This window comes from Sphingomonas sp. SORGH_AS_0950, assembly GCF_030818415.1.
Taxonomy (GTDB): domain Bacteria; phylum Pseudomonadota; class Alphaproteobacteria; order Sphingomonadales; family Sphingomonadaceae; genus Sphingomonas.
The window spans coordinates 3386103-3442636 of record NZ_JAUTAE010000001.1 but is presented as its reverse complement, the minus strand read 5'-3'; the positions used below and the strand labels follow the sequence as shown (position 1 = coordinate 3442636).

General features: G+C 67.7%; 53 protein-coding genes and 1 tRNA gene (1 of these 54 only partly in view). 17 read left to right on the top strand and 37 right to left on the bottom strand.

The features are described from left to right. Positions 1 to 505 carry the 5' portion of a regulatory protein RecX gene (locus QE385_RS15555; protein WP_307103362.1) on the bottom strand. Its footprint begins 26 nt before the window's first position, so the window shows 505 of its 531 coding nt (coding positions 1–505); it begins with the start codon at positions 503 to 505; the stop codon falls past the left edge of the window. Positions 506 to 637: 132 nt separating this feature from the next. Between QE385_RS15555 and QE385_RS15550 the strand changes: the two genes are divergently transcribed. After that, on the top strand, positions 638 to 2392 hold the full coding sequence (locus QE385_RS15550) for a fatty acyl-AMP ligase (protein WP_307103361.1): 1755 nt from the start codon (positions 638 to 640) through the stop codon (positions 2390 to 2392). Between the two features lie 223 nt (positions 2393 to 2615). On the opposite strand, the gene QE385_RS15545 is transcribed toward QE385_RS15550, so the two are convergent. The 3 genes from QE385_RS15545 to QE385_RS15535 are packed head-to-tail and all read right to left on the bottom strand — an operon-like array spanning position 2616 to position 4577. Next, complete coding sequence (locus QE385_RS15545; protein ID WP_307103360.1) at positions 2616 to 2954, bottom strand: DUF3140 domain-containing protein; 339 nt, start codon at positions 2952 to 2954, stop codon at positions 2616 to 2618. 46 nt (positions 2955 to 3000) lie between these two features. After that, positions 3001 to 4383 carry a hypothetical protein gene (locus QE385_RS15540; protein ID WP_307103358.1) on the bottom strand — a complete coding sequence of 461 codons (1383 nt, stop codon included), beginning with the start codon at positions 4381 to 4383 and terminating at the stop codon, positions 3001 to 3003. Next, positions 4380 to 4577 carry a hypothetical protein gene (locus QE385_RS15535; protein WP_307103356.1) on the bottom strand — a complete coding sequence of 66 codons (198 nt, stop codon included), beginning with the start codon at positions 4575 to 4577 and terminating at the stop codon, positions 4380 to 4382. Before QE385_RS15535 ends, QE385_RS15540 begins: the two co-directional genes overlap by 4 nt. Before the next feature lie 66 nt (positions 4578 to 4643). On the opposite strand from QE385_RS15535, the gene QE385_RS15530 reads away from it, so the two are divergent. Further along, entirely contained in the window at positions 4644 to 5093 is a 450-nt protein-coding gene (locus QE385_RS15530; protein WP_307104756.1) for an isochorismatase family protein, read from the top strand. A gap of 165 nt (positions 5094 to 5258) precedes the next feature. Here the strand turns inward: QE385_RS15530 and lpdA are convergent, their stop codons facing one another. From lpdA to QE385_RS15510, 4 genes are all read right to left on the bottom strand, one after another. Continuing rightward, on the bottom strand, positions 5259 to 6671 hold the full coding sequence (gene lpdA / locus QE385_RS15525; RefSeq protein ID WP_307103355.1) for a dihydrolipoyl dehydrogenase: 1413 nt from the start codon (positions 6669 to 6671) through the stop codon (positions 5259 to 5261). Between the two features lie 64 nt (positions 6672 to 6735). Next, complete coding sequence (locus QE385_RS15520; protein ID WP_307103353.1) at positions 6736 to 7131, bottom strand: acyl-CoA thioesterase; 396 nt, start codon at positions 7129 to 7131, stop codon at positions 6736 to 6738. After that, on the bottom strand, positions 7128 to 7340 hold the full coding sequence (locus QE385_RS15515; RefSeq protein ID WP_307103351.1) for a hypothetical protein: 213 nt from the start codon (positions 7338 to 7340) through the stop codon (positions 7128 to 7130). The genes QE385_RS15520 and QE385_RS15515 overlap by 4 nt, the downstream gene beginning before the upstream one ends. A gap of 19 nt (positions 7341 to 7359) precedes the next feature. Beyond that, positions 7360 to 8700: a pyruvate dehydrogenase complex dihydrolipoamide acetyltransferase gene (locus QE385_RS15510; RefSeq protein ID WP_307103349.1), complete on the bottom strand. Its 1341-nt coding sequence runs from the start codon at positions 8698 to 8700 to the stop codon at positions 7360 to 7362. Between the two features lie 130 nt (positions 8701 to 8830). Here QE385_RS15510 and QE385_RS15505 point away from each other — a divergent pair, with 130 nt between their 5' ends. Further along, complete coding sequence (locus tag QE385_RS15505) at positions 8831 to 9286, top strand: universal stress protein (protein ID WP_307103347.1); 456 nt, start codon at positions 8831 to 8833, stop codon at positions 9284 to 9286. 126 nt (positions 9287 to 9412) lie between these two features. Here QE385_RS15505 and trxB read toward each other — a convergent pair whose 3' ends face one another. Continuing rightward, entirely contained in the window at positions 9413 to 10381 is a 969-nt protein-coding gene (gene trxB, locus QE385_RS15500) for a thioredoxin-disulfide reductase (protein WP_307103346.1), read from the bottom strand. A 121-nt stretch (positions 10382 to 10502) separates the two neighbouring features. Between trxB and QE385_RS15495 the strand changes: the two genes are divergently transcribed. Genes QE385_RS15495 through fdhD form a run of 3 tightly spaced genes read left to right on the top strand, consistent with a single transcriptional unit; the run spans position 10503 to position 14111 of the window. Beyond that, a complete protein-coding gene (locus tag QE385_RS15495; protein WP_307103344.1) occupies positions 10503 to 12791 on the top strand; it encodes an FdhF/YdeP family oxidoreductase in 2289 nt (762 codons plus the stop codon). Between the two features lie 10 nt (positions 12792 to 12801). After that, the gene (locus tag QE385_RS15490) at positions 12802 to 13308 is read left to right on the top strand and encodes a molybdenum cofactor guanylyltransferase (protein ID WP_307103342.1); all 507 of its coding nucleotides are present in this window, start codon (positions 12802 to 12804) and stop codon (positions 13306 to 13308) included. Beyond that, positions 13305 to 14111: a formate dehydrogenase accessory sulfurtransferase FdhD gene (gene fdhD, locus QE385_RS15485; protein ID WP_307103340.1), complete on the top strand. Its 807-nt coding sequence runs from the start codon at positions 13305 to 13307 to the stop codon at positions 14109 to 14111. The genes QE385_RS15490 and fdhD overlap by 4 nt, the downstream gene beginning before the upstream one ends. Before the next feature lie 6 nt (positions 14112 to 14117). On the opposite strand, the gene QE385_RS15480 is transcribed toward fdhD, so the two are convergent. From QE385_RS15480 to QE385_RS15460, 5 genes are all read right to left on the bottom strand, one after another. Further along, positions 14118 to 15350, bottom strand: coding sequence for a diguanylate cyclase (locus tag QE385_RS15480; RefSeq protein WP_307103337.1), 1233 nt, complete (start codon positions 15348 to 15350; stop codon positions 14118 to 14120). A gap of 395 nt (positions 15351 to 15745) precedes the next feature. Then, entirely contained in the window at positions 15746 to 16108 is a 363-nt protein-coding gene (locus tag QE385_RS15475; RefSeq protein ID WP_307103335.1) for a hypothetical protein, read from the bottom strand. 548 nt (positions 16109 to 16656) lie between these two features. Further along, positions 16657 to 16733, bottom strand: a tRNA-Met gene (locus QE385_RS15470). A 55-nt stretch (positions 16734 to 16788) separates the two neighbouring features. Further along, positions 16789 to 17313 (bottom strand): 2'-5' RNA ligase family protein, encoded by a 525-nt coding sequence (locus QE385_RS15465; protein WP_307103333.1) that lies wholly within the window; start codon positions 17311 to 17313, stop codon positions 16789 to 16791. Continuing rightward, positions 17310 to 19229 carry a potassium transporter Kup gene (locus QE385_RS15460; RefSeq protein WP_307103331.1) on the bottom strand — a complete coding sequence of 640 codons (1920 nt, stop codon included), beginning with the start codon at positions 19227 to 19229 and terminating at the stop codon, positions 17310 to 17312. Before QE385_RS15460 ends, QE385_RS15465 begins: the two co-directional genes overlap by 4 nt. A gap of 469 nt (positions 19230 to 19698) precedes the next feature. Between QE385_RS15460 and QE385_RS15455 the strand changes: the two genes are divergently transcribed. Continuing rightward, the gene (locus QE385_RS15455) at positions 19699 to 20976 is read left to right on the top strand and encodes a threonine ammonia-lyase (RefSeq protein WP_307103328.1); all 1278 of its coding nucleotides are present in this window, start codon (positions 19699 to 19701) and stop codon (positions 20974 to 20976) included. Positions 20977 to 21104: 128 nt separating this feature from the next. Next, positions 21105 to 21902, top strand: coding sequence for an arginyltransferase (locus tag QE385_RS15450; RefSeq protein ID WP_307103326.1), 798 nt, complete (start codon positions 21105 to 21107; stop codon positions 21900 to 21902). Positions 21903 to 21948: 46 nt separating this feature from the next. On the opposite strand, the gene QE385_RS15445 is transcribed toward QE385_RS15450, so the two are convergent. From QE385_RS15445 to QE385_RS15430, 4 genes are all read right to left on the bottom strand, one after another. Then, the gene (locus tag QE385_RS15445) at positions 21949 to 22722 is read right to left on the bottom strand and encodes a transglutaminase family protein (protein WP_307103324.1); all 774 of its coding nucleotides are present in this window, start codon (positions 22720 to 22722) and stop codon (positions 21949 to 21951) included. Continuing rightward, positions 22722 to 23657, bottom strand: coding sequence for an alpha-E domain-containing protein (locus tag QE385_RS15440; protein ID WP_307103322.1), 936 nt, complete (start codon positions 23655 to 23657; stop codon positions 22722 to 22724). The genes QE385_RS15445 and QE385_RS15440 overlap by 1 nt, the downstream gene beginning before the upstream one ends. Further along, entirely contained in the window at positions 23657 to 25150 is a 1494-nt protein-coding gene (locus QE385_RS15435; RefSeq protein WP_307104754.1) for a circularly permuted type 2 ATP-grasp protein, read from the bottom strand. Before QE385_RS15435 ends, QE385_RS15440 begins: the two co-directional genes overlap by 1 nt. 207 nt (positions 25151 to 25357) lie before the next feature. Continuing rightward, complete coding sequence (locus QE385_RS15430) at positions 25358 to 27385, bottom strand: protein-disulfide reductase DsbD (RefSeq protein WP_307103319.1); 2028 nt, start codon at positions 27383 to 27385, stop codon at positions 25358 to 25360. 67 nt (positions 27386 to 27452) lie between these two features. Here QE385_RS15430 and QE385_RS15425 point away from each other — a divergent pair, with 67 nt between their 5' ends. Next, positions 27453 to 29144, top strand: coding sequence for an alkaline phosphatase family protein (locus QE385_RS15425; RefSeq protein ID WP_307103317.1), 1692 nt, complete (start codon positions 27453 to 27455; stop codon positions 29142 to 29144). A gap of 132 nt (positions 29145 to 29276) precedes the next feature. Here QE385_RS15425 and QE385_RS15420 read toward each other — a convergent pair whose 3' ends face one another. The 6 genes from QE385_RS15420 to QE385_RS15395 form a co-directional block, all read right to left on the bottom strand. After that, positions 29277 to 29873, bottom strand: coding sequence for an urea carboxylase-associated family protein (locus QE385_RS15420; protein ID WP_307103315.1), 597 nt, complete (start codon positions 29871 to 29873; stop codon positions 29277 to 29279). Beyond that, positions 29870 to 30589 (bottom strand): guanitoxin biosynthesis heme-dependent pre-guanitoxin N-hydroxylase GntA, encoded by a 720-nt coding sequence (gene gntA, locus QE385_RS15415; protein WP_307103313.1) that lies wholly within the window; start codon positions 30587 to 30589, stop codon positions 29870 to 29872. Before gntA ends, QE385_RS15420 begins: the two co-directional genes overlap by 4 nt. Before the next feature lie 131 nt (positions 30590 to 30720). After that, positions 30721 to 33414, bottom strand: a complete 2694-nt coding sequence (gene metH / locus QE385_RS15410) for a methionine synthase (protein WP_307103311.1) — start codon at positions 33412 to 33414, stop codon at positions 30721 to 30723. A 128-nt stretch (positions 33415 to 33542) separates the two neighbouring features. After that, a complete protein-coding gene (locus QE385_RS15405; protein ID WP_307103309.1) occupies positions 33543 to 34589 on the bottom strand; it encodes a homocysteine S-methyltransferase family protein in 1047 nt (348 codons plus the stop codon). 256 nt (positions 34590 to 34845) lie between these two features. Continuing rightward, entirely contained in the window at positions 34846 to 35787 is a 942-nt protein-coding gene (gene metF / locus QE385_RS15400; protein WP_307103306.1) for a methylenetetrahydrofolate reductase, read from the bottom strand. Beyond that, complete coding sequence (locus QE385_RS15395) at positions 35784 to 36746, bottom strand: metalloregulator ArsR/SmtB family transcription factor (protein WP_307103305.1); 963 nt, start codon at positions 36744 to 36746, stop codon at positions 35784 to 35786. Before QE385_RS15395 ends, metF begins: the two co-directional genes overlap by 4 nt. A gap of 125 nt (positions 36747 to 36871) precedes the next feature. Between QE385_RS15395 and QE385_RS15390 the strand changes: the two genes are divergently transcribed. Next, positions 36872 to 37249, top strand: a complete 378-nt coding sequence (locus QE385_RS15390; protein WP_307103304.1) for a hypothetical protein — start codon at positions 36872 to 36874, stop codon at positions 37247 to 37249. Between the two features lie 181 nt (positions 37250 to 37430). Here the strand turns inward: QE385_RS15390 and arfB are convergent, their stop codons facing one another. Then, complete coding sequence (arfB, locus tag QE385_RS15385; protein ID WP_219020560.1) at positions 37431 to 37856, bottom strand: alternative ribosome rescue aminoacyl-tRNA hydrolase ArfB; 426 nt, start codon at positions 37854 to 37856, stop codon at positions 37431 to 37433. Between the two features lie 12 nt (positions 37857 to 37868). Continuing rightward, positions 37869 to 38513 (bottom strand): RluA family pseudouridine synthase, encoded by a 645-nt coding sequence (locus QE385_RS15380; RefSeq protein WP_307103302.1) that lies wholly within the window; start codon positions 38511 to 38513, stop codon positions 37869 to 37871. A gap of 49 nt (positions 38514 to 38562) precedes the next feature. On the opposite strand from QE385_RS15380, the gene QE385_RS15375 reads away from it, so the two are divergent. Further along, on the top strand, positions 38563 to 39336 hold the full coding sequence (locus QE385_RS15375) for a M15 family metallopeptidase (RefSeq protein WP_307103300.1): 774 nt from the start codon (positions 38563 to 38565) through the stop codon (positions 39334 to 39336). A gap of 398 nt (positions 39337 to 39734) precedes the next feature. Here the strand turns inward: QE385_RS15375 and wrbA are convergent, their stop codons facing one another. Continuing rightward, on the bottom strand, positions 39735 to 40337 hold the full coding sequence (gene wrbA / locus QE385_RS15370; protein WP_307103299.1) for an NAD(P)H:quinone oxidoreductase: 603 nt from the start codon (positions 40335 to 40337) through the stop codon (positions 39735 to 39737). Between the two features lie 27 nt (positions 40338 to 40364). Then, on the bottom strand, positions 40365 to 41096 hold the full coding sequence (locus QE385_RS15365; protein ID WP_307103297.1) for a pirin family protein: 732 nt from the start codon (positions 41094 to 41096) through the stop codon (positions 40365 to 40367). A gap of 138 nt (positions 41097 to 41234) precedes the next feature. Here QE385_RS15365 and QE385_RS15360 point away from each other — a divergent pair, with 138 nt between their 5' ends. The 3 genes from QE385_RS15360 (at position 41235) to ctrA (ending at position 44051) form a co-directional block, all read left to right on the top strand. Next, entirely contained in the window at positions 41235 to 42158 is a 924-nt protein-coding gene (locus tag QE385_RS15360) for a LysR family transcriptional regulator (protein ID WP_307103295.1), read from the top strand. Beyond that, positions 42155 to 43249 (top strand): AI-2E family transporter, encoded by a 1095-nt coding sequence (locus QE385_RS15355; protein ID WP_307103293.1) that lies wholly within the window; start codon positions 42155 to 42157, stop codon positions 43247 to 43249. The genes QE385_RS15360 and QE385_RS15355 overlap by 4 nt, the downstream gene beginning before the upstream one ends. Before the next feature lie 100 nt (positions 43250 to 43349). Further along, entirely contained in the window at positions 43350 to 44051 is a 702-nt protein-coding gene (gene ctrA, locus QE385_RS15350; protein ID WP_307103291.1) for a response regulator transcription factor CtrA, read from the top strand. A gap of 170 nt (positions 44052 to 44221) precedes the next feature. Here the strand turns inward: ctrA and QE385_RS15345 are convergent, their stop codons facing one another. The 3 genes from QE385_RS15345 to QE385_RS15335 form a co-directional block, all read right to left on the bottom strand. Then, positions 44222 to 45286 (bottom strand): choice-of-anchor A family protein, encoded by a 1065-nt coding sequence (locus QE385_RS15345; RefSeq protein ID WP_307103289.1) that lies wholly within the window; start codon positions 45284 to 45286, stop codon positions 44222 to 44224. 65 nt (positions 45287 to 45351) lie between these two features. Then, complete coding sequence (locus QE385_RS15340) at positions 45352 to 47025, bottom strand: amidohydrolase (RefSeq protein ID WP_307103287.1); 1674 nt, start codon at positions 47023 to 47025, stop codon at positions 45352 to 45354. A 337-nt stretch (positions 47026 to 47362) separates the two neighbouring features. After that, entirely contained in the window at positions 47363 to 47806 is a 444-nt protein-coding gene (locus tag QE385_RS15335) for an Lrp/AsnC family transcriptional regulator (RefSeq protein ID WP_307103285.1), read from the bottom strand. Positions 47807 to 47935: 129 nt separating this feature from the next. Between QE385_RS15335 and ald the strand changes: the two genes are divergently transcribed. Together ald and QE385_RS15325 are read left to right on the top strand one after the other, a co-directional pair. After that, a complete protein-coding gene (ald, locus tag QE385_RS15330) occupies positions 47936 to 49042 on the top strand; it encodes an alanine dehydrogenase (RefSeq protein WP_219020561.1) in 1107 nt (368 codons plus the stop codon). A 246-nt stretch (positions 49043 to 49288) separates the two neighbouring features. Then, a complete protein-coding gene (locus tag QE385_RS15325) occupies positions 49289 to 49501 on the top strand; it encodes a DUF3072 domain-containing protein (RefSeq protein WP_307103283.1) in 213 nt (70 codons plus the stop codon). A gap of 3 nt (positions 49502 to 49504) precedes the next feature. Here the strand turns inward: QE385_RS15325 and QE385_RS15320 are convergent, their stop codons facing one another. From QE385_RS15320 to ccmC, 6 genes are all read right to left on the bottom strand, one after another. After that, positions 49505 to 50167, bottom strand: a complete 663-nt coding sequence (locus QE385_RS15320) for a hypothetical protein (protein WP_307103280.1) — start codon at positions 50165 to 50167, stop codon at positions 49505 to 49507. Further along, positions 50131 to 50505, bottom strand: a complete 375-nt coding sequence (locus QE385_RS15315) for a cytochrome c-type biogenesis protein (protein ID WP_307103278.1) — start codon at positions 50503 to 50505, stop codon at positions 50131 to 50133. Before QE385_RS15315 ends, QE385_RS15320 begins: the two co-directional genes overlap by 37 nt. Beyond that, positions 50502 to 51029 carry a redoxin family protein gene (locus QE385_RS15310; RefSeq protein ID WP_307103276.1) on the bottom strand — a complete coding sequence of 176 codons (528 nt, stop codon included), beginning with the start codon at positions 51027 to 51029 and terminating at the stop codon, positions 50502 to 50504. The genes QE385_RS15315 and QE385_RS15310 overlap by 4 nt, the downstream gene beginning before the upstream one ends. Beyond that, positions 51026 to 52960 (bottom strand): heme lyase CcmF/NrfE family subunit, encoded by a 1935-nt coding sequence (locus tag QE385_RS15305; RefSeq protein WP_307103274.1) that lies wholly within the window; start codon positions 52958 to 52960, stop codon positions 51026 to 51028. The genes QE385_RS15310 and QE385_RS15305 overlap by 4 nt, the downstream gene beginning before the upstream one ends. After that, on the bottom strand, positions 52957 to 53391 hold the full coding sequence (gene ccmE / locus QE385_RS15300; RefSeq protein WP_307103271.1) for a cytochrome c maturation protein CcmE: 435 nt from the start codon (positions 53389 to 53391) through the stop codon (positions 52957 to 52959). The genes QE385_RS15305 and ccmE overlap by 4 nt, the downstream gene beginning before the upstream one ends. Positions 53392 to 53488: 97 nt before the next feature. Further along, a complete protein-coding gene (gene ccmC / locus QE385_RS15295; protein WP_307103269.1) occupies positions 53489 to 54214 on the bottom strand; it encodes a heme ABC transporter permease CcmC in 726 nt (241 codons plus the stop codon). Between the two features lie 268 nt (positions 54215 to 54482). Here ccmC and QE385_RS15290 point away from each other — a divergent pair, with 268 nt between their 5' ends. Beyond that, complete coding sequence (locus QE385_RS15290; protein WP_307103268.1) at positions 54483 to 56525, top strand: TonB-dependent receptor; 2043 nt, start codon at positions 54483 to 54485, stop codon at positions 56523 to 56525. Positions 56526 to 56534: the final 9 nt, after the last annotated feature.

The window sequence follows — 56534 nt, the reverse complement described above, 5'->3', positions numbered from 1 at the left end:
CGCCGGGCGCCGCCGACACGATCTGCCGGGCCAATGCCATGTCGTGACCGGCGCGCAGCATCGCCGCGAACTGCTTCTCGCGAAGCGCGCGATCCGCCTCGCCGTCACCGAAAGGCCCGATTCGCCGCCGCCGGGCAAAGGCCAGCGCGGCGTCGCGCGCCGCCTCCGCCACCTGCCCGGCAATCGCCTCGTGATCCTCGGGCCCGACCCGCGCCGCCTGCAGCGCCTGCCGCACCCGCCGCGCCCCCAGCCCCCGGCGCGCCAGCGACGCCGCCTTCATTTCGGCATAGGCGCGGTCGTCGATATAGCGCAGCTCGACCATCCTGGCGGCCAGCCCGCGCGGATCGGGCGCATCCTCCCCCGCCCAGCCGCGTTCGCGCAGCTTGCGGGTCAGATATTCGACCAGCTTGCCCTCGGTCGTCGCGAAACGCTCGACATAGCGCAGCGCGATCTGCTCCAGCAATTTGGGATCAAGGGGCTTTGGCGGGCGACGATCGGCAGACACGCCTTGTTTGTGCCACACTGACACTGGAATTAGAACGCGGGAAGCCGCCGTCCATCCGGCGAAAGAATCATACTCGTCTCCGCGGCCCCGCGGCCCGGACGACGCAAGAGCATAAGGAACGAAGGCAAGGCCATGACGATCGAGCACCATCAGGACGACGCGCGCGCCATCATCGCGACGCCGACCGAAGATGCGCTGCCGCGCCGCTTCGCCGACTTCGACACGCTGGGCGAGGCGCTGGACTATGCCGCCTCGGGCTCGCGCGGTCTGAACTTCCACGATGCGCGCGGGGTCCTGACCCGTCCCTATCCCTTCTCCGAGCTGCGCGACGACGCGCTGGCGTGCGCCCGCCGGCTGATCGCCAGCGGCATCCGCCCCGAGGATCGCATCGCGCTGGTCGCCGAGACGGGCCCGGAATTCGCCGCCCTTTTCTTCGGCGTGATCTATGCGGGCGCCTGGCCGGTGCCGCTGCCGCTGCCGACTTCGTTCGGCGGGCGCGACAGCTATATCGAGCAGCTGCGCGTCCAGCTCGCCAGCTGCGACCCCAAGATGCTGATCTTCCCGCCCGAGCTTGCCCAGATGGCGGGCGCGGCGGCCGAGGCAGCCGGGTGCGAGGGCATCGACTGGGACAGCTTCGCCCAGCGCGCGGCGCCCGAGACGGAGATGCCGAAGGCCGATCCGCAGGCGATCGCCTATCTGCAATATTCCAGCGGCTCGACCCGCTTTCCGCATGGCGTGGCGATCACCCACCATGCGCTGCTCAACAATCTGGCGGCGCACAGCCATGGCATGAAGATCCAGGAGAGCGACCGCTGCGTCTCGTGGCTGCCCTGGTATCACGACATGGGCCTGGTCGGCTGCTTCCTGTCGCCGGTCGCCAACCAGGTGTCGACCGATTACCTGAAGACTGAGGATTTCGCGCGTCGCCCGCTGGCGTGGCTCGACATGATCAGCCGCAATCCGGGCACCTCGGTCAGCTATTCGCCGACCTTCGGCTATGACATCTGCGCGCGCCGCATCTCATCGCAGACCAAGGCGTCGGACCGTTTCGACCTGTCGCGCTGGCGGATCGCGGGCAATGGCGCGGACATGATCCGCCCCGACGTCATGCAGTCCTTCGTCGACGCCTTTGCCGATGCGGGCTTCCAGGCGACCGCCTTCCTGCCCTCCTATGGTCTGGCCGAGGCGACGCTGGCGGTGTCGATCATGCCGCCGGGCGAAGGCATCCGCGTCGAACTGGTCGAGGAAACCCAGCTGTCGGGCGGCGCACGCGGCACCGACCGGCCGCAGCGTTTCCGTGCCATCGTCAATTGCGGCAAGCCCGCGCGCGACATGGTGATCGAAATCCGCGAGGAGGACGGCACGCCGCTGCCCGACGGGGCGATCGGCAAGGTGTGGTGCAAGGGACCGTCGGTCATGGTCGGATATTTCCGCGACCAGGCCGCGACCGAAGCCTGCATGGTCGATGGCTGGCTCGACACCGGCGACATGGGCTATATGTCCAAGGGCTATATCTACATCGTCGGCCGCGCCAAGGACATGATCATCGTCAACGGCCGCAACCACTGGCCGCAGGATATCGAATGGGCGGTCGAGCAGCTGCCGGGCTTCAAGGCGGGCGACATCGCCGCCTTCGCCATCACGACGCCCGGCGGCGAGGAAACCCCCGCCGTGCTGGTCCAGTGCCGCAGCTCGGACGACGAGGAGCGCGCCCGCCTGCGCGACGAGATCCGCGAGCGCGTGCGCGCGGTGACCGGCATGAACTGCGTCATCGAACTGATCCCACCGCGCACCCTGCCCCGCACCAGCTCGGGCAAGCTGAGCCGCGCCAAGGCCCGCAACCTGTATCTGGCGGGCGAGATCAAGCCGTACGACGTCGCGGCCTGATTTTCCCATCGGGGGCAAAGAAGGGCTCGGTCGAAAGACCGGGCCCTTTTTCCATCTCTATCACCTTGGAGCCGGTATCCCCATCCCCCCGTTCAGCCTGAGCGAAGTCGAAGGCCAAGGGAATCCGGTCGCTCCCACTCCATCCACCACCCCGGCGAAGGCGTGGGGTGAGGACGAGGCGTGGCCTTCGACTTCGCTCAGGCTGAACGGCGTTCCGGGCATCTCAATCCTTCAGCGGGTCATGCCCCCAGTTCATCAGCGAATAGCGCCATGGCGAATGCTCGACATCCTTGTCGGGGCCGCCCTGCTTCAGATGCCGGTGCACATAGCCGATGACCTTCTTCATATGCGCATAGTCGTCGTCGGTCAGATCGGCCTTCTTCTTGCGCTTGATCGCGACGATCTTGCCGCCCGATTCATGCCCCACGCTTTCGTCGGCGCCGTCCTTCTTCTGCCCGACCTCCTTCGACTCGTCACTGTCGAGGAATTTCTCGAGTTCGGCGGGGGCCATGTTCACGGCCTCCTTGAAGTCGGCATAGATCTGGTCGTGGTCGTCGGCCATTTGCGGCTCCTTTCGGCGGGGTAACGCCGCCGACCGGATTTCGGGTTCAGACCAGCATGCCCTGATAGCTTTGCGGCGGCACGGCCATGGTCGCGCGTGCGATGCCGCCGAGCAGCAGCACCGCGACCAACGCCGCCAGCGTCGCGCGGACGATGCGCCGGTCGCCCTGCCACGGCTTGGCCAGGATCAGCCCGAGCGCGCAGGCCATGACCGGCCACAGGTGATAGCGGAAATCCGAGGCGACGCTGATGACCAGGAAGCTGGCCTCCAGCCCCAGCGCCGATCCGAACAACGCCCCCGCCAGCCCGCTCCCCCGCGTCACCGCCAGGCCGCCCGCCGCCAGGATGATCCAGACGATCGGCCACATGACCGGCGCGTCGACCCAGGGGCTCGCCATGCGCTGCCACGTCAGCGCGACGGGCCCCGGATGGCCCAGGCCATAGTCGTTCGGCTCGCTGCCCTGGGGCGGCACGGCATTGGGCCAGCGCGGCGGCACCCACAGACGCCAGGTCGAATTGACATGCGCCAGCCGCTGCGCCGCATAGGCGAGCGGATGATGCAGCATGGCGGGGGCGAGCCGGGCGTAGAGACGCGAAGGCGGGATCGTCTCGAACCGCTGCAACCGGGTGCCGCACCGCGCGGGCTCGCCCAGCGGGTCCCAGAAGAACGGCTTCACGCACCCCTTGGCGCGGATTTCGGCGACTTCCTGCGGAGAGAAACCCAGCCGCACGTCATAGGGCACCCGCACGGCGATTCCGGCCAGATCGTACAGCGCCTGCGATCGCGCGACGCCGCTGGGCTTCGCGCCGAAGAGCTTGTGATTGACGAGCGGCGCGACCGCCAGCGTCGCCAGCGTCAGCGCGACGGTGATCGCGATCCGGCGGCCCCAGCGATCGGCGACGAGCAAGGCGACCAGCGGAGCGATGGCGAAGATCGCATTGGCCCGGACCAGCGCCGCATAGGCGAGCAGCATGCCCGCCGCCGCCCAGCCCCATCCGGGAACACGCTGCCCGCGCAATCGCCACCAGCCGAGGATGCCGACCGCCGCCAGCGCCGCACCGGTCATCTGCGCGTCCTTCAGGATCGCCACCTGCCAGCCCAGCCAGGGCGGCACCAGTCCGACCGCCAGCACGCCCAGCGCCGCGCGCGGCCGCCGGTCGACGATCGCCGCCGCGATGCACCCCAGCCCCAGCCACCATGTCGCCAGTTGCAGGACCAGCATCGGCCGCGCCCCCTGTCCCGGAAACAGCGACCAGAGCCGCGCCATGATCGGCGGGTGCCAGTCGTCATATGTCCCGGTCAGCGCCTGCGCATATTGGCCCACACTGTCATATTCGACATAGCCCGGCGCGAAGATCAGCAGGCTCAGCCCGAACAGGATCAGCGCCGCGATGGCGATGCGCAGGCGGTGGGAAAGGGCTCGGGTCATGGCTCGCCGGTCGAACTGTTGCGGATGCGACCGATGCGGCCAAAACCATCCGTTTCGCAAGCGGAATGCGGCAGGATGGCCCGGATAGGCCGATCGGCCATCGCCTTTGCCCGGCCCCCCGCGTGGATTAGGGACAGTGCAGCGAAGATGGGGGAGCGAGTGGGTATGACCAGCGCCTTGGTGATCATCGACATGCAACAGGCGATGCACGACCGGATCGAGGCCGGGGTCCGCACGTCAACGGGGATGCCCCCGCCAGGATCGAGGCGCTGGCCGAGGCGTTTCGCGGGGCCGGGCGGCCGGTCATCCATATCCGCCATGCCGAAGCCGACCCGACCTCGCCGCTGCACCCCGACGCGCCGGGCTATCCGCCAATGGCCTGTGCGGTAGAGCGGCCCGGTGAGGCGATCTTCGTGAAGCGCAGTTCCTCCGCCTTCGCCACGACGCCGCTGGCGGCGCATCTGCACGAACAGGGGTTGTCGCATCTCCACATCGTCGGGGCGGTGGCGGGGTTCTGCGTCAATTCGACGGCGCGTGCGGCCTCCGATCTGGGCTTTGCGGTGACGGTGGTGCCGGATGCGGTGCTGGGCTTCGACCTGCCCTCCGCCGGGCTGGAGGCGGAGGCGATCTTCGATGTCACCATGGGGTTGCTGGCGGCGGATTTCGCCGAATTGCGCGACAGCGAGGCCGTGCTCGCCGGATTGGGGTGAGGGTTGGGCGTGGCCTTCGACTTCGCTCAGGCTGAACGGGGGTTGGGGAGCGGCATCATTCCCTCGCTCCGTTCAGCCTGAGCGAAGTCGAAGGCCACGGGCATCCCCCAATAAAAAAGGGGCCCGCCGCAGCGAGCCCCTCACCCGTAATCCGATCCGTAAAAATCAGATGTGCAGCGCGCGCCCATAGGCGGCCAGCACCGACTCGTGCATCGATTCCGAGATGGTCGGATGCGCGAACACCGTTTCCATCAGCTCGGCTTCGGTCGTCTCCAGCTGGCGGGCGACGACATAGCCCTGGATCATCTCGGTCACTTCCGCGCCGACCATGTGCGCGCCCAGCAGCTCGCCGGTCTTGGCGTCGAACACGGTCTTCACGAAACCCTCGGCCTCGCCCAGCGCGATCGCCTTGCCGTTGCCGATAAAGGGGAACTTGCCGACCTTCACTTCGTAACCGGCTTCCTTGGCCTTCGCTTCGGTCAGGCCGACGCTGGCGACCTGCGGACGCGAATAGGTGCAGCCCGGGATGTTGCCCTTGTCCATCGCGTGCGGGTGGACGTCCTTGTTGCCCAGCGCCTGCGCGATGGCCTCGGCGGCGATCACGCCCTCATGGCTCGCCTTGTGCGCCAGCCAGGGCGCGCCCGTCACGTCGCCGATCGCCCAGATGCCGTCGACATTGGTGCGGCCATAGCCGTCGGTCTTGATGTGACCGCGATCGGTGGTGATGCCCAGCTTCTCCAGGCCGATATTCTCGGTGTTGGGGACGATGCCGATGGCGACGATCGCATGGCTGAACTCGGCGGTCTCGACCTTGCCGTCGGGGCCCTTCATCGCGGCCTTCACGCCCGATGTGGTCGCCTCCAGCTTTTCCAGGCCGGTCTTGGTCTTGATGGTCATGCCGAACTTGGTCAGCTGCTTGGTCATGAACTCGCTGACTTCGGCGTCCTCGACCGGCATGATCCGGTCGAGCATCTCGACGATGGTCACTTCCGCGCCCATGTCGTTGTAGAAGCTGGCGAACTCGACGCCGATCGCACCCGATCCGATGACCAGCAGCTTGGTCGGCATGGCGGGCGGCACCATCGCATGGCGATAGGTCCAGATGCGCTCGCCATCCGCCTTGGCGAAGGGCAGGTCGCGGGCACGCGCCCCGGTGGCGACGATGATGTGCTTGGCGGTCAGTTCGGTGGTCTTGTCGCCCTGGGCGACCGACAGCTCGCCCTTGGCGGTGATCGTACCGACGCCCTCATGGACCGCGACCTTGTTCTTCTTCATCAGGCCCTTGACGCCCGCGTTCAGCTGGCCCGCCACCTTGCGGCTGCGATCGACCACCTTGTCCAGGCTGAACGAGGGCTTTTCGACCGACAGGCCGTATTGCGCGGCGTGGGTCATGTAGTGATACACCTCGGCCGAGCGCAGCAGTGCCTTGGTCGGGATGCAGCCCCAGTTGAGGCAGATGCCGCCCAGCCGCTCGCGCTCGACGATCGCGACCTTCAGGCCAAGCTGGCTCGCGCGGATCGCCGCGACATAGCCGCCGGGGCCGGAGCCGAGGACGATAAGGTCGTAAGTGTCAGCCACGTTGCTCTTCCTTCTGAACGCGCGCCTTGGCGGTGCGTGGGGTGTGACCCCGAGAAAATTTCAATCAGTCTTGCGCGGGGGTCAGCGGCGGAACGCTGCGCGGCTTGCGGTCCTTGTCGGTCGCGACGAACACGAAGCGGGCCTGCGTCACCTTGGTCGCATCTTCGACGTGGCGGGCGCGGCGCCAGGCCTCGACCTCGATCGTCATCGACGTGTTGCCGACGCGGACCAGCGTCGCATAGACCGACACCTCGTCGCCGACGAGTACGGGGGCGTGGAACTTCATCCCCTCCGCCGCGATCGTGACCGCGCGGCCGCCCGAATGGCGCGAGGCCACCGAACCCGCCGCCAGATCCATCTGGCCCATCAGCCAGCCGCCAAAGATATCGCCATAAGGATTGGCGTCGGACGGCATGGCGGTGACGCGGATGGTGGGGTTCTGATCGGGCAGCGTGCTCATTGTTCGGCGTGTCTCCGTGCCATGCGGTCGGCGATGCGCGCCCGGTGGAGCGGACCGATGCCCATCGCCATCGTCGCAACCATCGCCGCCACGCCGCACCACCAGATTTCGGTGCGGCCCAGCGGATAAGCCCAGGCCGCGGCCCAGGTCATGACGAGCGCCGCGATCAGCCCCAGGCCGATATAGAACAGCTCGATCCGAACCCGCATGGCGCCCGCCCCCGGTCTATCAGGCCAGCATCGCCAGCGGACGCTCGACCAGCTCCTTGAACACCTTCATCAGCTCGGCGCCATCGGCCCCGTCAATCGCGCGGTGGTCGAAGCTGCCGGTCGCCGACATGACGGTCGCCACGCCCAGCTGGTCGTCGACGATATAGGGACGCTTCTCGCCCGCGCCGATCGCCAGGATCATGCCCTGCGGCGGGTTGATGACCGCCTCGAACTGCTTGATGCCGAACATGCCCATGTTCGAGATCGAGGCGGTGCCGCCCTGGAATTCATGCGGCTGCAGCTTGTTGTCGCGGGCGCGGGTGGCCAGGTCCTTCATCGTGGTCGAGATGGACGACAGCGAGCGCGTATCGGCTTCCGACACGATCGGGGTGATGAGGCCCGCCGGGGTCGACACCGCGACCGAGATGTCGGCGCGCTTGAAGCTGATCAGCTGGTCGGGCGTGAACATGACGTTGCACTTCGGCACCGCCATCAGCGCGACGCCAAGCGCCTTGATGAGCATGTCGTTGACCGACAGCTTGACGCCACGCGATTCGAGACCGGCGTTCAGTTCGCCACGCAGCTTGAGCAGCGCGTCGAGGCGCACGTCCACCGTCAGATAGATGTGCGGAACCTGCTGCTTCGACTCGGTCAGGCGACGCGCGATCGTCTTGCGCATGTTGGACAGCTTCGACGCCTCGTGCGGGATATCCGGCACCTGCGCGGGCTTCGGCGCGGCGACGGGGGCCGAGGCGGTTTCCGCCGGAGCCGAGGTCGACGCGGCCGGAGCCGCAGCCTTGGCCTGGCCCGGCTGCGCATTCTCGACGTCCGCCTTCACGATGCGGCCGTTCGGGCCCGATCCGGTCAGCGCCGTCAGGTCGAGACCCTTTTGCGAGGCGATGCGGCGCGCCAGCGGGCTGGCGATCGCGCGGCCGCCCTGGCCGGCCTGCTTGCCCGAATCGGCGGGCTTGCCATGATCCTCGGCCTGTTCGACCGTGCGCTCGACGGGCTTGGCTTCGGTGCCGGTCTTGTTGGGATCGGTGGGGTCGGTCGGCATCGGATTGGCCGGAGCCGGGGTTTCCGACTTGGACGGCGCCTGAACCGACGCGGCGTCCTCGCCCTCTTCGGCCAGGATCGCGATGACGGTGCCGACCTTCACATTGTCCGAACCCTCGGCGACGAGGATCTTGGCGATCACGCCTTCATCCACCGCCTCGAATTCCATCGTGGCCTTGTCGGTTTCGATCTCAGCCATGATATCGCCGGACTTCACCGTATCCCCTTCCTTCACCAGCCATTTGGCCAGCGTGCCTTCCTCCATGGTCGGCGACAGCGCGGGCATCTTGATCTCGATCGACATGGAGGTCCTCTCGGGGCAAACCAATTCCGTAGCGGCCCGTCTCTTGCGCCCGAATTGCGCCCGGTCAAGTCATGGCCTTGCACGAAATGTTATGTAACGGCATCCATTCGACACAAATTGGGGGGCCGCCATGCGTATCTATCTGGTCGTGATCGACGACAGTCCGGAATCGGTGATCGCCCTGCGCTTTGCTGCGCGACGCGCGGTGAAGACGGGCGGCGGCGTCGAGATACTGACCGTCCTGCCGCCGCAGGAATTCATCGCGTTCGGCGGCGTCCAGGCGACGATCGAGGACGAGGCGCGCCAGCAGGCCGAGGCGCTGGTCGCGAGCGCGGCGGGCACGCTGCTCGACGAATCGGGGCTGCGTCCCTCGATCACGGTGCGCGAGGGCGATGCGCCCAAAGTGATCCGCGAGATGATCGCGGCCAATCCCGACATCGCCGCGCTGGTGCTGGGCGCCGCCGCCAGCGGCGCGCCGGGCAAGCTGGTCAGCCATTTCTCGGGCACCGATGCGGGCGCGCTGCCCGTGCCGGTGATGATCATTCCAGGGTCGCTGACGCTGGAGGCGATCGATCGGTTGAGTTAAAATAAATTCCGCCCCTGCAAGGGGGGGACCAGCGAAGCTGGTGGAGGGATGTCTCCGCCGATGGTGAAACCCCTCCGTCAGTCCTGCGGACTGCCACCTCCCCTTGCAGGGGAGGAATGCGCGCGGTTACTCCGCCGCCTTGGCCAGATCCTCGAACTCGGCCGCCGCCAGGAAGCGCTCGGCATCCAGCGCGGCCATGCAGCCGGTGCCCGCCGCCGTCACCGCCTGACGATAGACCTTGTCCGCCACGTCGCCGCACGCGAATACGCCCGGCACGCTCGTCCGGGTCGAACCGGTCTCCACCGCGATATAGCCGTCCGAATCCAGCTCCAGATGCCCGCGGAACAGCTCGGTCGCCGGATGATGGCCGATCGCGACGAAACCGCCCTCCACGTCCAGGCGGCTATGCTCGCCCGTGACCGTATCGAGCAGGTCGAGCGCGACGAGGCCGGCATTGCCGCCGCCGTCGACGAACTCGCGAACTTCCTTGTTCCACAGCACCTTGACGTTGGGATGCGCGAACAGCCGCTCCTGCAGGATGCGCTCGGCGCGCAGCGAATCGCGGCGGTGGATCAGCGTCACGTCGTCGCTATGGTTGGTCAGGTACAGCGCCTCCTCGACCGCGGTATTGCCGCCGCCGATCACCGCGACCTTCTTGCCGCGATAGAAGAAGCCGTCGCAGGTCGCGCAGGCCGACACGCCCTTGCCCTTCATCGCGTCCTCGCTGTCCAGGCCCAGCCACTTGGCCTGCGCGCCCGTCGCGATGACCAGCACCTCGCCCTCATAGACGTCGCCGCCGTCGCCGATCAGGCGGAACGGGCGGTTGGTCAGGTCGACTTGCGTGATCGTGTCCCACATCATCCGCGCGCCGACATGTTCCGCCTGCTTCTGCATCTGCTCCATCAGCCAGGGGCCCTGGATGACGTCGGCAAAGCCCGGATAATTCTCGACATCGGTCGTGGTGGTCAGCTGGCCGCCCGGCTGGATGCCCTGCACCACGATCGGCTGCATGCCTGCACGCGCGCCGTAAATGGCCGCGGACAGCCCGGCGGGGCCCGAGCCGAGGATGAGCATGCGGGTGGCGTGGGTGGTCATGTCATAGTCCTGTGAAGCATGTTTGCGCCCTAGATAGTCGCGCGAGCGACAAAAATGAACCGCTTCTCATGCGGCCATTCGGCGCTAGCTTCGTTTGACGCTGCAAGTGGAGATGGGCCTGATGCGCGACGACGACGATGTGAAGATCACCGAATATACCGCCCCCGCCGGCGGCTGGGGATCGATGAAGGGCATGGCCAAGATCTTGCCCAAGGAGGGGCTGGGGCCCGAGACGCTCGACACGTTGCGTCGCCAGAACAAGCCCGGCGGGGTGATGTGCGTCAGCTGCGCCTGGGGCAAGCCCGCCAAGCCGCACATCGCCGAGTTCTGCGAGAACGGGGCCAAGGCGACCGCGTGGGAGCTCAGCTCGCTTCGCGTCACGCCCGATTTCTTCGCCAGGCACACGGTTAAGGAGTTGGAGGCATGGCCCGACCATGATCTGGAGCAGGCGGGCCGCCTGACCCATCCGATGCGCTATGACCGCGCGAGCGACAAATATGTCGCGGTCAGCTGGGACGAGGCGTTCGCGGCGATCGGCGCCAAGCTGAAGACCTGCGACCCGACCAAGGTCGTGCTCTACGCCTCGGGCCGCGCCTCGCTCGAAACCTCGTTCATGTATTCGCTGTTCGCGCGGATGTGGGGGCAGCAGAACCTGCCCGACAGCTCCAACATGTGCCATGAGACGACCTCGGTCGGACTCAAGTCCGCCATCGGATCGCCCGTCGCGACGATCCAGATGGAGGATTACGACAAGTGCGACGCGATCTTCTCCTTCGGGCAGAATGTCGCGACCAACGCGCCGCGCATGCTCCACAACCTCCAGGCCTGCGCCAAGCGCGGGGTGGAGATCGTGACGTTCAACCCGCTGCGCGAACGCGGCTGGGAACGCTTCGCCTCGCCGCAGAACCCGATACAGATGCTGACCGGCAGTTCGACCGACATCTCGACCCAATATCATCAGGTGAAGGCGGGCGGCGACATCGCCGCGCTGACCGGCATCTGCAAGCTGGTGATCGAGGAGGACGACCGCGCGCGCGCCAAGGGCACCAAGCGCATCCTCGACCATCACTTCATCGAGCAGCACACGACCCGGTTCGAGGATTTCGCGAATTACTGCCGCCAGGCGGCGTGGAGCGACATCGTTCGCGACTCCGGCCTGACCCGCGACGCCATCGAACAGGCCGCGCGCGTCTATATGAAGTCCGAACGGGTGATCGCGGTGTACGGCATGGGCATCACCCAGCATCGCTATGGCATCGATGCGCTGCACATGATCGTCAACCTGCTCCTGCTGCGCGGCAATATCGGGCGCGAGGGTGCGGGGCCGGGTCCAGTGCGCGGGCACAGCAACGTGCAGGGCCAGCGCACCGTCGGCATCACCGAGAAGACCGAACTCGCTCCCGTCGAGCGGCTGAAGGAATTGTTCGAGTTCGAACCGCCGACCGAAAAGGGTTGGGACACGGTCGAGGCGTGCCGCCAGATCATCGCCGGGACCGCGCAAGGCTTCGTCCAGCTCGGCGGCAACTTCCTGCGCGCCACGCCCGAACATGCCAGGATGAAGGCGGCGTGGGCGAAACTGCCCATCACCGTCCATATCGCGACCAAGCTCAACAAGAGCCATCTGGTGCCGGGCGAGGAAAGCTACATCCTCCCCTGCCTCGGCCGTCTCGAGACCGATATGCAGAAGGGTGGCCGCCAGGCGGTGTCGATGGAGGATTCGTTCAGCCATATCTACGGCTCGGTCGGCAAGGCGACGCCCGCCGCCGACACGCTGCTGTCCGAACCCGCCATCGTCGCCGGGATCGCCAAGGCGGTGCTGGAGCCCAATCCCAATGTGCCGTGGGACGAATGGGTCGGCGATTACGGGCTGGTCCGCAGCGCGATCGAGAATGTCTATCCCGATAAGTTCGCCAACTTCAACGAACGGCTGTTCGAACCCGGCGGCTTCTGGAAGGGCAATCCGGCCTCGCACCGCAAATGGGAAACCGAGAGCGGCAAGGCGGAGTTCAACGTGCCGCGCGCCATGGACGCCTCCGGCATTCCCCCCGCCGAAGGGCGGATGCGGCTGATCACGCTGCGCTCGAACGACCAGTTCAACACGACCATCTATGGCTATGACGATCGCTTCCGGGGGATCAGCGGGACGCGCATGGTGGCGATGATGAACAAGGCCGATATCGCCAGGCTGGGCCTGTCGGACGGACAGACCATCGCGCTGGAAAGCGATGCCGATGACGGGCAGGACCGGGTCGTCGAGGGCCTGCGCGTCGTCGAATACAACATCCCCGAAGGGTGTATCGGCGGCTATTATCCCGAACTCAACTATCTGATCCCGCTGGAACATCATGCGCTGGAAAGCCATGTGCCCGCGGGCAAGTCGGTGCCGGTGAAGGTGCGCGTCCCCGCATGAGCATGACGTCATGAGCATATTGGGAGCGGTCCTGACCGGGGGGCGTTCGTCGCGGTTCGGATCGAACAAGGCGGTCGCCATGCTGGGCGACCGTACCCTGGTGGCGCATGCCCGCGCCACCATCGCCCCCCATTGCGCACGCGTGGTGCAGGTGGGCGGCGCGCAAGGCGTGCCCGACATGCCCGAGCCCGATCTGGGGCCGCTCGGCGGGATCGCGGGTGCGCTGGACTATGCCGCCGCCCATGGCTTTCGTTGTGTCCTGACCATCGGATGCGACATGCCGCGCCTACCCGACGGGCTGATCGACGCGATCCTGCGGCGCGAGCCCAGCTATTGCCAGGATGCGCCGGTTCTGGGGCTCTGGCCCTCCGCCTTGGGGGCGCATCTGATGGCGCATCTGTCGCTCCACCGCGATCGCTCGGTGCGCGGCTGGGTCCGGGCGATCGGGGCGATCCCCATCGCATCGCCCCAGCCGATCGCCAATGTGAACACCCCCGCCGACCTCGCCGCCCTGTGACGGCGGTCACTGGCGATCCCGTCCGGCCGCTGACGCTCGTCCGCCTGTCGCACGATACGGTCGAGTCGATCACCCGCGCCGTCGCGGTCGAATGCCCGGTCGCGATCGAGGTGGACGGCTTCGGCTATGCGGTGATGATGATGACGCCCGAGCGACTGGCGGACTTCGCCACCGGCTTCCTGCTCACCGAGCGGCTGATCGACGCGCCGGGCGATATCGTCGAGATCGATCCCTTCGCGGCGGAGGCGGGCTGGATCGTCCGCGTGACGCTGGCCGAACATTGCCGGGGGCGGATCCACGACCGGGTCCGCCACCGTACGAGCGACACCAGCTGCGGCCTGTGCGGGCTGTCCGGGCTGGAGCAGATCGCCCGCCCCGTCGCCAACCGCCCCCCTGCCCCCCAGGCCCGCACCGCGACGCTGTTCGCCGCGCTGGAGGGCATTCGCGCGTCCCAGCCGCTCAACGCGCTGACCGGCGCGGTCCATGCCGCCATCGCCTGCGATGCGGCGGGCGCGACGCTCGCGGCGGCGGAGGATGTCGGGCGGCACAATGCGCTCGACAAGCTGGTCGGCACGCTGGCGCGATCGGGCCGGGAGGCGGACTTCATTCTCGTCACCTCGCGGATCAGCTATGAGATGGTCGACAAGGCCCTGGTCGCGGGCGTCGGGATGCTGGTCGGAATCTCGGCCCCGACCAGTCTCGCGATCGACCATGCCCGTACGCAGGGCCTGACACTGATCGCGCTGGCGCGCGCCGATGCCATGCTGGTCGCGAACGACCCGCACGGACTGTTCCGCGACTGACCGGGCCTAGCCCGCGGCGACGCGCCGCCCCGGTTCGGCCTCGTTGTGCCAGTCATGGGACGGCTCGACCGCCACAGGCATCGGCTCGTGCAGGATATGGTCGCGCCCGGCCCGCTTGGCGCGATAGGCCAGCTGGTCGGCGCGGGCGATCAGATCGTCGAGCGTCTCGCCCGGTGCATGGCGCACGATGCCGCCGCTGACCGTCAGAGGTGGCAGGCCCTGCCGGTCGAAGCGACGAAGCAGGGCACGGATGTCGCCGGCCAGGTGGCTGGCCCGGTTGTCGGATCGACCTGCCGGACCAAAGGCATCGGGCACCAGCAGCGCGAATTCCTCACCCCCCAGGCGCACCGCCAGCACGTCGCGCGTGGCCACGGTCCGCAGCAGGTCGGCAAAGGCCACCAGCACCCGGTCCCCCATCGCGTGCCCGAACATGTCGTTGACCCGCTTGAAGTGATCGAGGTCCAGGACCATCGCATAAAGGCCGTGCCCGTCGCGCTTCGCCTCGGCGAGCAGCGCGGGGCCCGCCCGGGCCAGTCCACGCCGATTGGCCAGCCCGGTCAACGGATCGCTCTCCGCATCCCGTATCGTGTCGTCCAGCGCCTTCTGGATGACCAGCAGCATCAGGAACAGCCCGGCCGCGACCAGCAACACCCCGGTCGAAACCTGCGACACGACCGCGTAATAGCTGGTCGCATAATATTGCGCCGAATGCCCCGACCCCAGCGACGCCGCCATGAACGGCTTGGCCAGGAAATGCGCGCCGATGATCCCGAACACCACCATCAGCAGGGTTCGGATCGGCCCCTTCTGCGCGATCCGTCGGATGGAGAGCAGGACCAGGATCGATCCGAGCGCGAACGGCAGCTGGAACAGCATCTCATAGGGCAGGCTGTTGCGGGTGCCGCCCAGCAGGCTCATCCGCAGGGTCATTCCGCCCGCCCAAAGCAAGGCGGCAGGACGGCGGCATAGCCGATGACCCGCAAAGGCCTGGATCCCCACCGACATCACCGTGATGGCGCCCAGGAACGCGGCATATCCCAGCACCGCGAACAACAGCCGATAATCGGTGAAGCGGAACAGCAATTCGCAGATCGGGGTCAGGAAACCCAGCAGATAGCTGACCATGAACCAGACCGCCGAGCGCTGCCGCGAATAGGTTATCGCGACGACGCCGTAAGTCACGACGAACAGCGCCGCCATGCAGCTATTGGCTATCAGGGCATAGACGGCGGCATTCACGGCGTGGAACCCAAAGCCTCCCATTGGATCGTGATGAGGGGACCTATCGCCCGATTGACCAAATATCCTTTAAGATCAGGTCATGAATCGCGGCACGAAAATACGTCCGCCGCCCCTCTATCGTAACAATGGCCAAGATGTCATCCTTCCGCATAGGTCAGGTGGGAGGACAATGGGCATGCGGCGGATTTTGCACGGTTTCCGGATGCCCACGCGGACCGCTCACCCGCCGGGCGAGTCCTGAGGCGAAAGCGGCAAGATGCGGCCGCCGGTCGATTCCGACAGGCCAGCCCGAACACCCATGGCTGTCGGCAAGGCTATTCGACGCCGCGTCCCAAAAGGTGCAGATCAATCTGTGTATTGTTCGATGAAGCCGAGGCGATGCCTCGCCTTTTTCAGCCTGCGTTTCGCTGGTGATAGACCGACAGGTCGCGATTTTCGAAAACGACTGGAATATTGCGTCGAAACATGAAGCTCGCGAGCGGCAATTCGTTGATCAGACGGAACGTGTCCTGATCCATCGCGGGCCAATGAAAGCGCACGATACGAAGACGATGATAGCATCTCTGCTCTTCGTCCGGAAAAGGCGAACCCCAGACACAGTCGCCATCCTCGATCCAGTTGCGCAACTGGACATGGATTTCGGAACCATCATCCGTCCGATAATCGAAAACCATGGGCGGGATCAAATTGGGGGAAGGCCTTTGCTTGGGCCATTCGAGCAAATCCATGACCACCCTCGCGGCCGCCTTGGCCACCCGCCTCATTCCGGCATAGCGAGCCCCTCCCATATCACATCGCGCCAGACAAATATGGAGGCATTCGGATTATACCACTGAATAAATAAGAGAATTTCTGGGGTTGTTTCCCATGCCTCAACTATATCGCCAGTTATTTTATTAGTAAATATTTTGACGACAGACTTATTGATCGAGAACTATATGAGCCAATCTAAGTTCATCAAGATATTGGACAATTTAGAATGAAGGATCGAGATTGGGGCGTGGCGACTTCCATCTTTTCACGAATCCCAGTTTTGAGAGGATGCACGCTCCGATCGCTGGCGGTCGCATGGGCATCCAACGCACTCTCGCTTGCCCAATAATCATGCGCTGGAATGGGCATCATCGCACATGGCGGGACCCGGTTTCCGGCGTCCGCAACGCCACGGGTCTTTGGGGCACGTTCGATACTGGCGGGATAAAGGACGCTCGGCGTCAGCGTCGCGTGCCAATCCGGAAAGCCAGGACTGGAGACATCGGAGGCCTGGCCATCCGCGTCATTTTGAAGAAGGAAATACACCGGGTGGTAGCGAAGGAGGGACTTGAACCCCCGACACGCGGATTATGATTCCGCTGCTCTAACCAGCTGAGCTACTTCGCCATGCTAGGCGTTCCACCCGGTGGAGGCGCGCCTATAGACAGGCTATTTTCGGGCGTCAAGCGAACAAATGACGCGAAAGCATTTCCCAGGGGCCGCCGCGATACCACCAGGCCCCCAGCCCGATCACCTCCACCTCGCGCGGGCGGAAATCGCGCTCCATCTGCTGGAGGAGCAGCTTGGCAGTGGCGGGCGTGACCTTGTTCTGGATCGTCACATGCGCGCGCCAGCCGCCCGCGTCCTGCGGCGTCAGCATCCCGGCAAAGGCGTCGGCCAGTTCGTGCCGGATCGCGACCAGTCCGGGCGATTCGATCCGAATCGCGACGCCCCGGCCCAGCGACATCAGTCCGCCCGCCCGCGCCTGAGGCGCCCGCTGCCCCCGCGTCAGGCCGTTCAGCCGATGCTTCAGCTCCGCCTCGCCCGAGGGGGGCAGGTGGTGGAACATCGTGCAATGCGCATCGAGCACGTTGCGCTCGGGCGGGAAATGCTGGCGGCGCAAGCCGTCGAACCAGCCCTGGTCGGCGCGCCCGAACAGCGCGGTGACGATGATCGGGGCTGGGATGGAGGCTGGCTCGCCGCTCAAATCTCGACCTGACTGCCCAGCTCGACCACGCGGTTGGTGGGCAGGCGGAAGAATTCCATCGCGCTCTCGGCGTTGCGCAGCATCCAGGAGAACAGCTTCTCACGCCACACCGACATGCCCGGCCGCTCGGCGGCGAGCAGCGTCTGGCGCGACAGGAAGAAGCTGGTGTCCATCATCTTGAACGCGCCGCCCGCCATCTCGACCCGCTTGAGCGCCGACGGGACATCGGCCTCTTCCATGAAGCCGAAGCGCAGCACCAGTCGGTGGAAACCATGTCCCAGATCGTCCAGCTTGGCGCGCTCGCCCTCGGCCCAATAGGGCTGGCTCATGATCTTGACGGTCAGCAGGATGATCCGCTCGTGCAGCACCTTGTTGTGCTTGAGGTTGTGGAGCAGCGCGTGCGGCACCCCCTCGGGCGAGGAGGTCATGAAGATCGCGGTGCCGGGCACCCGGCTGGCGGCGCCGGCGGCCGAATCGATGAAGATGTGGATCGGCATCGTCCCTTCGCGCAACCGCTGGATCATCAGCTTGCGCCCCGTCGACCAGGAGGTCAGGAAGGTGAAGATGATGAAGCCGACCAGCAGCGGGAACCAGCCGCCCGACGGCACCTTGGTCAGGTTGGCGAGGAAATAGGCGCCATCGACCAGGAAGAACAGGCCGAGGAGCGGCAGCGCGGCATAGAGCGGCCATTTCCACAACCGGGTCAGCGCGACGCCCAGCAGGCAGGTGTCGATCAGCATCGCCCCCGTCACCGCGATCCCATAGGCCGAGGTCAGGTTGGACGAGGAGCGGAAGAACAGCACCAGCAGGATCACCATCACCATCAGCATCCAGTTGATGAGCGGGATGTAGATCTGACCCGCGGTCGCGGCCGATGTATGCTCGATCCGCAGGCGCGGCATGAAGCCCAGCTGGATCGCCTGCTGCGTGACCGAGAACGCGCCGGTAATGACCGCCTGACTGGCGATCACGGCGGCGGCGGTGGCGAGGATGACGAGGGGAAGCTGCAACCCCTCGGGCGCCAGCATGTAGAAGGGGCTCTCCAGCGCCGCCGCGCCCTCGCGGACCAGCAGCGCCCCCTGCCCCATATAGTTCAGCATCAGCGCGGGCAGCACGAAGACCAGCCAGGACAGGCCGATCGGCCGCCGCCCGAAATGGCCCATATCGGCATAGAGCGCCTCGGCCCCCGTCACCGCCAGCACCACCGAACCCAGCGCCAGGAAGCCGCGCACCGGCTCGATCAGGAAGAATTGCGCCGCATAATGCGGGGACAGCGCGAACAGCACCTCGGGCGTCTGCACGAAGCTCATGATGCCCAGCACCGCGATGGCGGTGAAATAGACGAGCATGACGGGCCCGAAGAACAGCCCAACCCGCTCGGTCCCCGAACGCTGGATCTTGAACAGCACGATCAGGATCGTGATCGCGATCGGCAGGACGAAGCTGCCAAAGGCGGGGGCGGCGACCGCCAGGCCCTCGACCGCGCCCAGCACCGTGACGGCGGGGGTGATCATGCTGTCGCCATAGAAGAGCGCGGTGGCGAAGACGCCGAGCAGCACGATCCCGCGCGACCAGCGCCGCGTCTTGGTCTGCCCCGACACGAGCGCGAGCAGCGCCAGGCTGCCCCCCTCGCCCCGGTTGTCGGCGCGCATGATGATCGCGACATATTTGACCGACACGACGATCATCATCGACCAGAAGATCAGGCTGATGACGCCCAGAATATGCGCATTGTCGAGCGGCAGCGGGTGGTGCGGGTTCGCGAAGGTCTCGCGAAAGGCGTAAAGCGGGCTGGTGCCGATGTCGCCGAAGACGACCCCGATCGCCCCCAGCGCCAGGCGCCCCAGCCCCTGGGGATGGTGGGAATGGGATTCTTCGGTCGCGGTGGTGGCGATCCCGGTCGGTGCGACGCTCATGACTGGGCGATCGTGCCGGAGACGGAGCGGATCATCGGCGACATCCGTGGCAACCCTGTGATCATCGCGACGCCCTAGCATGGCCCCAAAAGGCCAGCAACGCAGGTGCCGGGCGCTTGTTGCATTCGGGCACGATTCGCCTGAGCGGCGATGCCGCAATGCAACAGTGGCGGGGCGTTCCTTCGAGGTATGGTTTCGGTGAGACACCGTTGCCCTCCCCAACCCCTCCCGCCCGTAGAAGGCAAGAAGCTTGCGGCGGCGCACACGGCCAGCCCCAGGCACGCCCCTCCCGCAGGCGGGAGGGGATGGGGGAGGGAACGCCACGAGCGATGGTCTCGGTGAGACTCGATGCCCTCCCCCGGCCCCTCCCGCCTGCGGGAGGGGAGAAGAAGGGGGCCGCCCCGTACCCGCAGCACATTCCCCACCGAAACGGTTCACCTCCCGCCCCCGATCGGCTACGGCCTGATCCATGGTAACTCGCACCGCCCCAGAGGCCGCTTCGGAAATCCCGTCCTCCGTCCCTGTATCGGCCGCGCCCATCGTCACGATCGACGATGTCCGCGCCGCCCATGCACGGATTTCGGACCGGATCATCCGCACGCCGACCCTGATCAGCCGGACCCTGTCCCAGCTGACCGGCGCGACCGTCTATCTGAAGTTCGAGAATCTCCAGTTCACCGCCGCCTATAAGGAACGCGGCGCGCTCAACACGCTGCTGCAACTGTCCGACGAAGCGCGCGCCAAGGGCGTGATCGCCGCCTCGGCGGGCAATCATGCGCAGGGCCTGGCCTATCACGCCAACCGGCTGGGCGTGCCCGCCACCATCGTGATGCCGCGTACCACCCCCATCGTGAAGGTCGTCCAGACCGAAGGGCACGGCGCGACCGTGGTGCTGGAGGGCGACACCTTCGACGCCGCCTATGCCCATGCCCGCGTGCTGGAGGCCGAGCGCGGCTATACCTTCGTCCATCCCTTCGACGATCCCCGCACCATCGCAGGGCAAGGCACCGTCGCCCTCGAAATGCTGGAGGATGCGCCCGACATCGACACGCTGATCGTGCCGATCGGCGGCGGCGGGCTGATCTCGGGCATGGCCACGGTCGCGGCGGCGGCCGCCCCGCCGGTCGAGGTGGTCGGCGTGCAGGCCCAGCTGTTCCCCTCGATGTACAATCATCTGAACGGCACCGCCCTTCCCTGCGCGGGTGATACGCTGGCCGAAGGGATCGCGGTCAAGCAGCCGGGCGGCCTGACCTCGCAGATGGTGGCACAGCTGGTCCGAGAGATCCTGCTGGTCGATGAACGCCATCTGGAGGAATCGGTCAGCGCGCTGCTCCAGATCGAGAAGACGGTGGTCGAAGGCGCCGGGGCGGCGGGGCTGGCCGCGCTGATGTCCTACCCTGAACGCTTCCGGGGCAAGACGGTCGGCATCGTGTTGTGCGGCGGCAATATCGACACGCGCCTGCTCGCCAACGTGCTGCTGCGCGACCTCGCCCGCTCCGGGCGGCTGGCGCGGCTGCGCATCCGGTTGCAGGACCAGCCGGGCGCGCTGTTCAACGTCGCACGTATCTTCGACCACGAGCGGGTGAACATCATCGAGGTCTATCACCAGCGCGTCTTCACCACTTTGCCCGCCAAGGGGCTGATCACCGATATCGAGTGCGAGACGCGCGACGCGCTCCACCTGCACCGGCTGATCGAGGCGTTGCGCGCGGCGGGTTACGAGACGACGCAGGTCGAACTCGCGTGATCCGGATGGCGGCCGGGTCGGCGATGTCCCGGCCGACCGTCCCGTTTCCGTACGACGATACCCCCATCCCATCGGGCGGGAAGATCGCTAGACATGTGCTTCTCCCCTCCTGAAGGAACTGCCCGGCGGTGACTGCGCCCTTTCGTTTTCCGCGCTTTTTCGTCACCAGCCCGGCGCCCTGCCCCTATCTGCCGGGGCGCGAGGAGCGGAAGGTGTTTACCGAGCTCAACGGCGAACATGCCGACGAGCTGAACGAGGCGCTGAGCCGGATCGGCTTTCGCCGCAGCCAGGGGGTCGCCTATCGCCCCTCCTGCGCCGGATGCACCGCCTGTGTCTCGGTTCGGGTGCTCAGCACGGGGTTTCGCCCCAACGCCACCCAGCGCAAGCTGCTCCGCCGCCACGCCGATCTGGAGGTGACCGCCTGCCAGCCCTGGGCGACCGCCGAGCAGTTCGACCTGCTGCGCCGCTATCTGGGCGAGCGGCATCCGGGGGGCGGCATGACCACGATGGACGAAAGCGACTATGCCGACATGGTCGAGCTGTCGCCGGTCAAGTCGATGCTGATCGAATATCGCGAACCCGCCGGTCCGCAAGGGCAGCGCGGGCGGTTGCTGGGGGCCTGCCTGACCGATCGGCAGGGCGACGGGCTGTCGATGATCTACAGCTTCTTTGAGACGCAGGATGCGACGCGGCCCGGCCTGGGCAATTTCATCATCATGGACCATATCCTGCGCGCCCGCGCGGCCGACCTGCCCTATGTCTATCTGGGCTATTGGGTGAAGGGGTCGGCACGGATGATGTACAAGACCCGCTACCAGCCGCTGGAGGCGCTGGGCCCGCGCGGCTGGGCGCCGCTCCATGCCGACAATCCCGATGCCTCCGGCCCGCCCGCGGTCGAGACCGCGATCGAGGCGGGCGAGGCATAGCGGACCGCACCTCCCCTCTCCTTCAGGGGAGGGTCGGGCTTATATCCTACTGGCTCGCGGCGGCCGTGGGAACCCGGTCACTCCACGCCTCGCCCGCCACCGGCGCGGCACCTGCCGCATCGAGCGCCACCGCGACCCGGACATGGCGGTCCTGCGGGCTGAGGCCGATGCTGGGATCGAACCCGATCCAGCCCAGCCCCTCGACATGCGCCTCGGCCCAGCAATGCGCGCTGGTCGTGCCGTCGAGCAGCGCGAAGCCCGAGACGAAGCGGGCCGGGATCGCCAGCGACCGCGCCGCCACGCAAAAGATATGCGCCAGATCGCACGCCCCGACCGCGTCCGCGGCGAAGGCCTGCCCCGCATCGGCCGCCCCCGGCCCGACCTTGTCCGCAAAGCGCCGGTGCAAGGCCGCGTTCAGCGCATGGAGCGCGGCGAGCGGCCCGTCCGTGTCCTGCGTCACCTCGCGAGCGAAGGCGGCGATCGCCGCGTCCTGCGGGGTCGCGGGGGTCGCGCGCAGGAACAGCGCGGGCGGCAGCGTCTCGATGGTGCCATGGACCACGCCATGCGCGTCGCTGGTCAGCACGTCGCCGCTGGCGGTGATCGTCACCTGTTCGACCGGCCCCTCGATATAGAGCATCGTCACCGCATTGCCGAACCCGTCCTGGCCGGGGCGCAGCCGCGCGTCGCAGTCGACATCGATCCGCCAGTGCCCGACCGTCTGGTCGTCGCTGTTGCCCGGTGTCAGGCGCAGCATCTGGGCGATCGCCCCGCCGCGCCCTTGGACGCGGTGGGTGATCTGATGCTCGATGGCGATACGCATCAGGCGAACTTGAACTGACGGCCGATGGCGCCGTGCAGCTGGGCATTCTCCTGGATAAAGGCTTCGAGATATTGGTGAAGCCCGCCCGCGATCACGTCGCCCGACCGCGTCTTGCCCATCCGGTTTGCGCGCACCCTCGCCATACGATCCGCTTCCCCATGCTGCCCCGTTCGCCGGGCCAATTGCCCCAGCACGTCCACCGTTTCCTCGACCGACGCCGCCAGGCTGCGCGGCAGCTCGGTGCGCGCGATCAGCAGGTCGATCACATTGGCGGGCTTCAACCCGTCGGAATAAAGCCAGCGATAGGCGGTGACGGCGGAGACGGTCTGGAGGATCGTCGTCCACTGGTCGCGATCGACGACGCCGCCGATCCGCTCGCCCGCCGGAAGCAGGATGTGGTATTTGACGTCGAGCAGCCGCGCGGTGTTGTCCGCGCGCTCGACCGCCTGGCCCAACCGGATGAACCATGTCGTCTGGTTGCGCAGCATCCGGTGGACCGCACCCTCGAACCCGCGCGTCTCGTTCTTCACCGCCTCGACCAGGCCGAGGACGGCGGTGGGATCGTCGGCGGCGGGCTTGGCCTCGAAATGCAGCCAAGCCCGGTTGATCGCGCTCCAGGCCTCACGGGTCAGCGCGGTACGGACCGCGCGCGCATTCGTCCGCGCCATGTCGACGCAACGGACGATCGAGCCGGGATGGCAGCTCTCGACCGTCAGGAAACGCGCAACCTCGCGCCGACGCAGTTCGCGCCCGCCATCGGCAAAGGCGCTGGCGGTATCGGTGACGGCCAGCGCCGATCCCCAGGCGGCCAGCCCCGCCGATCGCGGCGACAGCACGTCGAGCCGGACGGTCGCCTCGACCAGTCGGGCGATGAAGTCCGCCCGTTCGAAATAACGCCCCAGCCAGTAGAGCGAGGATGCGGTCCGCGACAGCATCAGCGCACCCCCTGCGTCTGGATCTGCGACTGCTGGCCCTGCACCTGCACCCAGCTATCGGGTTCGGGGTGGAGCAGGACGAAACTGTCCTTGGTGCCGCCGCCCTGGCTGGAATTGACGACCAGCGAGCCTTCCCGAAGGGCGACACGGGTCAGGCCGCCGGGCGTCACCTCAACCCCGTTGCGGCCGGTCAGGACGAAGGGGCGGAAATCGACATGGCGCGGCGCGACCCCGCTTTCGACCAGCGTCGGCACGGTCGACAGCGCCAGCGTCGGCTGCGCGATATAGCGGTGCGGCTCGGCGATCAGCGCGGCGCGGAAATGCTCGATCTGCGCCTTTGTCGCGGTCGGGCCGACCAGCATGCCATAGCCGCCCGACCCGTCGACCAGCTTGACGACCAGTTCGTCCAGATGGTCGAGCACATAGGCCAGCGCCTCGGGCTCGCGACAGCGCCAGGTCTCGACATTCTTCAGCTTGGGCTCGGCACCCGAATAATAGCGGACGATATCGGGCATATAGCTGTAGATCGCCTTGTCGTCGGCGATACCGTTGCCCGGCGCGTTGAGGATCGCGACATTGCCCGCCGCATAGGCCGCGATCAGGCCCGGCACGCCCAGCATCGAATCGGGACGGAAGACCAAGGGATCGAGGAAATCGTCATCGACCCGGCGATAGATGACATCGACCTTCACCCGGCCCGCGATGGTGCGCATCCAGACGATGTCGTCGTCCACCACCAGATCGGCCGCCTCGACCAGCTCGATCCCCATCGAATCGGCCAGGAAGCTGTGCTCGTAATAGGCGGAATTGTAATGGCCCGGCGTCAGCACGACGCAGGTCGGTTCGGCCACGCCGTGCGGCGCGACCGACTTCATCGTGGCGAGCAGCCGGTCGGGATAGCTGTCGACCGCCGCCACCCGGAACTGGCGGAACAGCTCGGGGCAGAGGCGCAGCATCGCCTCGCGATTTTCGAGCATATAGCTGACGCCGGAGGGGGTGCGGGCATTGTCCTCCAGCACGAAGAAATCGTCCGGGCCGGTCCGGACCAGGTCGATGCCGCAGATATGCGCCCAGACGCCGTGCGGCGGGCGCATCCCCGCGATTTCGGGGCGGAACTGCGGATTGCCGAAGATCAGGTCGGGCGGCAGGATGCCGTCGCGCAGGATCTTCCGCTCGCCATAAATGTCGTCGAGGAAGGCGTTGATCGCCTCGACCCGCTGAACCAGCCCTTCGGACAGGCGCGCCCATTCGTCGGGCAGGAAGACGCGCGGGACGATGTCGAACGGGATGATCCGCTCGGCCGCATCGCTCTCGCCATAGACGGCGAAGGTGATGCCCAATTGCCGGAAGGTCGCCTCGGCCGCCTGCTGGCGGCGGCGCAATTCGGTGTCGGGAGTGGTATCGAGCCAGCGGTGCAAAGCAGACAGTTCGGGGCGAGACGCAACCGCGCCCGAGCCCCCCATGATTTCGTCGAACGCGGCGATGGTCCCCATCCGGTTGTTACGCTCCCCCTTGCGGCCGGGTTCCATGCTGCACCGCATGATGGGGGCGTGCAAGGGGGGCATAGGATAATTCCTCCCCTGCAAGGGGAGGTGGCGCGCGCAGCGCGTCGGAGGGGTGTCACCCTATCGAGAGCAGGACACCCCTCCGTCAGGGCTTCGCCCTGCCACCTCCCCTTGCAGGGGAGGAATTACAGGGACTTACGCCCCCAGCTTCTCCAGCATCGACGGGGTCAGCACCTGCGGCAGCACCTGCGGTTCCTTCGCACCGGGGGCATAATAGAGGTAGAGCGGCACCCCGGCCCGGTTGTGCCTCTCGATAAACCGTCCCAGCACGGGATCGCCATCGGTCCAGTCGCCGACCAGCACCGCCACCTTGTTGCGCTGGAACGCGTCGCGCACCGAGCTGCGCTCGATCGCGGCGGCTTCGTTGACCTTGCAGCTCAGGCACCAGTCGGCGGTGAAATAGGCGAAGACCGGGCGGCCCTGCTTGCGCAGATCCTCCAGCCTGGCTTCGCTGAAGGCGGTGTCGGCGGTGGTCCTGGCCACCGCCGCGGCGGGCTTGACCGTCACCACGATCGCCACCGCCAGCACCAGCGCGGCGATGGCGGGCCAGCCCGCGCGGCCCTTGCCGCCATGCTGGCGAAGGCCCGTCCACCAGAAACCCAGCGACGCCAGCAATGCGGCCGCCAGCCCCAGCGTCATGCCGGTCACCCCCGCCTCCTGCCCCAATATCCACGCCAGCGCGAGCGCGGTCAGGAACATCGGCACCGACAGGATATGGCGCAGCCGCACCATCCACATCCCCGGCTTGGGAAGCCGCCGCCGAAGCGCGGGCACGAAACCGATGGCGATGAAGGGAAGCGCGATGCCGATCCCCAGCCCGGCGAACACCGCCAGCGCGGCGGCGGCGGGCAGGACCAGCGCCGCGCCCAGCGCGCCTGCCATGAACGGCCCCGAACAGGGCGTCGCGACAAAGGCCGCCAGCGCGCCGGTCGCGAACGAGCCCATCGCGCCCGAACGGCCCGCAAAGGCCGGGGTCGGCAGCTCGAACAGCCCCGCCAGGTTGAACGCGATCCCCGCGACGAGCAGCAGGAGGACGCCGATCACGCGCGGGTCCTGCAACTGGAACGCCCAGCCCGCGCTCTGCCCCCCTGCGCGGAGCGCCAGCAGGATCACGCCCAGCCCCACGCACACCAGCACCACGCCCGCCGTATAGGCCAGCGCCTCGGCCCGCGCATGCCGTTCGCCGCCGCCGCCACGGGCGAGGCTCAGCGCCTTGAGGCTCAGGATCGGGAAGACGCAGGGCATGATGTTGAGCAGCAGCCCGCCCAGCACCGCCCCCAGAAAGGCCAGCGCCACCGCGCCAAGGCCATGGTCGGCCTCGCCGCCCGCCCCGGCGATCGCGCCCGGTTTGGCGGCGAAGGCCAGCCCCTGCCCCTCGCCGATCGACAGCACGCCCGACACCGGCCCCGGCGTCGGCACGGCGGCGGCCGGGACGGCCAGGAGCAGCTGGTCGCCATTGCGGGTCAGCGTCTGCGGCGCGGCATGGTCGATCACCCCGCTGCGGTCGGGGAAGAAATAGGCGTCCTTCACCGCGACCGAGGCGGGCAGCGGGACGGCGATCCGCACGCCCTTGCCCTTCGTCTCGATCACGCCGTCGCTGCCCAGCGGCCGGGGCAGCGCGGCGCGCCAACGGTCGAACTCGGCGCGCGTCGCAGGCGCGACCGCGCCGTCGCCCACGGTCAGCGTGGTCGACAGCGTCTGGCTTTCGGGGACGCAGATGGTGTCGGTGCAGACCAGATAGTCAAGCTTCACCGACACGGGCAGCGCGGTGCCGCTGGCAAGCCCGGCGGGCAGGTTCAGATCGACGAGCAGCGCGAAGGGCCGCTCATAGACATAGTTCATCAGCCCGGCGATCTTCAGCCGCCCCGGCACCGGATAGCGCAACTCGCCCGCCGTCACGCCCCGGGGCAGCGTCCAGTGCGCCTCGGTCGGCAGGCCTGCATCGCCGCCATTCTTCCAATAGCCGTGCCAGCCCTTTTCGGGCGTGGCGGCGATGGCCAGCGTGACATGGCCGCCCGCCGCCGGGGTTGCGCTTTCGGGAACGAGGCGCATCGGCAGATGGATCGCGCCGGGCGCGGCCGGTGGGCCGCTTTCCGCCATGGCGGGGACATAGCCCATCACCATGAAAAGCGCCGTCATCAGGATGTAAAACCAACCGCGCATCGACCTTGCCCTAACCCGCTTTCGCGTTCCATAGCGTCCCCGTCCACGCTTTGCACCAAGGTTGCCCATGAACTCCCTGACTGCCGCGCTTCTCGCCTCCGCCGCGCTGTTCGCCACCCCGGCGCTCGCCCAGACCGCCAGCCCCGTGCCGGGCACCGCGCCCGCCCCCGTCGCCACCCTGCCGGGCACGCCGCAGCCCCCCTTTCCCACCACGCCGCCCAAGCTGATCGTGGCGATCTCGGTCGACCAGTTCTCCGCCGACCTGTTCCAGCAATATCGCAACCACTTCACCGGCGGCATGGCGCGCCTGCTGACCGGCGCGGTCTTCCCATCGGGCTATCAGAGCCATGCCGCGACCGAGACCTGCCCCGGCCACTCGACCATCCTGACCGGCTATCGCCCCGCGCATACCGGGATCATCGCCAACAACTGGATCGACCAGTCGGTCGGGCGCGCGGACAAGATCGTCTATTGCTCGGAGGACGAGCGCGTCGCGGGCAATGACCATAACAACTACACCGTGTCGGACATGCACCTGAAGGTGCCGACGCTGGGCGAGCGGATGAAGACCGCCGACCCGCGCGTCCGCACCGTCTCGGTCGCAGGCAAGGACCGCGCCGCCGTGATGATGGGCGGGCACAAGATGGACGAGATCTGGTGGTGGGACGGCAAGACCTATGTCTCCTATGCCGGACGCGCCGTGCCGCCGGTCGTGGAGCGCACGCGCAAGGCGGTCGCCGATCTGGTCGCCCGGCCGCAGGCGCCGCTACCGCTGCCCGGCTTCTGCAAGTCGCTCGACCGGCCGATCACGGTCGGCAGCCAGACCCTGGGCACCGGCCGGTTCCAGCGCGCGGCGGGCGACCTGAAGGCGTTCCGCGTCTCGCCCGCCGCCGACGCGGCGGTGCTGGCGATGGCGGCGGGCTTCGTCCAGGACATGAAGCTGGGCCAGGGGCCGCAGACCGACATGCTGTCGGTCGGCCTGTCGGCGACCGACTATATCGGCCATGCGCTGGGCACCCAGGGGGCCGAGATGTGCATCCAGATGGAGGAGCTCGACCGTTCGCTGGCGGGGTTCTTCGACGTGCTCGATGCGACCGGCGTCGACTATGAGGTGATGCTGACCGCCGACCACGGCGCGCATGACATGACCGAGCGGCAGCAGATCCGCGCCATGCCGATGGAAAGCCATATCGCGCCCGAGGCCAAGACCAAGGCGATGTCGGCCGCGATCGCGCGCGACATGGGCCTGTCCAACACCCCGCCGATCATGATGAGCGCGGAGGGCGACATCTATATCAACCGCGATCTGCCACCCGCCACGCGCGCGAAGGTGCTGGCCGAGGCGAAGCGCCGTTACGAGGCACTGCCGCAGGTCGCCGCCGCGCTGACCCGCGACGAGATCGCCGCGACGCCCTGGCCCACCACCCCGCCCGAGACCTGGACGCTGAAGGAAAAGGCGCGGTCCTCCTATGACCCGACGCGGTCGGGCGACCTGCTGATCCTGCTCAAGCCGCGCGTGACGACGATCGAGGAAGCCGCGCCAGGCTATGTCGAGACGCATGGCTCGCCCTGGGACTATGACCGCCGCGTGCCGATCCTGTTCTGGCGCAAGGGCATGGCCGGGTTCGAGCAGCCGCTGTCGGTCGAGACAGTCGACATCGCGCCGACGCTGGCGGCGACGATCGGCCTGCCGATACCGGGCGTGGACGGGCGCTGCCTGGACCTTGATCCGGGTGCGGCGGATACGTGTAAGAAGTAAGCAAATCCTCCCCGGTACGGGGAGGTGGCAGCGCGCAGCGCTGACGGAGGGGGGCTTCGGCGAAGAACGTATCTAGCCGCGATCCCCCTCCACCGCTCTGCGAACGGTCCCCCTCCCCGTGCCGGGGAGGATTTACCGGCGCTCGACCCGATATTCGATCGGCTTGAAGCTCCCCCCATTCGACGCGGGTGCGGAACAGGCGGTCAGGCCGATCACCAGATCCATATGCGCCACGAAGCGGATATGGTCGCCGGGTCCGCTGAGCGGCGGCAGCACTTCCAGCTTGCCGGTCGTCCCGTCGACCGGCACGTTCATAAAGCAGTTGAACGCCACCGGAATCCGGTCGGGCACCACGCCGAAAGGCGCCAGCGCCGCCGCCAGATTGCCGAAGCATCCACGATGGCGCGGCAGGTCGGGATAGAAATGGTCGAACGTGTCGACCGAGCAGGGCGTCAGCAGGAAGTCGTGCATCCCCACCGTATCCGCGACGATCTCCAGCATCACCCGCGAGCGGTTGGAATAGAGCTTGTGCCCGGTGGTCAGCCGGATCGTCTCGGCATAATCGAGCGTCCGGCCCGACGAGATCACCTCGTCCAGATCCTCCGCATTGAAGGCGAGCAGATCGGCGACCTGCCGCCCGCGCGGGTCGATGACGGTCAGGGTGTCGCCCCTGGCCATGCGAAAGGCGTCGCCGCTGCGAGGCGGAATCTCGACCGTCGTCGCGCTCATCGCCCGGCCCCGGCATCGGTGCCCGCATAGTGGAAGGGGCAACGCCAGCCCTCCTCCACCGCGCGACCGCTATATTGCCGGGCCTCGCTCATCTCGCCATGGCGCGCCAGCATCGGGTTGCGCGATCCCGCCAGCGCCTCGTCGCGGACCATGATCTTCTCGCGCATCCCCTCATATTTGCCCTGGGCGCGCAATATCTCGAACTGGTCGTGCAGGTTGAAGATCATCGCGGGGCGCGGGAAGCGTCGCGCCGGACGGCTGGCATTGGGATGCAGCCCGACGACGAAGAACGCCTCGCCGCCGAAGGACAGCGAGAAATGCGGGTCTTCCGGGTCGGCGCTGACCCGTTCGTCCCAGTCCTGCCCCAGCCAGACATCCTTGTCCGACAGCGACTGGATCCGCGCCCAGATCGCGCGCTCGAACGCGGCTTCGTCGAGCTGCTCGGGCCCGGCGAACACCACCGCCAGGCTGCGGAACAGCTGCGGCTCGGCACGATAGCGTTCGGCGAAACGCCGCAGCCGGTCATGGATGCGCAAATCGTCCCAGGCGCTGGCGATGTCGCGCGCACCCAGGATATCCAGCGTCCCCCGCGCCATCGCCGCCTTGGCGCCGACGCAAGGGAAATCCGCTGCCGCGATATGCGCACGCAGCAGCTCGGCCGATTGCGGCTCGCTGGGATCGTGCGCGGGGAAAAGGCTGCTTCCGGTTTTCGACATGGGATGCCCCAACGCGACGCGATGGGCAGCGTTCCCAAAAAGCCTTTATATCCTATGTGATTAGCATCGATTGCTCGCTCGCCTTGATAATAATCAAGATCAAGCCGTCAGGAATCGTGGGAACGCCCCGATCAATCGAGATTGGGGCGCAACCACCGGGTCGCCTGCGCGACATCGACCCCGCGCCGGGTGGCATAATCCGCCACCTGGTCCTCGCCGATCCGCGCGACGCCGAAATATTCGGCCTGGGCGTGCCCGAAGTAGAAGCCGCTGACCGCCGCCGTCGGCAGCATCGCGAAGCTATCGGTCAACTCCAGTCCGACCGCGCTTTCCGCCCCCAGCAGGTCGAACAGCGTCCGCTTGATGCTGTGCTCGGGGCAGGCGGGATAGCCCGGCGCGGGACGGATGCCGCGATATTGCTCGCGGATCAGCGCCTCGTTGGTCAACTGCTCGCCCGCCGCATAGCCCCACAGGTCGGTGCGGACATGCGCATGAAGCCGCTCGGCGAACGCCTCGGCCAGACGGTCGGCCAGCGCCTTGAGCAGGATGTCGTTATAATCGTCATGCCCCGCCCGGAAGCGTTCGATATGCGCATCGATGCCGTGGATGCCGACCGCGAAGCCGCCCATCCAGTCGCCCGCCGGGTCGATGAAGTCGGCCAGGCACATATTGGCGCGGCCTTCGCGCTTGGCGATCTGCTGACGCAGGAAGGGAATGCGGACTTCGCCTGCTTCTAGCCCTCTCCCCTCCGGGGAGAGGGTTGGGTGAGGGGCGGTGGCGAGGGTATCGCCCAGCCCCTGCCCCTCACCCCGGCCCTCTCCCCGGAGGGGAGAGGGAGTCAGGATCACGTCATCGCCGTCGCGGCGACAGGGCCAGAGCGCCGCCACGCCGCGTGCGGTCAGCCACTTCTCGGCGATGATCGTGTCGAGCATGGCTTGCGCATCGGCATAGAGCCCGCTGGCGCTCTCGCCGACCACTTCGTCGGTCAGGATGGCGGGGAAATTGCCCGCCAGTTCCCAGGCGCGAAAGAAGGGCGTCCAGTCGATATAGTCGCGCAGGTCCGACAGGTCCCAGTCCTGATAGACATGCACGCCCGGCTGCTTCGGATCGCCCGCCTTCAGCGCCATGTCCGCGACGAAGCCGCGCGCGCGGGCTTCCTCCAGCGGCAACAGGGCGTTCGCCCCCTTGCCCTCACGCGCCTTGCGGACGGCTTCATAATCGGCGGCGACCTGCGCGACATAGGGGTCGCGCTGGGTGTCGGACACGAGCGTGGTCGCCACGCCGACCGCGCGGGATGCGTCGAGGACATGGACCACCGGCCCCGAATAGGCAGGCGCGATGCGCAGCGCGGTATGGACCTTCGACGTCGTGGCCCCGCCGATCAGCAGCGGCATGGTCATGCCCGCCCGCTGCATCTCCTCGCCCACCGTCACCATCTCGTCCAGCGAGGGGGTGATGAGGCCCGACAGGCCGATCATGTCGGCGTCATTCTCGTTCGCCGCCGCGATGATCTTCGACCAGGGGACCATGACGCCCAGATCGACCACCTCGAAGCCGTTGCACTGGAGCACCACGCCGACGATGTTCTTGCCGATATCGTGGACGTCGCCCTTGACGGTCGCGAGCACGATCTTGCCCTTGCCCTTGGCGCCCGGCTCCTTCGCCGCCTCGATGAAGGGGAGGAGGTGCGCGACCGCCTTCTTCATGACGCGGGCGGACTTCACCACCTGCGGCAGGAACATCTTGCCCGATCCGAACAGGTCGCCGACGACGTTCATGCCGTCCATCAGCGGGCCTTCGATCACCTCGATGGGCCGGGCGAATTGCTGGCGGCATTCCTCGGTATCGTCGACGACATGCGCGTCGATGCCCTTGACCAGCGCATATTCCAGCCGCTTGGTGACGGGCAGGCTGCGCCACTCGGCGGCCTGCTTCTCGGCCACCGCATCGGTGCCGCGATAGCGCTCGGCCAGCGCCACCAGACGCTCGCCCGCTTCCGGGTCGCGATTGAGGATCACATCCTCGCAGGCGGTGCGCAGTTCGGGGTCGATCGTGTCGTACACGTCGAGCTGGCCCGCATTGACGATCGCCATGTCCATGCCCGCCGGGATGGCGTGGTAGAGGAACACCGAATGCATCGCGCGGCGCACCGGCTCGTTGCCGCGGAAGCTGAACGACAGGTTCGACAGGCCGCCCGAGATATGGACGTGCGGGCAGCGCGCCTTGATCTCGCGGCACGCCTCGATGAAGTCGACGCCGTAATTGTTATGCTCTTCGATCCCGGTCGCAACCGCAAAGACATTGGGGTCGAAGATGATGTCCTCGGGCGGGAAGCCGATCGACATCAGGAGGTCATAGGCGCGCGCGCAAATCTCGACCTTGCGGTCCTTGGTGTCGGCCTGGCCGACCTCGTCGAACGCCATGACGACCACCGCCGCGCCGTACGCCATGCAGCGGCGGGCATAATGGAGGAACGCCTCCTCGCCTTCCTTCATGCTGATCGAGTTGACGATCGGCTTGCCGGAAACGCACTTCAGCCCCGCCTCGATCACGCTCCATTTCGAGCTGTCGATCATGATCGGCACGCGCGCGATGTCGGGCTCGGCGGCGATCAGCTTGAGGAAGGTGGTCATGGCATATTCGGCGTCGAGCAGCCCTTCGTCCATGTTGACGTCGACCACCTGCGCGCCATTCTCGACCTGGCTACGCGCCACCTCCACCGCGCGGGTGTAATCGCCCGCCAGGATCATCTTCTTGAACGCCGCCGATCCGGTGACGTTGGTCCGCTCGCCGACATTGACGAAACTGGTGGAGGTGTTGGTCATCGTCTTGTTCCTAGCCCCTCCCCTTCAGGGGAGGGGTTGGGGTGGGGCCTGTCCAGGCAGTCAAAGGTCCGGGATGCAGGCAACGCCCCACCCCCAACCCCTCCCCTGAAGAGGAGGGGCTTTGCAGATCAGGCCGCCATGGTGAACGGCTCCAGCCCGGCGAGGCGGGTGACGACCGGCGGGGTCGGGATGGTGCGGGGCGTCATACCCTTCACCTTGTCGGCGATCGCCTTGATATGCGCAGGGGTCGAGCCGCAGCAGCCGCCCAGCACATTGACCTGCCCCTCGACCGCCCATTCGCCGACCAGACCGGCGGTGGTGACGGGCGCTTCGTCATAGGCGCCCAGTTCGTTGGGCAGCCCGGCATTGGGGTAGATCATGATAAGCGTGTCGCAGATTTCCGACAGCGTCTTGACGTGCGGGCGTAGCTGCTCGGCGCCGAACGAGCAGTTCAGCCCGATGGTCAGCGGCTTGGCATGGCGCACCGCGTGCCAGAAGGCCTCGACCGTGTGGCCCGACAGGTTGCGGCCCGACAGGTCGGTCAGCGTCATCGACAACATGATCGGGATGTCGCGGCCCAGCGCCTCGCCCGCCTCGATCGTCGCCATGATCCCGGCCTTGGCGTTCAGCGTATCGAACACCGTCTCGATCAGGATGAAGTCCGCGCCGCCCTCGACCAGCGCGTCGATCTGTTCGCGGTACACGTCCTTGAGGTAATCGAAGTCGATCTCGCGATAACCCGGATCGTTGACATCCGGCGACAGCGACAGCGTCTTGTTGGTCGGCCCGATCGCGCCCGCGACGAAGCGGGGGCGGCCGTCCTTCGCGGCGAATTCGTCGGCGATGCGGCGGGCGAGCTTGGCGCTCTCGACATTGATCTCGCGCACCAGATGTTCCGCGCCATAATCGGCCTGGCTGATCCGGTTGGCGGAGAAGGTGTTGGTCTCGGCAATGTCCGCCCCCGCCTCGAAATAGGCGCGGTGGATGGCCTCGGGCACCTCGGGCTTGGTCAGCGCCAGGATGTCGTTATTGCCCTTCTGGTCATGGGACAGGCCCAGCGTTCCCGCATAGGCCGCCTCGTCCAGCTTCCAGTTCTGGATCTCGGTGCCGAACGCGCCGTCGGTGATCAGGATGCGCTTGGCGGCTTCGGCCAGGAAGGTTTCGCGGGTCGTCATCGTCTTGCTCCTGCTCTGGCGAGCGGTTGTTCCGTTGGGGTGGGTAGCCTCAGACGTCATCGCCCGTGGCCCTGCCCTCCCCCATCCCCTCCCGCCTGCGGGAGGGGCGTGCTTGGGTCGTAGGTTATGCGCCGTCGCCGACCCCGACCCTCGAATTCATCTCTCCCCTCCCGCAGGCGGGAGGGGCCGGGGGAGGGAAAGCCACAGGCGACACGGCCTGCCATATCGCCCCCGCCCTACCCCCGAAGGGTTAAGATCACGCCGCCGCGACCGCCTCGGCCTTCTTCCCCCGCACGCCCAGCAAATGGCTGATCGCATAGGCGAGTTCGGCGCGGTTGAGGGTGTAGAAGTGGAACCCCTTCACCCCGCCCGCATAGAGGCGGCGGCACATTTCGGCGGCGATGGTGGCGGCGACCAGCTGACGCGCGCCGGGATGATCGTCCAGCCCCTCGAACAGACGGTCCATCCATTCGGGGATCGCCGCACCGCACATCGCGGCGAACTTGCGGGTCTGCGCGACGTTGGACACCGGCAGGATGCCCGGCACGATCTCGGCGGCGATCCCTGCGGCGGCGGCGGCATCGCGGAAGCGGAAATAGGCCTCGGGCGAGAAGAAGAACTGGGTAATCGCGCGGTTGGCGCCCGCATCGATCTTGCGCTTCAGATTGTCGATATCCGCCTTCTGGTCCGCCGAGTCCGGGTGGCATTCGGGATAGGCCGCGACCGAAATCTCGAACGGGTGCAGCTTCTTCAGGCCCGCGACCAGATCGGCGGCATTCTCATAGCCGCCGGGATGGCTGACGAAGCGCGCGCCCTCGGCGGGGGGATCGCCGCGAAGCGCGACGATATGCCGCACGCCCGCCGCCCAATATTCCTGCGCGACCTGGTCGATCTCCTCGCGGGTCGCCTCGACACAGGTCAGGTGCGCGGCGGCGTCCATCGTCGTCTCGCGCTGGATGCGCGCGACGGTCGCATGGGTCCGCTCGCGGGTCGAGCCGCCTGCGCCGTAGGTCACCGAGACGAAGCGAGGGTCCAGCGGCTCCAGCGTGCGGATCGCGTCCCACAGCTGCGCGTCCATCTTCTCCGTCTTGGGCGGGAAGAATTCGAAGCTGACCGCGATATCGCCGCCGACATCGGCGAACAGCGGTTCCTCATGCGCCAGCGCGGCCTCGGCCCGCGTCAGGATCGTGTTCGTCATGCCGCCTTCACCCTATTCGTCTCGACGGGCCGAAGCCCCTTCTTCACACCCAGCCAGAGCTTGACGGTCAGCTCGCCGCCCTCCAGCGTCTCGGTCCGCGCCAGCGTCAGCCCGGCGGGGCCGAACCAGCCCGCCATCTGTTCGTCGGCGAAACCCAGGCGGCTATGCGCCGCCTTCTGCCGCAATTCCTCGCGATCATGCGGCGCGAAGTCGGCGATCAGCAGCCGCCCGCCCGGCCCCAGCACCCGCGCCGCCTCGGCGATCGCCGCGCCCGGTTGCTGCGCGAAGTGCAGGACATGGTGCAGGATCGCGATGTCCGCCGCGCCGTCGCCCATGGGCAGCGCATAGAGGTCCGCCTGCCGCAACTCGGTATTGGCGCGGCCGTGCAGCTTGGCGCGGGCCAGCCGCAGCATCTCCGACGAGCGGTCGATGCCCAGCGCGCTATCCGCCCGGTCGCCGAACAGCTCCAGCATCCGCCCCGTGCCCGTGCCGATATCGATCAGCGCGCCCAGATCGCCCTCGCCGATCAGGCCCGCCATCGCCTCCTCGATCTCGCTGTCCGCGACATGGAGCGATCGGATAGCATCCCACTCGCCCGCATGATCCTCGAACCAGGCCGCCGCGCTCGCCGCCCGGTCGGCCCGCACCGCTGCCAGCCGCGCGACATCGGCGACCATCCAGGGATCGGGCGCCTCCGCCGTCCAGCGATCGAGCGCCGCCATCATCGGCTCCACCGCCTCGCGGTCGCCCAGCGCGACGAAGACCCAGCTGCCCTCCTTGCGGCGCTCGGCCAGTTCGGCATCGACCAGGATCTTCACATGGCGGCTGACGCGCGGCTGGCTCTGGCCCAGCACCTGCGCGAGTTCGCCCACCGACAGCTCCATCGACCGCAGCAGCGCCAGGATGCGCAGCCGCGTCGGATCGCTGAGGGCACGAAAGATTTCGAGCGCATTGGCCATGGATCACGATATAAAGATATCTTTATATGCGGTCAACGGAGCGAACAGATTTCGGCCGACACGGACCCGAAACGGATAATCTGCGTTGGCACGCCGATCATATGTTTAAAACGGGAGTGTTTGCCATGAAGAAGGCCCTGATCCTTGCCCTGACCGGTGCCGCCGCCTTGTCGGTGGCCGCGTGCAGCGAGAATGCCCAGCAGCAGACCGAGCAGGCCGCCGACGCCATCGGCTCGGACGTGAAGGCGACGACGCAGAACGCCTCGGACGATGTCGAGGCGGCAACCGCACGCGCGCTGAACTCGGCCGAGAATGCCATGGACAAGGCGGGCGACAAGCTGGACCGCGCCGGGGACCGGGCCGCGGCGCATGCCGACCGCGCAGGCGACAATATCGACCGTGGCTTGGACCGGGCCGGCGACAAGATCGAGCAGGGTGCGGACAATGCCCGCCAGGCGACCGGCAACGCGCTGGTCCGCGCGGGCGAGGATGTCCGCCGCTAAAGGGTTCGCCCTTCGGGAATGGGAAGCGGGTCGGCGATCAGTTCGCCGGCCCGTTTTTCTTTGGGCGAGCGGTTCGCGTGGCCTTCGACTTCGCTCAGGCTGAACGGACGTTGGAATATGGGGCCACAAACCCCTCACGCCGTTCAGCCTGAGCGAAGTCGAAGGCCACGCCCCAACGCTTTCAATCGAACCGGACCTTTCCTCGCCCCGCCTTCACCTGCGCCCGCCCCTTCTTGGCATCGACCCGCCGGGTCTGGGACGCGCGGGTGGGTTTGGTCGGCCGCCGCTTCTTGGGCACGATCGTCGCCTCGCGGATCAGGTCGATCAGCCGCTCGCGCACCTCACGCCGGTTCATCTCCTGCGACCGGCTGGCATCGGCGCGCAGGGTCAGCACGCCGTCCTTGCTCAGCCGCTGCCCCGCCAGCACGGCCAGCCGCATCTTCACCGCCTCCGGCAAGCTCGGCGAGCCGCCCACGTCGAAGCGCAGCAGCACCGCGCTGTCGGTCGTGTTGACATGCTGCCCGCCCGGCCCGGAGGCGCGGGTGAAGCTCTCGGCGATCTCGCGCTCGTCGATCGCGATGGCGCGGGTGACGGGGATCAGCGCCATCGTCGGTCCGCCCTAGTCGCGAAACGCGCCGAAGCGTTCGGGCAACGGGGCCTCCGCCGTGATCGGGTCCTTGGCCTCGCCGCGCGGCAGCGTCAGGCTCGCGGCGTGGAGCAGCATCCCCCCCGCCTCGCCCGCGCCGTACACGGGATCGCCCACCACCGGCGCGCCGAGACCCGTGGCGGCATGGACGCGGATCTGATGCGTGCGGCCGGTTTCGGGACGGAATTCGACCAGCGTCCGCCCGCCCTCATGGCGCAGCGCGCGCCAGCCGGTGCGGGCCGCCTTGCCCGCCGGATCGGCGACGATCCGCCAGCCCGTCTCACGCGTCGAAACCTTGGCCAGCGCCAGGTCGATCATCCCTTCGCCCTCGACCACGCCGTTCAGCACCGCCAGATAGCGCTTCTCGACCAGCCCGGCCTCGAACGCCTGCTGGAAGCGGGCATGCGCCTTGGGATTACGCGACAGCAACAGGCAGCCGCTGGTGTCGCGGTCCAGCCGGTGGACCGCGGTCGGCCAGCGCTTGAACCCGAATTTGAGCGATTCCAGATGGTTTTCGAGGCTGATCGACCCGTTACGGGGCCGATCGACAGGCAAGCCCGCCGGTTTGTCGATCACCAGCGCTTCGCCGTCGATGAATAGAACGCGATCTCCGTGCATGCCGCTCCCTTGCCACCGTGCGCGCCGACATGCCAGAGGCGCGCGCGTCATGCCGACCGCCCCCGCCCTTTTCCTGCGCTTTCTCGCACTACTGACGATCGCCGCGATGCCCGTGACGGCACAGGCGCAATCCTGCGACGGTGCGCTGCCGCCGCCCGGCCCCGATGGCCGGGTCGCGGGGCATTTCGCTTACGGCGATGCGCCGCCCGAGGACATCGTGGCCGCCCCGGCAGGCTTCGGGCTCAAGCCCTATTGCCGCCTGCACCGGGCGATGATCCCCGATCTTCAGCGGCTGCTCGACGCGGCCCGCCGCGATCCGTCGGTGGGGGGCACGCTGCGCGGCCTGTCCTGCCACCGCGAGGTCGCACGCCAGCGCAACGTCTTCTGCCGCGACGGCAGCGTGTCCGCCGCCGAGCGCGCCGTCTCGGTCGCGCCTGCGGGGCATAGCGAGCATGCGACCGGCTATGCGCTGGACTTCGCGGTCCGCCCGGCCAAGGGCTGCCCCGATGCCGAGGCCTGCATGGCGGCGACCCCGGCCGCACGCTGGCTGATCGCCAACGCGTCGCGCTTCGGATTCGAGATGAGCTTTCCGGCGGGCAACAGGCAGCGGGTGAAGTGGGAGCCGTGGCACTGGCGCTGGGTCGGGACCAGTCCGACCGAACCGGGCGCGGCGCAGGCGCGAGCGGTCTTTGCCAAGGCACGCGCGCAGTTTCCCGCCGATCCGGGCGTGCGCGATCCGTTGAATGTGGTGGTCACGAGCCAGCCGCCGGTGCCGGTGGCGGCTCCGCCTGCGCCGGTGAAGACGAAGGGGAAGCGGCGATAGGGTTTCCCTTGGCCTTCGACTTCGCTCAGGCTGAACGGGGTTTGGTATCCAGCCCCGTTCCCCAACCTCCGTTCAGCCTGAGCGAAGTCGAAGGCCAAGCCCGACACGAAGAACGGGGACACCCTTCGGCACCCCCGTCCCCAAGTCGGATCGATATCCACCAATACCTTTCCTTCCCTCGCCCCTCGCAGAGGGGAGAGGGTTGCGCAGACTTGGTCTTTGCGAAAGCAAAGGCTTAGTCGGAGCTGGGTGAGGGGTGGGCGCTCGCTCCGCGAGCGCGCGAGCCTTTGGGCTCGCTCAACCCCTCACCCAAGCTGCGCTAGCCAGCAGGCTGGCAAGCTTCGCTAACCCTCTCCCCTGGACAGGGGAGAGGGGAAGAAGACGCAATGCCGATTATATCAACCGAACAGCTTGGCCGCCGTCTCGGCGATGCGCTTGCCCTGATAGCGGGCGCCGTCCAGATCGACCTGGCTGGGCTGGCGGCTGCCGTCGCCGTCCGCCAGCGTCGACGCGCCATAGGGCGTGCCGCCATGGACTTCCTTGACGCCCATCTGCCCCTGGAACCCATAATCCAAGCCGACGATGGTCATGCCGTGGTGGATCAGGTTGGTCAGGACCGAGAACAGGGTCGTCTCCTGCCCGCCATGCTGGCTGGCGGTCGAGGTGAAGGCGCCGCCGACCTTGCCGACCAGGCCGCCGCGCATCCACACGCCGCCGGTCGTGTCCCAGAAGGCCGCCATCTGGCTGGCCATCCGGCCATAGCGGGTCGGCGTCCCGACGATGATCGCGTCATAATGGGTCAGCGCGTCGGGGCCCTCGATCTCGGGGTGCGCGGTGTCGGTCTTGAAGTGCGCCGCAGCGACCACCTCGGCCGGGGCGGTCTCGGCGACGCGGCGGATGTCCACCTCGGCACCGGCCGAGCGTGCGCCCTCGGCGATGGCGTCGGCCATCTGCTCGATATGGCCATAGGACGAGTAATAAAGGACCAGAACCTTCGCCATGTGAAATACTCCCTTGGGTAAATGGAATTATTCGGAATCGACCAAAACGATCTCGGCATCCTCGATGGCGGTGATCGTCACCGTGCGGCCTTCCGCATCGCCCGACAGCGCCGCACCATCGCGTGCCGCGAACGGCACACCGTCGATTTCGATCCGTCCGGTGGCGGGGACGAGATAGGCGTGACGCCCCGCGCCCACCCGGTGCTCGACGCTTTCCCCGGCGCGCAGCGTCGCGGCCAGCACGCGGGCATCGGCACGGATGCGCAGCGCATCGCCGTCATCGTCGAAGCCGCTGGCCAGCGTCACGAACCGACCCGACCGCTCGCCCTTGGGAAAGGGCTTGGCGCCCCAACTGGGCTGGCCGCCACGGCTGCGCGGCTCGACCCAGATCTGGAAGAGCGTCGTCGGCTCGTTCTCGAGATTATATTCGGCGTGACGGACGCCCGACCCGGCGCTCATCACCTGCACGTCGCCCGCCGCGGTACGGCCAACATTGCCCATCGAATCCTGGTGGGTGATCGCGCCGGTGCGGACATAGGTAATGATCTCCATATCGGCATGGGGATGCGGCGGGAAACCGGCATTGGGCGCGATGACGTCGTCGTTCCACACCCGGATCGCGCCCCAGCCCATGCGGGCGGGATCGTAATAGCTGGCGAAGGAAAAATGATGCCGCGCGTCCAGCCAGCCATGATTGGCATGGCCCAGGCTTTCGAAACTGCGACGGTCGATGCCCTTCTCGGCAGTAATGGCAGTCATGGAATTTCTCCCTTGGATGCTCACAAGATAGGGTCGAATAAGATCGCGTAAACGGAAACGCTGGAAACCGATCGTTTCCACGTTCATTGTAACGCGGAGCCGATCGCCGATGGTCGCGCGAAGGGGCAAGGGAAAGCGATGCGTCTGCCGGATCTGGAGGCCTGGGCGATCTTCGCCGCCGTGGTCGAGCATCGTTCGTTCAGCGCCGCCGCCGATGCCATCGGGCTGTCCAAGGCGACCGTGTCCAAGGCGATCACCCGGCTGGAGGCGCAGCTCAACCAGTCGCTGTTCCACCGCACCTCGCGCCGCCTGGCGCTGACCGAGGCGGGCAAGCCGCTGGCCGAGCATGCTGCGCGCATCCTGGCCGAGGCACGCGCCGCCGAGGAGGCCGCGCGCGACGCCGCCAGCGCACCGGCGGGCCGCATCCGGCTGGCCGCGCCGATGTCGTTCGGCGTCACCAACATCGCGCCGGTCATCGCCGACTTCCTGGCGCGGCATCCGGGGATCGAGATCGAGCTGAGCCTGTCCGACGCCAAGGTCGATATCGTCGCGGAGGGCTATGACATCGCGCTGCGCATCGCCGACCTGCCCGACAGTTCGCTGCGCGCCCGGCGGCTGTGCGGCATCTCAACCCATGTCGTCGCCTCGCCCGGCTATCTGGCCGAACATGGCACGCCGCACCATCCCAACGAACTGGGCGAGCATCGGCTGCTCAGCTATTCCAACGTCACCGGACCCTGGCGTTTCCGCCATCCCGGCGGGGCCGAGGTGTCGGTGCGGCCACAGGGTCCGCTGACCGCCAATAGCGGCGACGCGCTGGTGCCTGCGGTCGTCGCCGGGCTGGGCATCGCGCGGCTGCCGGGCTTCATCATCGGGCCGCACATGGCCAGCGGGCGCGTCGTGCCGATCCTGGAGGACTGGACGCCGCCGCCGATCGGGCTGCATCTGCTGACCCCGCCCAGCCCCTTGCGCCCCGCCCGCGTCGAGGCGCTGATCGCCTGGCTGGCCGATACGGTGCGCGATCCCTGTACCGTGGCGCGCGAACGGGAGGCGGTGCGATGAACCGGCTGCGCCCCGACGACAGCGACGCGCGCTTCATCCGCCGCATCGTCCTGACCCTGCTGGTCCTGGGCATCACCGCCGCCCTGTTCCGCGCGGGCGACCTGTTGATCCTCGCCTTCGGATCGGTGCTGGGGGCGATCGTCATCCATGCGATCGCCGACCTCTATGCCGATCACCTGCCGATCGGGCCGAAGCGATCGCTGACCCTGTCGGTCGCCACCGTGCTGGCGGTGCTGGGGTTCCTGGCCTGGCTGTTCGGCGTCGCCTTTCGCCAGCAGCTCAACACGCTGGTCACGCAACTGCCGATCCTGATCGACCAGCTCGCCGCCTGGGCGTCGCAGTCGCCGGTCGGGGCCAAGGTCGTCGACGCGGTGCGCGCCGCCTATGCGGGCAGTCGCGTCGCGCAGGATATCGGCGGCATCGTGTCGGGCGCGGGGGAGTTCGTGCTCAACTGTTTGCTGCTGCTGGTCGGCGCGCTGTTCTTCGCGGCCGATCCCAAGATCTATGAGCGCGGCTTCCTGCTGCTCGTGCCCCGCTCGATGCGGTCGGCGATGGAGGATGCGCTGTTCGACACGGGGTCGACGCTGCGCCTGTGGCTGCGCGCGCAGCTGATCCAGATGACGACGATGGGGGTGCTGGTCGGCGTCGGGCTCGCCATTGCGGGCGTGCCCTCCGCCGCCGCGCTGGGGCTGCTGACCGGCCTTAGCGAGTTCGTGCCCTATGTCGGGCCGATCGCCGCGATGCTGCCCGCGCTGGGGCTGGCCGCGCAGGGCGGCAACGGCGCGATCATCGGCACGCTCATCACCTTCGCGGTCGTCCGGCTGGTCCAGACCAACGCGATCACCCCCTTCGTCACCAGCCGCGTGGTCGCCATCCCCCCGGCGGTCACGCTGTTCGCGATCATCGGCATTGGCACGATCTTCGGCCTGTTCGGGCTGTTCTTCTCCGCCGCGCTGCTGATCGTCGCCTTCACCCTGATCCGCAGCCTGTATCTGCGCGAAGTGCTGGGCGAGGATATTCCGCGCGTCGAACACCAGACGCTGCTCGGCCCCGGCGCCAGGCTGAAACCCGACGACAATGTTCCGGGTTAGGACCGAATTAACCTTTTACGTTCACTGCTGCATTGGTTAATGTTTAGAATACCAGTCGCCGGGGCACAGGGGGCGACATTTCCGCGAATGGGGACAATCGATGCGCGTATTGCTGATCGAGGACGAACCGACGACCGCCAAGGCGATCGAGCTCATGCTCGGCAGCGAAGGCTTCAACGTCTATACCACCGATCTGGGCGAAGAAGGCCTCGATCTCGGCAAGCTGTATGATTACGACATCATCCTGCTCGATCTGAACCTGCCCGACATGCATGGCTATGACGTGCTGAAGCGGCTGCGCGTCGCCCGTGTCTCGACCCCGGTCCTGATCCTCTCCGGCATCAACGAGATGGACTCGAAGGTGCGCAGCTTCGGCTTCGGCGCGGACGATTACGTCACCAAGCCGTTCCACCGCGAGGAACTGATCGCGCGCATCCACGCCGTGGTCCGCCGCTCCAAGGGCCATTCGCAGTCGATCATCCGCACCGGCAAGCTGGCGGTCAATCTCGACGCCAAGACGGTCGAGGTCGACAGCGCGCGCGTCCACCTGACCGGCAAGGAATATGCGATGCTGGAGCTGCTGTCGCTCCGCAAGGGCACGACGCTGACCAAGGAGATGTTCCTGAACCATCTCTATGGCGGCATGGACGAGCCCGAGCTGAAGATCATCGACGTCTTCATCTGCAAGCTGCGCAAGAAGCTGAGCCTGGCCTGCGAGGGCGAGAATTATATCGAGACGGTCTGGGGCCGCGGCTATGTGCTGCGCGAGCCCGACGAGGGCGAACAGGCCGCCGTCGCCTGATCGACCCGGTTTCGGAAATGCAAAAAGGCCGGTTCGCGGGGGCGGACCGGCCTTTTTCGTTGCCCGGGTGTCGCGTGGCCTTCGGCTTCGCTCAGGCTGAGCGGCGCGAGGGATGCCTCAAACCACCGTTCGGCCTGAGCGCAGTCGAAGGCCACGCGACGCACCCGCCGTCAGGCCGATGCGCGCCGCCGCCGCATCACCATCGCCAACAGGCCCAGTCCCCCGGCCATCAGCAACAGACTGGCGGGCTCCGGCACCGGCGCGGGCGATCCGCCGCTGCTGCCCGTCCCGCCGCCCGAGCTGCTTGGCGGATTGGGTGCGGGCGGCGAATAGGTACCGATATAGGTGCCCAGATGAAATTCGCCGTTCTGGATCAGACTGCCGAACACGGCCGAGCCCTCGATATAATTGCCCGTCACCGCCGCCGCCTTGGGCGCCAGGACCGAGCCCTTCCACGCGGTCGTCAGCTCCAGGCTGGTCGCGTCGGGAAAGTTCCAGATGACATGCTCGCCCAACCCCGTCGCGCCGCCCAGGAAATTGTCGTCCAGCCGGATCGACGATCCGCTGACATTGACGATCACCGTATCGGCGCCATTGGTGTTGAACGCGATCTCGCCGAAGCGCGACAGGTCGGCGGCGGTCAGGTTAAAGACGCCCACGCCATTGGCGCCCACCACCGCGTTGAAGGTCGCGCGGTTGCCGCTGATCGCCACCTGCCCGGTCGCCGCCAGCCCGGCATAGCTGTTCGACAGATCGGTCATGCTGCTCGCCAGCAACGTCTTCTGCTGGTTCAGGCCCGCGACGAAGCCTGGATCGCTGGTGCCCAGCCCCGCCTGGACGATATTCTGGTTGATGTTGGTGTTGGACAGGAGGCCGCCGACCTTCACCGTCTGGATGCCACCGTTCAGGTTGAAGCCGCTCTGGACATTGCCACCGACCAGCGCCCCCGACCCGTTGTTCAGGTTCTTGGTGCCGCCCAGCACGTCGCCGACGACGGTCAGTCCGGGCAGCGCATAGTCGGACGCGGCCACCGTGCGGATCTGGTAGTTGGACGAATTGCCGCTGAGATTGCCACCGACAAAGGTCCGCCCCTCCACCTCCGAACTGGAGGTCAGGTCGCCCAGCACGATCAGATTCCACTGCTTGAGCGCATCGATCCCCACAACCGGCGACGCGACCGCAAGCGATGGGAGGGCGGCCAGGGCCAGGCCCGCGACGAGCAGACGATGTTTCATGCGCTCGGGATACGCCCCGATGCCCTGCCAAATCATTATCGATCCGCGTCCCGATCCGGGATGGATCAGCGCCGCTCCCAGACCTTCTGCCCGCCGATCCACGTCTCCTCGATCTGGGTCGCGCGCAGCTCGCTGGGGTTGGCGTCCAGCGGGTTGCGGTCGACGATCACGAAGTCCGCCTGCTGACCCACGCCCAGCCGCCCGAACAGATCCTCGGCAAAGCCCGCATAGGCGCCGTCCATGGTGAAGGCGCGCCACGCCGCCTCGCGCCCGATGATCTCCTGCGGCTGCCACCCGCCATAGGGCTGGCCGTCCGCGCCCTGCCGGGTGATCGCCGCCGCCCAGCCCGCAAAGGGATCGGGGCTCTCGACCGGATAGTCGGACCCGAAGACCAGGGTCGCGCCGTTCTTCAGCATGGTGTTCCACGCATAGGCCCCCGACAGCCGCGCCGGGCCCAGCCGCGCCTCGGCCATCTGGCGGTCGCTGGTCTCGTGCACCGGCTGCATCGAGGCGATGATGCCATGGCGGCCGAAGCGCGGCAGGTCGGCGGGATCGACCACCTGCGCATGCTCGATCCGCCAGCGCCGGTCGCCCTTATAGGTCTCGGCCAGCTCGTCGATCGCGTCGAGCACCTGCGCATTGGCCCGGTCGCCGATCGCGTGGACCGCGACCTGATATTTGTCCATCGCCGCGCGGCTCATCAGGTTGCGGATGACGTCGTCGGTCATGAAGCCCAGCCCCGTCTGACCCGGTGCATCGGCATAGGGCTGTTTCAGCCAGGCCCCGCGCGATCCCAGCGCGCCGTCGCCGTACAGCTTGACCCCGACCAGCCGCAGCCGGTTGTTGTACAGCCACTGGGTCGGCCCGGTGCCGCCGATCCGCACCGTGTCCTCGATCCCGCCGCCATAGCTCATGATGCGGACGCGCAGATTGCCCGCATCGCCCATCCGGCGATAGGTCATCCATTCGTCCAGCGTCGTGCCCATGTCGGCGGTCGCGGTGATGCCATGCGACAGCAGGTCGTTCTGCGCCTTCAGGAAGGCGGCGTTGCGATCCTTGGCGAGCGGCTGCGGCACCACCTTCTGGATCAGCGCCATCGCCGCATCGACGAACACGCCCGATGGCTGCCCGCCGACCTTCTCGATCCGGCCGCCGGGGGGCGAGACGGTCTTGGCGGTGATCCCCGCCGCCTTCATCGCCGCGCTGTTGGCCCAGAGCGCATGGCCGTCGGCGCGCTCCATGATGACCGCGCGGTCGGGCACCACCGCGTCGAGATCGGCGGCGGTGGGGAAGCGGCCCAGCCCCCAGGCCTCCTGGTTCCAGCCGCCGCCCATCACCCATTTGCGATCGGGATTGGCCGCCGCATAGGCCGCGATCCGCGCCTTGGCTTCGTCCAGCGACTTGGTGGGGGCGAGATCGAGTTCGAGCAAGCGAAAGCCCAGCCCCATCACATGGCCATGCGAATCGACGAAGCCGGGGATCAGCACCCGCCCCTTCATGTCGGCGCGCCAGTCGAGCTTTTCGGGGCGCTTGTCCTTGGCCGACAACAGCTTCGTCACCTTGCCGTCCGGGCTCATCAGCAGGCCGGTGAAGCGCACCACCTTGCCGTCCTTGCCCAGCGTGAGGCCCGTGACATTGTCGACCAGCCCATCGGCAAAGGCGGCGGCGGGGGTCAGCGCGATCGCCATTGCCGCAAGCGCGGCGCGGAGGATGGGGGACGTGAAAGCAAACTGTGCCATGGGCCGATCCCTATCGGGAGATTCGAGGGGTGGGAAGCACGGTTCGATCCTGCCCGGCACGGGGAGGATTTTTAGGGCGGGTCGGCATTCACGATGGCGTCTTCTTCCCCTCTCCCCTGGACAGGGGAGAGGGTTAGCGAAGCTTGCCAGCCTGCTGGCTAGCGCAGCTTGGGTGAGGGGTTGAGCGAGCCCAAAGGCTCGCGCGCTCGCTTCGCGAGCGCCCACCCCTCACCCAGCTCCGACTAAGCCTTTGCTCTCGCAAAGGCCAAGTCTGCGCCACCCTCTCCCCTTTGCGAGGGTCGAGGGAATGGAAGGCATCGCTGAACGTCGATCGCCCCTAGGACCGCCGCACCACCTCGCGGATCACGAAGTGCGAGGCCAGCCGCGTCACCCCCGGCAATCGCGCCAGCGTCTCGCGGTGAATACGCTCATAGCTGTCGTCGCGGCGGACCTCGACCTGGATCATGTAATCCGCCTCGCCGCTCATCAGGAAACACTCCACGATCTCGGGACAGCGCAGGATCTCGCGCTCGAACGCGGCCATGGTATCCTGGCGCTGGTCCTTGAGCGTGACATTGACCATCACCGTGGAGGGCCGCCCCCGCGCCTCATGGCTCAGGATCGCGCGATAGCCGCAGATCACCCCGCTTTCCCGCAGCTGCGCCACCCGGCGATGCGCCGCGCTGGCGGACAGCCCGACCTTCTCCCCCAGCGCGGCGCTGGTGAGGTCGGAATCGCGGGCCAGCTGGGCCAGGATGCGGCGGTCGATCGCGTCGGACATTCCATCCCGCTACACCCGCCCCGCGCGCAAGGAAATCCCATTTTATACGATCCTCCGGGACGGCTTTGCACACCTCTCCCGCCTGATCGGCGCTATTATCGGGACAACGCCTTTTCAGGAGAGTTCGTCATGCGCGTCGGTGTCCCCAAGGAAATCAAGAACCACGAATATCGCGTCGGCCTGACCCCGCCCTCGGTCGCCGAGCTGGTCGCGGCCGGTCACGAGGTCATCGTCGAGACCAAGGCCGGCAGCGGCATCGATTTCGAGGACCAGGACTATGTCGACGCGGGCGCGCGGATCGTCGCCACCGCGGCCGAGGTGTTCGACCAGGCCGAGATGATCGTGAAGGTCAAGGAGCCGCAGGCGGTCGAGGTCGCGATGCTGCGCCCGCACCACGTCCTGTTCACCTATCTCCACCTCGCCGCCGACAAGCCGCAGGCCGAGGGGCTGATGAAGTCGGGCGCGACCTGCATCGCCTATGAGACGGTCACCTCCCCGCGCGGCGGCGTGCCGCTCCTGAAGCCGATGTCCGAGGTCGCTGGCCGCATGGCGGTGCAGGTCGGCGCGCATTATCTGGAAAAGCAGCAGGGCGGTCGCGGCATCCTGCTCGGCGGCGTGCCCGGCGTGGCACCCGCCAAGGTCGCGATCCTGGGCGGCGGCGTCTCGGGCGTGAACGCGGCGCAGATGGCGGTGGGTCTCCGTGCCGACGTCACCATCTATGACATCAACAACGACCGTCTGGCCGAGCTGGACATGTTCTTCTCCAGCCAGATCAAGACCGCCTATGCCTCCAAGGCGGCGATCGCGGCGGCGGTGAAGAATGCGCACCTCGTCATCGGCGCGGTGCTGGTCCCCGGTGCGGCGGCGCCCAAGCTGGTCACCCGCGACATGCTGAAGACGATGAAGCGCGGATCGGTGATGGTCGACATCGCGATCGACCAGGGGGGCTGCTTCGAGACCAGCCATGCCACCACCCATCAGGACCCGGTGTTCGAGGTCGACGGCGTGATCCATTACTGCGTCGCCAACATGCCCGGCGCGGTCGCCCGCACCTCGACCTTCGCGCTGAACAACGCCACCCTGCCCTTCGCGGTCAAGCTGGCGAACATGGGTGCCGAGGCCGCGATGAAGGCCGACGCGCATCTGGCGAACGGCCTGAACGTCTCGGGCGGCAAGATCCGCCACGCGGCGGTCGCCGAGGCGCTGGACCTGCCGTTCGAGGCCTGGGCGGGCTAAAGCCGTTCGCACGGAGCGAAGTCGAAGTGCACGCCCCGGACCTGGCCGCAAGGTCGGTCCGTGGCCTTCGACTTCGCTCAGGCTGAACGGGCGTTTTGCAATTATCGCCCCGCTCCGTTCACGCTGAGCGAAGTCGAAGCGCACGTTCCGCCCTCAGCCACAAAGTCGACCAGTCCCTTCGCACGAACGCAGCCAAGCGGAACGCAAACAGAACGCCGCCGTTGATCCCGTCGAAAGGATCACGCCATGACCGACAATCCCAAATCCGAACCCTTCTCCAATGCCGAGAAGGACCCCGACGACTGGACCACCGGCGACGAACCGATGACCGGCGCGCAGGCCAGTTATCTGAAGACCTTGTCCGAAGAGGCGGGCGAAGCGTTCGACGACACGCTGAGCAAGGCCGATGCCTCCAAGCGGATCGACGCGCTGCAGGACAAGACCGGCCGGGGCAAATAAGCCCTATTGCCCCATCATCGCCATCGCCTGGTCGAGCAGCATGACCCGCTGCGCGATGGCGTCGCGATAAGGTGCATCGGCGGGGGTCAGCGCCAGGGCGCGTCGCCAGCGGACACGCGCCTTGGCAAAGTCCCCCGCCCGCATCCAGGCCAGCCCCTCGAAGAAGAAGGGCGCCGGGTCGTTCGGCCCCAGCGAGCGCGCGCGGCGGAAGGCGAAGCGTGCGGCGGGCGACATCTGATAGCCGTCATGCGCGAACAGGACATTGCCCAGCTCGGTCCAATAGGGGACGCTGCGCGGATTGCCCCCCACCGCGGCGAGCATGATCCGCACCGCGGTCCGCTTGTCGCCCGAGCGTGCCAGCGCGTCGGCGGCGGTGAACATCGCCGCCTCGCCGCCATAACGCCCCATCAGCTGGCCGCGCAGCTCGACCAGCGCATCATTGTCGAGCAGCGGGTCGGGCCGAGGCGCGGGTGCGCTCGCCGCCAGCATCGGCCGCCCCTGCCAGGCATAGCCCACCCCGCCCAGCGCCAGCGCCGCGCCCAGCATCGTCCAGAGCGGCCGGGGCAGGCCCAGCCGCCACGCCAGCACCAGCGCGCCGCCCATCAGCACCAGAAGCGCCAGCCAGCCCATCAGCGCCGCCTCCGAAAGCTGCCGCGCGCGATCCACGCCCCGGCGACCAGCAACAGCAGGGGCGTCGCCCACAGGAGCGCGGTCGCCCCGGACAGCGGCGGGTCGTAGCTGACATAATCGCCATACCGCTCGATCAGCCACCGGCGGATCGCCGCCGGGCTTTCGCCCTTCGCGATACGCTGGCGGACCAGCGCGCGCATATCGGCGGCCATATCGGCATCGCTGTCGGCGATCGACTGGCCCTGGCACACGACGCAGCGCAGCTCGCCCATCAGCGCGCGCGCCTGCGCTTCGGCGTGGGGATCGGCCAGCTGGGTGTTGCCGTAATCGACCACGGCCGCGCCGCTCAGCGCCAAGGCGAGGAACAGGCTCATCGCGCCGCCGCCACGTCGCGGACGATCCGGTCGACCTGATCGGCGCGGATATCCCCGATATATTGGCGCACGATCCGGCCCCGCGCGTCGATCAGGAACGTCTCCGGCACGCCCGACGAGCCGAGCGACATCTGCACCCGGCTATGCGCATCGTCGCCGATCGCGGCATAGGGATCGCCGTTGCGCCGCAGGAAGTCGGCAATGGCCGGGCCCTTGTCATGGATCGCGATCGCGTCGATCGGCACGCCCTTGGCCTTCAGCGCCATCAGCTGCGGCGCCTCGGCGATGCAGGGGATGCACCAGCTGGCAAAGACATTGAGCAGGCGCGGCTGCCCCTTGCCGAAATCGGCGCTCGCCACCCCCGGCTTGCCCGGCACCATCGGGTCGAGACGAAAGTCCGGCAGCGGCTTGTCGACCAGGGTCGAGCGGACGGTGGTGTCGGACGGCCGCATCAGCCCGCTCGCCACCACGACGAACAGGATCGCAAAACCCGCCAGCGGCACCCAGATCAGCCAGCGCTTCATCCCCAGAGCGCCTCGCGCCGCCGCTGCTGCCAGCCCTTGAACCAGCGCCCGAAAAGCGCCAGCGCGCCGCCCAGCGCGATCAGCACGCCGCCCAGCCAGATCAGCGTCACGAACGGCTTCCACCACAGCCGCAGCTGCCAGCGGCCGGTGGCCGCATCCTGCTGCCCCAGCACGGTATAGAGCTGTCCGTCCCAGCGGGTCGCGATCGCGCTCTCGCTGGTGGTGGTCGGCGGGTCGGTGAAGAAACGCTGTTGCGGGCGCAGCGTGGCACCGTCGCCGTCGCGCGTCGCGGTCAGCCGCGCCTCCAGCGCCGACCAGTTCGGCCCGACATTGGGATAGATGCGGTCCAGCTGTACCCGCCACGGCCCGACGATGGTCGCCTGCCCCGGATAGAGCGCGACCAGCCGCTCGGCGGTGAACGCGCTGTCGCAGGCCATGCCGACCATGCTCACGCCCATGCCGACATGCGCGACGACCATGCCCCAGATCGGCAAAGGCGTGCGCCGCCAGTTGCGCCGGGTGACCGGCAGGACGCTGGCGACGATCAGCCCGATGCCGAAGGACAGGCCGAGCAGCGACAGGATGCTCATGCGCCCCGCCAGCGTCAGCAACAGCGCAAAGGTCCCCGCCGCCGCGACCAGCGGCCACAACATGCGGATCAGCACCGCCTCGGCCTGGTCCCGCCGCCAGCGCAGGGCAGGCCCGACCGCCATGACGGCGACCAGCGCCAGCGCGATCGGCCCGGCGGCGGCCTGGAAGAAGGGCGGCCCGACCGACAGCCGCACGCCGAACCCGGCCGCGACCAGCGGATAGAGCGTGCCGATCAGCACGATGCCCAGGATCACCGACAGCAACAGGTTGTTGACGACCAGCCCGCCCTCTCGGCTGACAAAGGCGAAGCTGCGGCCCGCGCGCACCTGCCCGATCCGCGCCCCGAACAGCGCCAGCGCGCCGCCGATATAAAGCCCCAGCAACCCCAGGATGAACGCCCCGCGCCGGGGATCAACGGCAAAGGCATGGACGCTGGTCAATATGCCCGACCGGACCAGGAAGGTGCCGATCATCGACATGGAAAAGGCGACCACGGCTAGCATTACCGTCCAGGCGCGAAGCCCGTCACGTGCCGCCAGCACATTGACCGAGTGAAGCAGCGCCGTCGCCGCCAGCCACGGCATCAGCGAGGCATTCTCGACCGGGTCCCAGAACCACCAGCCGCCCCAGCCCAACTCGTAATAGGCCCAATAGGACCCCGCCGTGATCCCAATGGTCAGCAGCACCCAGGCGCCCAGCACCCAGGGCCGCATCGCGCGGGCAAAGACCGGCCCGACCTGCCCGGTGACCAGCGCGCCGACCGCAAAGGAAAAGGCGACCGACAGCCCGACATAGCCCGCGTAAAGCGTCGACGGGTGAAAGGCGAGGCCGGGGTCCTGCAACAGCGGGTTGAGCCCCTGCCCCTCGACCGCCGCCGGGTTCAGCCGCGCGAACGGGTTGGAGGCGAACAGCAGGAAGGCATAAAAACCCAGCGCGATCGCCCCCTGCGCGGCCAGCGTCGCGACATGGGTCGCCCGGTCGAGCGCACGCTCCTTCCACGCGACCAGCGCACCGCCCGCGCCCAGGATCGTGACCCAGAGCAGCATCGAGCCTTCGTGATTGCCCCAGGCGCCGGCGAATTTGTAGATCCAGGGCTTGGCCGAATGGCTGTTCTCGGCGACCAGCTTGACCGACAGGTCGGTGCCGACGAACACCGCGATCAGCGACGCCATGGCGATCGCGACCAGCGCGCCCTGCACGATCGCGACCGGCCCGATCGCCGCCATGGCCTGCTCGCCCGCCGCATCCTTGCGCCGCAGCGCAAGGACGCCGAGCAGCAATTGCAACCCCGCCAGCATCGCGGCGAGCCAGAGCGCGGCGAGGCCGCTTTCCGCGATCACGGCTTCAGGCTCCGGCTCTCGTGCAGCTTGCCCGCCATTTCGGGGGGCATATATTTCTCGTCATGCTTGGCGAGCAGATTGGTCGCGACGAAGCGGCCATCGGGCTGGAACTGCCCCTCCGCCACGACGCCCGATTTCTCGCGGAACAGGTCGGGGGTGATCCCGGCGAAGGTCACGGGCGTCGTCGCCTTGCCGTCGGTCACGACGAAGCGGACCGTCACGCCGTCGGGCGCACGGCGGACCGACCCCGCCTCGACCATCCCGCCCAGCCGCACCGCCTTGCCCAGCGGCAGGCCCTGCCTCTGCGCGTCGGAGGGGGTGTAGAAGAACGCCGCCTGGTCCTTCATCGCCGACATGGCGAGCAGCACCGCCGCGACGATCGCGGCCAGCGCCAGCAGCGCCAGCGTGAGACGTTGCGATTTGGGCGTCATTTCTCGGCGCGCTTCATCGCCAGATAGCTGACCAGCGTCAGCGCGCCTGCGCCCCCCAGCATGACCGCATAGGCCGCCGCGACGAATGCCCACTGGCTCATGCGCGCGCCATCCGCCGCATCCGCGCCTCGGCCTTGGCCCGGGCGAGCAGGGTCCGCATCCGCATCAGCACGATCGCGGCGAACAGGAAGGTGAAGCCGCCCAACGCGATGGGCAGCGGCCAGAGCAATGACCCGTCGATGCTGGACCCCGTCAGCCCGATCGACTGGCCCTGGTGCAGCGTGTTCCACCACACCACCGAATAGCGGATCACCGGCAGCAGCGCGGTGCCCGCCAGCCCGTAAAGCGCCGGAATCCGCCCGTCCCCGCCGCGATCGGCATCGGCCCGCGCCAATGCGATATAGCCCAGATAGACGAACAGCAGCAGCAGCATCGAGGTCAGCCGCCCGTCCCATTGCCACCACGTCCCCCAGGTCGGCCGCCCCCAGATCGAGCCGGTCGCCAGACACAAGGCGGCAAACACCGCCCCCGGCCAGGCGATGGCGCGCGCGGCGACCTGCGCCAGCGGATGCCGCCAGACCAAGAGCGACAGGCTGGCCACCGCGATCCCGCTCCACCCACCCATGCCCAGCCAGGCGGCGGGGACATGGATATAGAGGATGCGCACCGTCTCGCCCTGAAGATAATCGGGCGGCGTCTGGGTCAGTCCCGCCCAGACCGCGATCGCGATCAGCACGACGCCCAGCCCCAGGAAAATCCCGGTGAGCGGACGGGCGATCTTCAGGAAGCGCGCGGGGTTCGCAAGGGTGTGCAGGGTGGCCACGATGACAGGACTGTAAGCGGGTTTTTCCGGCGCGTCATCCGTGTTTCCGGCAAGGCTACTTCCTTCTTAAGCCCCTCCCGCAGGCGGGAGGGGTTTGGGGAGGGCATGATGTCTCGCAGAGTGCGTCGCCCGTGGCTTGCCCTCCCCCATCCCCTCCCGCCTGCGGGAGGGGCGTGAGACTCATGGAAGTCGGGACCTGTTACCGTCCTGATTCGTATTTGTACTGCGGCACTCCTATCGGAGGCGCAAAGGGGACCCTCACTTCACCATGCCCGTTCTTCTGCTCGCCCTCGCGCTCGCCCCCCTCCCCGCGCAAACCACCGAACCCGACATCATCGTCACCGGCCGGGGCCTGACCGACCAGCCGGGCGACCGCGCGCTGGATGTGGTGACGATCGACCGCGACCGGATCACGCAGAACGCGTCGCAGCGGCTGGAGAATGTGTTGGCGGATATCGCGGGGCTCCAGCAGTTCCGCCGCTCGGACAGCCGCTCGGCGCATCCGACGTCGCAGGGCATCACGCTGCGCGGACTGGGCGGCAATGCCTCCAGCCGGGCGCTCCTCCTCCTCGACGGCGTGCCGCAGGCCGATCCGTTCGGTGGCTGGGTGGTGTTTCCGGCCTATGCCACCGGGCGGCTGGGGCGAATCCGGGTCACGCGCGGCGGCGGGTCGGGATATTGGGGCCCCGGCGCGCTGGCGGGCACGATCGAGATGGACAGCGCCACCCCCGACCAGCTGTACCCACTCGACTTGGCGCTGTCCTATGGCAGCCGGGATTCGGTCGATGCGCAAGGGGCGGCGTCGCTGGTGCGGGGCGATGGGTTCCTGACATTATCGGGGGCCTATGCGCGCGGCGACGGCTTCACCCCCATCGTCGAGGGGCAGCGGGGGCCGGTCGACCGCCCCGCCCCATATGAGCAATATTCGGGGGCGGCGCGCGGCGTCGTCGGGATCGCGCCCTCGACCGAGTTGCAGATGACGCTGGCGGCGTTTCACGATGCGCGCGATCGGGGCACCGACTTTACCGACAATCGATCGGACGGGGCGGATGCCAGCGTCCGGCTGGTCGGACGCGGCACCTGGGGCTGGTCGGCGCTCGGCTATGTCCAGACGCGGCAATTCGCCTCGCGCTATGCCAGCGTGAACGCCGCGCGGACCGCAGCGACGCTGACGCTGGACCAGTATAATGTCCCCGCCACCGGGCTCGGCGCTCGGGTGGAGGTTTCCCCGCCGCTGGGCGAGGCCGTAAAATTGCGGCTGGGCGGCGACATTCGCGATACGAGCGGACGGACGCAGGAGCTTTACACCTATGTCGCGGGCCTCCCCACCCGGCGGCGCGAGGCGGGCGGGGCGACGCGGACCATGGGGCTGTTCGCCGATGGCAGCGTCGAGGCGGGGGCGCTGACCCTCACCGCCGCCGCGCGGGTGGACGATTGGCGCATCCGCAACGGGCGGCTGGACGAGAATGCGCTGGCGACCGGCGCGGTGCTGACCGACAGCAATTTTCCCGACCGTTCGGGGCAGGAGTTCACCGGGCGGCTGGGCATGGCGCTGCGGCCGGTCGAGCCCGTGACGTTGCGCGCGGCGGCCTATCGCGGCTGGCGTCTGCCGACGCTCAACGAACTCTACCGGCCGTTCCGGGCGGGCGCCGACGCCACCGCCGCCAATGCCGCGCTGAACCCCGAGCATGTCGAGGGTATCGAGGGCGGATTCGACCTGACGCCGCTTACGGGCGTACGCCTGTCGGGCACCTATTTCCTCAACCGGCTGACCGATGCGATCGCCAATGTGACGATGGGGCGCGGGCCGGGGACCTTCCCCGGCGTCGGCTTCGTCGCGGCGAACGGGGTGTACCGGATGCGGCAGAATCTGGACGCGATCCGGTCGCAAGGGTTCGAGCTGGAGGCGAGTGCGTCCTCGGGGCCGGTCAGCGCCCGCGCCTCCTGGTCGCATGTCGATGCCAGGGTCGAGGCATCGGGGCTTGCCGCGCCGCTGGATGGCTTGCGTCCGGCCCAGACTCCGCGCGACCAGCTCTCGGCGACGCTGGCGGTCGCGCATCGCGGTGCGGCGCTCAGCGGGACGGTGCGGCATGTCGGGCGCCAGTTCGAGGACGACCAGAATGTCCGGTCGCTGGCCCCCGCGACGACGCTGGACGCCTATGCGGCGGTGCCGGTCACGCGCGGCTGGCTGATCGAGGCGCGGGCGGAAAACCTGGCCGATGCGCGGGTCGAGGCGGCGTATAGCGGCGCGGGGCTGATCGAACGGGCGACGCCGCGCACCTTATGGATCGGGGTTCGGACGCGGTTGTAATCCCTTGGC

Coding starts and splice junctions, on each gene's coding strand:
- ctrA (WP_307103291.1), top strand. CDS start 43,350: ATGCGCGTATTGCTGATCGAGGACGAACCGACGACCGCCAAGGCGATC.
- QE385_RS15380 (WP_307103302.1), bottom strand. CDS start 38,513: ATGCACGGAGATCGCGTTCTATTCATCGACGGCGAAGCGCTGGTGATC.
- gntA (WP_307103313.1), bottom strand. CDS start 30,589: ATGTCGAAAACCGGAAGCAGCCTTTTCCCCGCGCACGATCCCAGCGAG.
- QE385_RS15430 (WP_307103319.1), bottom strand. CDS start 27,385: ATGCGCGGTTGGTTTTACATCCTGATGACGGCGCTTTTCATGGTGATG.
- QE385_RS15420 (WP_307103315.1), bottom strand. CDS start 29,873: ATGAGCGCGACGACGGTCGAGATTCCGCCTCGCAGCGGCGACGCCTTT.
- QE385_RS15360 (WP_307103295.1), top strand. CDS start 41,235: ATGCGTCTGCCGGATCTGGAGGCCTGGGCGATCTTCGCCGCCGTGGTC.
- QE385_RS15290 (WP_307103268.1), top strand. CDS start 54,483: ATGCCCGTTCTTCTGCTCGCCCTCGCGCTCGCCCCCCTCCCCGCGCAA.
- metF (WP_307103306.1), bottom strand. CDS start 35,787: ATGACGAACACGATCCTGACGCGGGCCGAGGCCGCGCTGGCGCATGAG.
- QE385_RS15405 (WP_307103309.1), bottom strand. CDS start 34,589: ATGACGACCCGCGAAACCTTCCTGGCCGAAGCCGCCAAGCGCATCCTG.
- trxB (WP_307103346.1), bottom strand. CDS start 10,381: ATGACCACCCACGCCACCCGCATGCTCATCCTCGGCTCGGGCCCCGCC.
- QE385_RS15440 (WP_307103322.1), bottom strand. CDS start 23,657: ATGCTGTCGCGGACCGCATCCTCGCTCTACTGGCTGGGGCGTTATTTC.
- QE385_RS15460 (WP_307103331.1), bottom strand. CDS start 19,229: ATGAGCGTCGCACCGACCGGGATCGCCACCACCGCGACCGAAGAATCC.
- wrbA (WP_307103299.1), bottom strand. CDS start 40,337: ATGGCGAAGGTTCTGGTCCTTTATTACTCGTCCTATGGCCATATCGAG.
- QE385_RS15425 (WP_307103317.1), top strand. CDS start 27,453: ATGAACTCCCTGACTGCCGCGCTTCTCGCCTCCGCCGCGCTGTTCGCC.
- QE385_RS15515 (WP_307103351.1), bottom strand. CDS start 7,340: ATGCGGGTTCGGATCGAGCTGTTCTATATCGGCCTGGGGCTGATCGCG.
- QE385_RS15550 (WP_307103361.1), top strand. CDS start 638: ATGACGATCGAGCACCATCAGGACGACGCGCGCGCCATCATCGCGACG.
- QE385_RS15355 (WP_307103293.1), top strand. CDS start 42,155: ATGAACCGGCTGCGCCCCGACGACAGCGACGCGCGCTTCATCCGCCGC.
- QE385_RS15340 (WP_307103287.1), bottom strand. CDS start 47,025: ATGGCACAGTTTGCTTTCACGTCCCCCATCCTCCGCGCCGCGCTTGCG.
- arfB (WP_219020560.1), bottom strand. CDS start 37,856: ATGGCGCTGATCCCCGTCACCCGCGCCATCGCGATCGACGAGCGCGAG.
- QE385_RS15365 (WP_307103297.1), bottom strand. CDS start 41,096: ATGACTGCCATTACTGCCGAGAAGGGCATCGACCGTCGCAGTTTCGAA.
- ccmE (WP_307103271.1), bottom strand. CDS start 53,391: ATGACGCCCAAATCGCAACGTCTCACGCTGGCGCTGCTGGCGCTGGCC.
- QE385_RS15490 (WP_307103342.1), top strand. CDS start 12,802: ATGAGCATATTGGGAGCGGTCCTGACCGGGGGGCGTTCGTCGCGGTTC.
- QE385_RS15505 (WP_307103347.1), top strand. CDS start 8,831: ATGCGTATCTATCTGGTCGTGATCGACGACAGTCCGGAATCGGTGATC.
- QE385_RS15535 (WP_307103356.1), bottom strand. CDS start 4,577: ATGTCGATGATCACCAAGGCGCTGGTCATACCCACTCGCTCCCCCATC.
- QE385_RS15445 (WP_307103324.1), bottom strand. CDS start 22,722: ATGCGTATCGCCATCGAGCATCAGATCACCCACCGCGTCCAAGGGCGC.
- QE385_RS15510 (WP_307103349.1), bottom strand. CDS start 8,700: ATGTCGATCGAGATCAAGATGCCCGCGCTGTCGCCGACCATGGAGGAA.
- QE385_RS15455 (WP_307103328.1), top strand. CDS start 19,699: ATGGTAACTCGCACCGCCCCAGAGGCCGCTTCGGAAATCCCGTCCTCC.
- QE385_RS15375 (WP_307103300.1), top strand. CDS start 38,563: ATGCCGACCGCCCCCGCCCTTTTCCTGCGCTTTCTCGCACTACTGACG.
- QE385_RS15395 (WP_307103305.1), bottom strand. CDS start 36,746: ATGGCCAATGCGCTCGAAATCTTTCGTGCCCTCAGCGATCCGACGCGG.
- metH (WP_307103311.1), bottom strand. CDS start 33,414: ATGACCAACACCTCCACCAGTTTCGTCAATGTCGGCGAGCGGACCAAC.
- QE385_RS15390 (WP_307103304.1), top strand. CDS start 36,872: ATGAAGAAGGCCCTGATCCTTGCCCTGACCGGTGCCGCCGCCTTGTCG.
- QE385_RS15495 (WP_307103344.1), top strand. CDS start 10,503: ATGCGCGACGACGACGATGTGAAGATCACCGAATATACCGCCCCCGCC.
- QE385_RS15310 (WP_307103276.1), bottom strand. CDS start 51,029: ATGAAGCGCTGGCTGATCTGGGTGCCGCTGGCGGGTTTTGCGATCCTG.
- QE385_RS15335 (WP_307103285.1), bottom strand. CDS start 47,806: ATGTCCGACGCGATCGACCGCCGCATCCTGGCCCAGCTGGCCCGCGAT.
- QE385_RS15435 (WP_307104754.1), bottom strand. CDS start 25,150: ATGGGGACCATCGCCGCGTTCGACGAAATCATGGGGGGCTCGGGCGCG.
- QE385_RS15540 (WP_307103358.1), bottom strand. CDS start 4,383: ATGACCCGAGCCCTTTCCCACCGCCTGCGCATCGCCATCGCGGCGCTG.
- QE385_RS15325 (WP_307103283.1), top strand. CDS start 49,289: ATGACCGACAATCCCAAATCCGAACCCTTCTCCAATGCCGAGAAGGAC.
- QE385_RS15520 (WP_307103353.1), bottom strand. CDS start 7,131: ATGAGCACGCTGCCCGATCAGAACCCCACCATCCGCGTCACCGCCATG.
- ald (WP_219020561.1), top strand. CDS start 47,936: ATGCGCGTCGGTGTCCCCAAGGAAATCAAGAACCACGAATATCGCGTC.
- QE385_RS15545 (WP_307103360.1), bottom strand. CDS start 2,954: ATGGCCGACGACCACGACCAGATCTATGCCGACTTCAAGGAGGCCGTG.
- QE385_RS15345 (WP_307103289.1), bottom strand. CDS start 45,286: ATGAAACATCGTCTGCTCGTCGCGGGCCTGGCCCTGGCCGCCCTCCCA.
- QE385_RS15315 (WP_307103278.1), bottom strand. CDS start 50,505: ATGAGCCTGTTCCTCGCCTTGGCGCTGAGCGGCGCGGCCGTGGTCGAT.